This window comes from Dielma fastidiosa, from assembly GCF_000313565.1.
GTDB lineage: Bacteria > Bacillota_I > Bacilli_A > Erysipelotrichales > Erysipelotrichaceae > Dielma > Dielma fastidiosa.
Window position 1 is genome coordinate 338,349 of sequence record NZ_HE578925.1, and the last position, 50,956, is coordinate 389,304.

A 50,956-nucleotide genomic window follows, 5' to 3' on the forward strand; every position below is an offset into this window, starting at 1 on the left:
CTGGTATTTATCCTGCCAACCGCGCGGTAAGTATTTCAGCATTATCTGCAATTAAACAGGACTAAACAGAAGACTGCTTCGGCAGTCTTTTTTCTTTGCCTGAAACTTTTGTTTAATAAATAAAACTTTTTGTTTAATTAGTATTGCATTTCAAAACGAATTGGGTATAATAGTATTGTTTGAAAATGAAAAACATTAAGTTTACTATTGCTAAACAAAAGGAGGGGTTTGGTGGATATCGGACATAAGCTGAAGCAGCTGCGCATTAAAAATAGTTTAACGCTTGAGGAGCTGGCTTCAAGAAGTGAGCTGACCAAGGGATTTCTGTCACAGGTTGAACGAAATCTGACGTCGCCTTCCATTGCCACCTTAGAGGACATTTTGGAGGCGCTGGGAACAACTTTGGCTAGTTTCTTTCAAGAGGATAAGGATGAGAAGTGCGTCTTTACCAAGGACGATTATTTTGTTGATGAGCGTGAGGGCAGCACTGTTCATTGGATCGTGCCTAATGCCCAAAAGAATGAAATGGAACCCATCCTTCTTGAACTGGAAGTAAACGGCACCTCACAGGTTATCGATCCCCATGACGGGGAAGAGTTTGGTTATGTCCTGAGCGGCCGGATCGTTCTGGTTGACGGTGAAAGTGAATTTACAGTTAGAAAAGGGGAAACTTTTTATATTAACGGAACCAACAGTCATTATTTAAAAAATGAAAGTCAGGCTGTTGCCAAGGTGCTGTGGATTACCACACCGCCTCTGTTTTAGTGGAAAGGAGCAGCAATGAAACCACTGATTCAATTTAAAAACATCGTAAAAGAATTCGATGGTCAGCTAGTGCTGAAAGGGATAAATCTAGATATTTATGAAAACGAGTTTGTTACTCTGCTAGGACCGAGCGGCTGCGGTAAAACGACACTGCTGCGTATCCTTGGCGGCTTTTTGGAACAGACTGAAGGTCAGGTCATGTTTGATGGTGAAGAAATCAGCAAGCTGCCTGCATATAAAAGAGAAATCAACACCGTATTCCAAAAATACGCTTTATTTCCGCATATGAATGTTTATGACAATGTGGCTTTTGGCTTAAAAATTAAGAAAGAAGCTAAAGACTTAATTGAACAAAAGGTTAACCGTATGCTGAAGCTGGTAAATCTTGAGGAATATGCAAAGCGTTCAGTTACGGAAATGTCCGGCGGTCAGCAGCAGCGTGTCGCGATTGCCCGCGCTTTAGTCAATGAACCAAAGGTTTTGCTTTTGGATGAACCGCTGGGTGCTTTGGATTTAAAGCTGCGCAAGGAAATGCAGCATGAATTAAAGAAAATCCAGCAAGAAGTAGGCATCACCTTTATCTTTGTAACCCATGATCAGGAAGAAGCGCTGACAATGTCAGATAAGATTGTGGTTATGAAGGATGGTGAAATTCAGCAGGTAGGTACACCAGAAGATATTTACAACGAACCGATCAATGAATATGTCGCAAACTTCATTGGTGAGAGTAATATTGTAGACGGCGTTATGACAAAAGATTATGAGGTTATGTTTGAAGATAAGAAATTTACCTGTGTGGATTTTGGCTTTAAACCTAATGAAAAGGTTGATGTTGTAATTCGTCCTGAGGATTTAGATATTGTACCTAAAAGTCAGGGCAAGCTGCGCGGTATTGTAAAATCAGTTTTATTTAAGGGTGTGCATTATGAAATTATTGTTGAAACTAAATCAGGTACAAGTATCACAGTACAGATGCATGTATCGGATGATCGGCCAGTAATAAATGAATCAGCCCGTGAAAAAATGAGTGCCAATGTTTTCTATCTGGATGTTGAGGACGTAAAGGAATTGACAGACGCGGAAATCATTGCCCGTGCTGACGCGCAGGCATGGAGTATGGATGATGAGGAAGAATCAATCTCAATCAGTAAGGTTGAATATGATATTAAACCTGAAAAGGGAACTTATCCGGTTACCTTCTCAACCTCAAACGGTACTTCCGTTACAGTTAATATGATTGTTAAGGATCAAAACCGTGTGGTATCTAAAGAATACGGTGAAGAGATTTTCGCTGAGAATTTCTTTAAAAAAGTAGATGAGATTCAGGACAGTGTCGCCTTGGATACTGATTTAAAAATCTGGGCGAACGCGCAGGCATGGGATCTTGATGAAGATATTAAGGTAGAAATTACGACCGTTGATTATGATTTTGATCCGGAAACGATTGTACCGGGAACTTATTATGTGACCTTTAAAACGAGTGGTTATGAATATAAGGTAGATACGACAGATTATGCCGAAGTTGACAGTGTTGTCGGTCTTAAATTTGAGCCTGAAGATATTCATATCATGAGTAAGTCAGGGAGCTATTAAGCTATGAAGCAGTTTAGAAAGATGACGATTCCATACATTGTATGGATGTCGGTCATGATCGTTATACCGATGCTGTTTATCTTTATGTATGGCATTACCAAGGAAGGGAACAGTGTTGTAACCTTGAATTTCACCTTGGATAATTTTGCTAAATTCTTTGTGGAACCAATCTATATCGATGTGCTGATCCGTTCAATGCGGATTGCCGTAGTGACAACCTTCTTTTGTATCCTGCTTGGCTATCCGGCGGCTTATGCGATCTCACGCTGCAATGAAAAAACGCAGACTCTTTTGGTACTGCTGATTACCTTGCCGATGTGGATCAATATGTTAGTAAGAACGTATGCGTGGATGGGAATGCTTCAGGATGACGGCTTGTTTAATACCTTGCTGGGGCTGATCGGCATTGGCCCGGTAAAAATGATTCATACTGAGGCAGCGGTTGTCTTTGTTATGATTTATAATTTTATTCCGTTTATGATTCTGCAGATTTATACATCACTGACTAAAATGGATAAAAGCTATCTGGAAGCTGCCAGTGATTTAGGGGCGACACCGCTTGAGGCATTCAGAAAAATCACCCTGCCTTTATCTTTGCCGGGTGTAGTCAGCGGTATCACCTTAGTTTTCTTACCGGCGGTATCTACCTTTACCATTACGTCATTGATCGGCGGCGGTAAATTCTCCAACGTCGGAAATATTATTGAAACCTTATTTCTGAAATCCGGCGATTGGAATGCCGGATCGGCACTGTCTTTGATTTTAGCGGTCATCATCATGTTCCTGATGTATCTGACTAAGAAAGTAGATAAAGACCCGTCGAATGGAAGGGGGCGTATCTAATGAAGAAAAAGAAACAGCCTATTTTCAATATTTATATTGTTTTAATGCTGATATTCTTCTATCTGCCGATTATTTATACGATTTTCTTCTCATTTAATGAAACTAAATCATTAACTCATTTCAGCGGCTTCTCATTGCGCTGGTATGAAAAAATGTTTGCCGACCGCACGATGATGGAAGCCATCTGGTATACCTTTATCATCGCGATTATTGCCACGGTTGTATCAACCATCGTCGGTACGATTACCGCGATTGGTTTATCTAAATCAAAAAGAATCGTACAGAATATTGTTGAACAAATCAACAATCTGCCGATTATGAACCCGGAAATTGTTACCGCGGTTGGCCTGCTGATGCTCTTTGCATCAATCAAAGGGATAGAAAAAGGCTTTGTCACTTTGCTGCTGGCGCATATTATGTTCTGTATTCCTTATGTAATATTAAGCGTCACACCAAAGCTGAGAACTCTTGATCCAAATCTTACGGAAGCGGCGATGGATTTAGGCGCTACACCATGGCAGGCATTAACGAAGGTCATCGTACCGCAGATTATGCCGGGAATCGTATCCGGCGCGTTAATTGCCTTTACGATGTCATTTGATGACTTTGTTATTTCTTATTTCGTTACCGGCAATGGCGTCAACAATATTTCAACACTGGTATGGACGATGTCAAAACGCATCAATCCATCCATCAATGCCTTATCGACAATTATTATCGTTATTATTACCATTGGACTGATTTTGGCCAATGTTGTACCACTTTTAAAAGATAAAAAGGAGAAAAAGAGAATATGAAAAAAACACTTGCTGTACTGACAAGCGCCATGCTGCTGTTAAGCGGCTGTTCCTCTTCCAATGGCTCCAGTGATGCTGTTGAAAAATATGGTTCAGATACATTAAAGCTCTATAACTGGGGTGCCTATATGGGTGAAGATTTAATTCCTGATTTTGAAAGAGAGTTTGGTGTAAAGGTTGTTGTAGAATACTTTAATTCCAATGAAGAAATGTATACTAAATTACAGGCCGGTGATTCATATGATGTACTGGTTCCTTCCGATTACATGATTGAACGTCTGGTTAAAGAAAATATGCTTCAGGAGCTTGATAAATCAATGATTCCTAATCTTGCAAATCTGGCAGAGGGGGTTAAAAACCTGCCTTATGATCCAGATAACACTTATTCCGCGCCTTATTTCTGGGGCAGTGTAGGGATTGTATACAATTCAGCCAATGTGCCAAGTGAAAAAGTAGAAAAAGAGGGTTATGCTATTCTTCAGGATACAGATTACAAGGGCCGCATTTATATGTATGACTCAGAACGTGATTCATTTATGATCGCGCTTAAAAATCTGGGCTATTCAATGAACAGCTCTGATGATGCTGAAATTCAGGCTGCCTATGAATGGCTGTCACAGATCAACAATACAATGGACCCGGCTTATGTTACCGATGAGGTTATTGACAACATGGTTAACGGCATGAAGGATCTTGCGGTTGTTTACTCAGGCGATGCTGCTTATATTCTTTCTGAAAATGAAGATATGCGTTATTTCCAGCCGAATGAGGGAACAAATATCTGGTCTGACGGCATGGTTATTCCAGCGAATGCCAAGAATCCTAAATTAGCTAATGAATTTATCAATTATGTGTTGACTTATGAAGCATCATACGGCAATTCTGAAGAAGTTGGCTATGCATCAAGCAATCAGGAAGTATTAGATGATATGACAGCGCCAGGCGGCTTATATGAAGACAATGAAGCCTATTTGCCAAGAGTTGGTTATGCTAAAGATGAAGTCTTTGTTTATAATGCGGAAATGGTCAGCAAACTGGCTGAATTATGGCTTAAAGTAAAGGCTCAGTAAAACTGAATAGATAAAAGGGGAGCAGAGACAGAAATGTTTTTGCTCTTTTTTTCTAAAAAAGTGTGAAAAGCTGTTGCATTTTCTGATTAAATTTAATATAATAGACGAGCAATGAAAAGTTTTGGGGCCGTGGCGAAATAGGCAGACGCAACGGACTTAAAATCCGTTGGGAGCAATCCCGTGGGGGTTCAAGTCCCCCCGGCCCCACCATTCATTGTAAAACAATTAAATAGGTATGGTACCATAGCCAAGTGGTAAGGCAATAGACTGCAACTCTGTGATCATCAGTTCAAATCTGATTGGTACCTCCAGTTGGGGCCGTGGCGAAATAGGCAGACGCAACGGACTTAAAATCCGTTGGGAGCAATCCCGTGGGGGTTCAAGTCCCCCCGGCCCCACCATTCGATAGACAGAAGCTGTAACAAGTAAGAGTTCCTCTGAAAATTACAGTTTTTTTGTGCTTGAAACAGCCTCCGGTTGCTAAGTCACTTAAATTCAAGTACAATTAAATAGAAAGCAGGTGATGCTGATGCAATGTCCACAATGCAAAACTAAAATGAAAGTTAAAATGACAGATAAACAGGTTCGTTGCCCAAACTGCGGCAGGAATTATGAGGTTAAACTGAATACGATAAAAAGTATCGCGCTTATGATTATCTACTGTCTTGTCTTAAGCTCTATTACTTTGGAATTAGTGAATTATATCAATAACCCATATATTATTCTAATAATCATGATCGCCGGCTTTATACCGGCTAAATATCTGATTCTTTATGTTTTTGTACCGGTAACACTTAAACCATTATCAAGAAAATAATTTTCATTCTTCGTGATAGTAAAAAATGGTATAATATGAAAGAAGGGTGTGATCTAAATGGCAGTTGATAAGAAATATTATTTATTAAAGGATGGGACTGCTTATTTCAGTGATTTTTTATTGGATATCAGCGGTTCAGACTTTATGAATAAAAGCTTAATGAATATTGAATTAGGTGAAAAAGCAACACGGATCGGTGAAGAAACATTTGCCGGCAATTATCTGAGAAAAGTTGTTTTTCATAAGAAAATGAAGGTAATTGAAAGCCGTGCTTTCGCGAATAATAAAATTGAGAAAATTGTGTTTGAACGTGCAGAAATACCACGGATAGCAAAGGATGCCTTTGCCAATAATCCAATCAAACGGATCGTAGTGCCGTATGCTGGCTATAAATGTTACAGCGGCATGCTGCTTTCCTTGGATCTGCCGGACGGTTATGAGGTGGTTTCTGATATTGCCAATGCTTTTGCTGAATTAAACGCATCATTAAAGGGCGATGAAATCATCTATATTGAAGTTAAATCAATCTATGGTGAATTATATTGGAAGATAAAGAAGGAATCAAGCTTTATTTTTGATACACGGTTGAATCATGATCAGAACGAAGATGACTTCACCGAGATTGTAACTAAAAACGGCAATACAGTATTTATGCATACCGATGAGCATTTTGACATGATTATCTATGAAAAAGATGAAAATGGTTATAAATCAGTTACCTTTGAAGACTTTGACGGCATCTATTATGAAAAGGGGAAGAACCAATGTTAGTTTGTCCCAAATGCAGACTGCCGCTTGTCAGGCATGAGAAAACATATCACTGTTCAGCAAGGCATTCCTATGATATTGCGAAAAAAGGGTATGTAAATCTGGTGTTAGGCAATCAGAAAATCAGCGGTGATTCTAAGGAAATGGTTGATGCCAGAACCTTGTTTTTATCTGCTGGTTATTATCAGGTGCTGGCTGATAAACTGATTGAACTGCTGAAGGAAATAAAGCCGGATATGCTGATTGACGCAGGCTGCGGAGAGGGCTATTATACAAGACAGTTTCATGATTGCGGCAATCAGATCATAGCATTTGATTTAAGCAAACCGGCATTGAATACCGCGGCAAAGCTGGATCAGGATACCATTTATGCGATCGCTTCGATCTTTGATATGCCGATTGGTGATGCCAGTGCGGATTGCGTGGTCAATATTTTTGCACCGACACCCGTTGATGAGATAAACCGAATCTTGAAAAAGGACGGTATTCTGATTAAGGTAGGGCCGGGTGCCAAGCATCTGCACGGACTCAAGGAAGTGCTTTATGATGAGGTCTATGACAATGAAGAAGAAAGCGTTGAATTAAAGGGTTTAACGCACATTCAAAGAGTAAATGTAACAGATCAGATTCATTTAATGTCTAATGATCAGATCAAGGCATTATTCATGATGACGCCTTATTATTGGAAAACGAGCCAGGCATCCGCAGCTCGCTTGAACACGTTAACCGAATTATCAACTGAAATCGATTTTTTGATTGATTTATATCAAAAATAATGTCCGAATTATGACATTTCATTGCCGATAAACGAATGGGACTTAACGATAGTTTGTGTAAATTGTATAATGTAGACGTAAGATTATTGCCTTTAATCTAATCGATATGAATAAATGTAATAATATATTTCAACGAGCCTTAATCAGAGTGTTTGCGTCAAATTTAGGGGTTTATGCTGATGAGGTGTCTGTTTGTGCGCATTATTGTTTTATTTATATTTAATCACTTGATGTTATATCCTTTGTGAGATATAATTATTAAAGGATATGGTTAGCAATGGGTATACCAATCTCAAAAATTGGTGGTTTTTCATGAAAAAACTGGAGGGTAAGAAAATGAAAAATTTAAAAAACAAAAAAGGTTTTACATTGATTGAATTGATTGTGGTTATTGCTATTTTAGGTATTTTGGCACTGTTCTTGTTGCCACAGTTCATGGGTTATAGTCAAGATGCGAAATTACAAGTAGCAAAAGCTAATACTCGTACTGTTTGGACAGCTGCAAAAGCTGCGGAGACTACTTCTGAATATAAAGAATTTAAAGATTTGACTGCTTTTACAAAAGAAGTAACTGATAAATTAGGTACTTCGTTTACTGTAGCTGACGTAAAAGTCGAAGCTACAAAAAATGCTGATGGAAAAACTTGGTCATTAACATCAGTTTCATATAAAACTAATGGTGTTACATGTACTTATAAACCATCAGCAGATGAAGATGATATTAAGTGTACTACAACAGAATAATATCTAATCATATAGGACATACTTCGGTATGTTCTTTTTAAGAGGTAACTTTATGAAAAATAAAAAAGGCTTTACTTTAATTGAATTGATTGTAGTAATCGCTATCTTGGGGATATTGGCATTATTTTTAGTGCCGCAGTTTATGGGTTATGCAGATGATGCCAAAATGCAGGTTGCTAAAGCTAATTTACGTACTGTGTGGTCGGCGGCAAAGGCTGTTGAAGTAGCACAACAATATGATACTACTATAAATGCTGATAATTTTAATGAAAAGGTAATAGAAAAACTTGGCTCGAGTTTTGATGCTGATGAAGTTGATGTCGAGTTTGATGGAGAAAAAGGAATTGTAATTTCTGCCACTTACAGTACTGGTGATTACATATGTGATACTATAAACGGAAGTGATATCAACTGTACTATATATAGAGGTGATTGAGAAAATGATAAATTAAATAAGCAATAGCTACAAGTAAATATGCTATGCAGTCTAATTTTCAAGAGGTGACTTATGAAAAATAAAAGAATCAAGAAAATTTTTCCTTTTAAAGGACTGATTATCGCTGTTTCTTTACTCTGTATCTTAGTCATATTTTTGGGTATACAATTAAGAAATTATTCCAAGGGTGTAAAGGTTCAGGTCGCAAGAGCTAATACACATACGGTCTGGATCGTTGCAGATCAGATTCTCTTCACTAAGGAATATGATACAAGAATTACTAAGGATAATTTCACTGAAAAGGTTGCTGAGAAGCTGGGTGCTAGTTTCAGTATTGATCAGATCAGTATAACTTTAAGCGATGATGGTAAGTCAGTAACATATGTGTCTTATGTTAAAGATGGTATCGCTTGTGAAACATTAGATGGCGAAGATATTCTGTGCGGTAATTATTGATTAAATTCTATTGGGAAGGTACATTTCATGTGTATCTTCTTTTTTCTTCTTTTCACTTCTACTATTCTTTGTTATAATAAATAAAGCTGAAAGGTGGAGATTTTATGGCGTTTGAATCATTGACGAATCGTTTGAATAAAGCGTTTAGAGATATTACAGGTAAAGGGAAATTAACTGAGAAAAATATGAATGACATGCTGCGTGAAGTGCGTATGTCATTATTGGAAGCGGATGTTAACTATAAGGTAGTTAAGGATTTTATCGATCATGTAAAGGAAAAGGCTTTGGGCGCGGATGTTATGTCTTCGCTGAATCCAAGTCAGATGGTTGTTAAAATCGTACATGATGAGATTGTTGAATTATTAGGTACTTCTGAGGCGTCAATCAATTTTAAGTCCAGCGGTATTACAACTATCATGATGGTTGGTTTGCAGGGTACTGGTAAAACTACGGCTTCCGCAAAGATTGCGAATGTATTGAAGAAGAAAAAGGCGAGAAAGCCATTGTTAGTTGCCTGCGATATTGTCCGTCCGGCGGCAATTGAACAGTTAAAGACATTAGGAAACAGCATTGATGTGGAAGTGTATAGTGAAGGGGCAGATGTACCAGCGCTGACACAGGCTAAAAATGCAATGGAATATGCGAAGGCTAACGGTTATGACACAGTTTTATTTGATACTGCCGGCCGTCTGCATATTGATGAAGAATTGATGCAGGAGCTTGCGGATATTAAAGAAGCGGTTCAGCCTGATGATATTTTGCTGACCGTTGATGCGATGACCGGTCAGGATATTGTGACCGTAGCGCAAAGCTTTAATGAACAGTTGGCTGTGACAGGTTTAGTTCTCACTAAACTTGACGGTGATTCAAGAGGCGGCGGTATCTTATCTGTACGTGCAATCACAAATGTTCCTGTGAAGTTTGTTGGTCAGGGTGAAAAGGTTGATGATTTAGATATCTTCTATCCGGATCGTATGGCTGACCGTATCTTGGGTATGGGTGACATCATGACCTTTGTCGAACAGGCTCAGGAAAAGATGGACATGGAGGAACAGGCTAAAGCGGCTTCTAAAATGATGAGCGGCAAATTTACGCTGGATGATATGCTGATGCAGATCCGCCAGATGAATAAGCTGGGCAGTCTTGGCGGCATCATGAAGATGATTCCGGGAATGTCGCAGATGGCCGGTCAGATCGATGAAGCAAAAGCTGAAGGTCAAATGAAAAAGACAGAAGCGATTATTCTGAGTATGACGATGGAAGAACGTGAAAATCCAGATATACTGCGTGCTTCACGCAAGAGCCGTATTGCGAAGGGTTCAGGCACTCAGGTTGCGGATATTAATCGTTTAATCAAGCAGTTTGAACAGACTCGTCAAATGATGAAAATGATGGGTAATATGGGCAAGAACGGTAAAATGCCGAATATGGGTGCGTTAATGGGTAAAAAGCCTAAGAATAATTTTGGTGGTTTTGGCCGCCGCCGTTAATTGAATAAAAAAATAAAGATGTTAAGGTAAAAACCTTGACACCTTTTTATTTGTATGGTAGAGTAGTATTCGTTAAGTTAACGATTAGGAGGAAATTAAGATGGCTGTTAAATTAAGATTAAAGAGAATGGGTTCAAAGAAATCTCCATTTTATAGAATTGTTGCTGCTGATTCAAGATCACCAAGAGATGGTAGAATCATCGAATCTTTAGGTTATTACAATCCTACAAAAAACCCTGCGGAAGTAAAGATTGATGCTGAATTAGCTATGAAATGGCTGAACAATGGCGCACAACCAAGCGATACTGTTCGCAACTTACTGTCTAAAGACGGTATCATGAAACGTTTTCACGAAGAAAAAAACGCTAAATAACAATGATTGATTTCGAAAAGGTTCTATATGATCTTTGCAGTCCAATTGTTGATGACAAGGCCAGTTTATCGGTTAAGTTAATGTCAACGTTGGATGAAAAGGAAATCTTGCTTTATGTTTATGCGAATAGTGAAGATGTAGCTAGATTAATCGGACGTAAGGGCAGTATGGCTGGTTCTATCCGTCAGATGATGTCAGTTGCTTCCCGCAAGGAAGATAAGAAAATTACGATTAAATTTGAATCTTATTAGGATGCTTATCAGCATCCTATTTTTAAAGAGGAGGAATCATGATGCAGATTGAAATTGGAAAAATCATCAATACTCATGGTATTAAGGGTGAACTTAAAATCATCAGCAGTACGGATTTTGAAGAAGAGCGTTTTGCTGTCGGCAATACGGTAAATATTCAATTCGGCAAGGAACTGGTGCCAATGGAAGTGGCTAGTTTTCGGCGTCATAAAGGATGTCTTCTCGTAGCTTTCAAAGATTTGCTGAATATTAATTTTGTTGAGAAATATAAGGGCTGTGTAATTAGTGTTGATTCTGATGAACTGCAAAAGCTTGATGAGGATGAGGTGTATTTTTATCAGCTGCTGGATTGTCAGGTAGTGGATGAAGAAGAAAATGAATTAGGTAAGGTAGTAGAAATCATTGAAACGTTGGCGCATGATACGTTAAGGGTGCGCAATGCTGAAGGTAAAGAAGTGCTGATTCCTTATGTGGATGCCTTTATTGTTGATGTGGATGTTGAGTTGAAGAAGATTGTCGTGCATGTGATTGAGGGGCTGCTATGAAAATAACAGTATTAACACTGTTTCCTGAATTTTTTGATTCCTTTAGGTCAACCTCGATCATCGCCAGAGCTTTAGCTAAACAGGAAATAGAATTTGAGACGGTTGACTACCGTTTGTTTACTAAAGATAAGCATAATCATGTTGATGATACACCATGCGGCGGCGGCGCGGGTATGGTATTGATGGTTCAGCCGATTGCGGATGCGCTGAAAAGTGTCAGAACAGAAAACAGCTACGTTGTATTGTTAACGCCGCAGGGTACACCATTCAAACAACAGATGGCGCATACATATGCCGGCTATGATCATTTGATTTTAATCTGCGGCCATTATGAAGGCTTTGATGAGCGTATTCGCTCTTTAGTTGATGCGGAGGTGTCGATTGGCGATTATGTGCTGACAGGCGGTGAAATCGGCGCTATGGCTATCAGTGATGCGGTTTTCAGATTATGCACAGGTGTCATCAGGGAAGCAAGTCATGAGGATGACAGCTTTGAGAATGGCTTGCTGGAATATCCGCAATACACAAGACCCATTGATTATGAGGGGCAGCAGGTGCCGGAAGTTTTATTATCCGGTCATCATGCTAACATTCGTAAATGGCGTTTGAAAGAATCATTGAGAAAGACTTATCTGCGAAGACCTGAATTATTAAAGGACAGAGTCTTTACAAAAGAAGAAAAAGTGCTTTTTGATGAAATATTGGCAGAAATTGATAAAAAATAATTGCAATCTTAAATATTCTGTGATAACATTAAAAGGCTGTTAAAGCACGATTATTCCGCTGGTCAGCGATTTATTCCTGACGAATGAGTAAGCCGTTTAAATAAATGAAAGAAAAGGAGAAAAGAGAGTTATGAATTTAAATTTAGTTAATGAAGTTACTGCAACTCAATTAAAAAAAGATGTTCCTGAATTCAGATCTGGCTGCACAGTACGTGTTCACGTTAAGATCAAGGAAGGTGACAAATCTCGTATCCAGGTTTTTGAAGGTTTAGTTATTGCTCGTCAGGGCGGTGGCATCAGCGACAACTTCACTGTTCGTAAGATTTCTAACGGTGTTGGTGTTGAAAGAACTTTCCCAGTACATTCACCAATCATCGATAAGATTGAAGTAGTACGTAAAGGTAAAGTTAGAAGAAATAAATTATTCTACTTACGTGGACTTTCTGGTAAAGCATCTCGTATCAAAGAAATTCGTTAATTCAAAAAGTCGGGGAACCGGCTTTTTTATTTAAAGAATATGACAGATTAGAAATAATTCGTTCCAGCCAATGAAAGTGATTAATGAATATGGTAAAATAGCTATATGGCATAGGGCAATTGGATGCTGAAAAGGAGATTTTGGTATGGAGAATGATAAAACAAATGATATCATCGATGTCGATGTAATTAAAGAAGAAGTCATTGAAGAAGAAAAGACAGAAGAAGCAAAAGAACCGGAGAAAAAGCCTACGTTTAAAGAGGAAGCAATTGACTTTATTAAAACCTTTGTTATTTGTCTTGGCGCGGTTTGGCTGCTGACAACCTTTGTCTTTACACCCGTTAGAGTTGACGGCATGAGTATGTATCCGACGCTGCACGACGATGATTTAGGTATTGCCAGTATCTTTTCGGCAAAGTATTTAAAGATTGAGCGCTTTGATGTCGTGGTTGTTAACGATAAGGCCGAAAACAGCAAGGATCATTGGGTAAAGCGGGTAATTGGGCTGCCTGGTGAAACTATATCCTGTATGGATGATGTTGTATATATTAATGGTGAGCCGATTGAGGAACCATTCCTTGATACTGAATATGCAAACACTCAGCGTAAGAATCTTGGCTTTTTCACAAGTGATTTTGATGAAGTGACACTCGGAGAGAATGAATATTTTGTGATGGGTGATAATCGCACAAATTCCACAGATTCACGTTATGTCGGGCCTTTTACCCGCGATAATATTACGTGTAAGGATGTGCTGATTTATTATCCGTTCTCAAATTTCAAATTGGTGAAATAAAATGGAAAAGAAAAATGATACAGTAAAAGAATTATTAAGTCTTCTGAAAGTATTTGTAATCAGCTTCGCTTGTTTTTGGCTGATTACTAAGTTTTTATTTAACCCCATTATTATAGATGGTATGAGTATGTATCCGACATTGCACGAGGATGATTTAGGTATTGCCAGTATCTTTTCGGCAAAGCATTTGGAGATTGAACGCTTTGATATCGTTATTGTTAACGATAAGGCCGAAAACAGCAAGGATCATTGGGTAAAACGAGTAATTGGGCTGCCTGGTGAAACCATTTCCTGTATGGATGATGTTGTATATATTAATGGTGAGCCGATTGAGGAGCCGTTTCTTGATACTGAATATGCAAATACTCAGCGTGAGAATCTGGGCTTCTTCACAAGTGATTTTGATGAAGTGACACTCGGAGAGGATGAATATTTTGTGATGGGTGATAATCGTACAAATTCCACAGATTCACGTAATCTCGGGCCTTTTACCCGCGATAATATTACGTGTAAGGATGTGCTGATTTATTATCCGTTCTCAAATTTCAAATTGGTGAAATAAAATGGAAAAGAAAAATGATACAGTAAAAGAATTATTAAGTCTTCTGAAAGTATTTGTAATCAGCTTCGCTTGTTTTTGGCTGATTACTAAGTTTTTATTTAACCCTGTAATTGTCGATGGCATCAGTATGTATCCGACACTGCATGACAAAGACCGTGGTTTAAGCAATATGGTTGGCTTAAATTTTGGGGTTGAGCGTTATGATATTGTTGTGGTTAACAGCAAGGATAATGATACGGAGCATTGGGTAAAGCGTATTATCGGTATGCCGGGAGATACACTAAGAGGTGAGGACGGCATTGTTTATGTAAATGATGAACCGATTGATGAATCTTATCTCGATGCTGATTACATTGCTGAAAAGACTGCGGAATACGGACATTTTAATCGTGATTTTGATGAGATTACATTAGCTGATGATGAATATTTCTTATTGGGTGATAACCGTCCTGAATCAAAGGATTCTTCATTAGTCGGACCTTTTAAAGAAGCGGATTTGATCAGTAAGGGTGTTCTGATTTTCTGGCCGCTGAATCAGATTGGGCTCTATTAAGCTATATTTTTTAATGTTGGCAGAATAAGAAGGTGATAGTATGAAAGATAACGAGCAGAATGCGTCTAAATTAAATATTAACTGGTTTCCTGGGCATATGACCAAAGCTAAAAGGGAAATGCAGGAGAAATTAAAAATGGTAGACATGGTGATTGAATGCCGTGATGCCCGTATCCCTTATTCAAGCAAAAACCCGCTTTTGGAGGAAATTATCCAACAGAAGCCGCGTTTAATTTTACTGACAAAAATTGATAAGGCAGATCCAGTCCGCACTAAAGAATGGATTGACTGTCTGAGTAATGATACAACACAGGTATTGGCAGTGAATGTCTTAAAGGATAATGTTGTGTCACTGATTACAACTGCCAGTCAGGAATGTATGAAAGCGATGATTGAGCGGCAGAAACGCCGTGGTATCAATCCAAGAGCAATAAGGGCGATGGTTGTAGGAATTCCTAATGTCGGCAAATCAACCTTGATTAATCGAATCGCCAATAAAAAAGCTGTACAGGCCGCTGATCGGCCGGGGGTTACACGTTCTTTAACTTGGGTAAAGGTTACTAAGGGTCTTGAATTACTTGATACACCGGGTGTTTTATGGCCTAAATTTGAAGATGAGCATGTAGGTATGTGTTTAGCTGTAACCGGTGCGATTCGTGATGAAATCCTGCCGTTGGAGGAAGTGTGCGCTTACGCGATGCGTCATTTGATTCAATATTATCCGCAGCAGCTTAAGGAACGCTTTGACGTGGAAATCGTTGATGATCCATATGTGATGATTGAACGGATAGCCGCTCGCCGCGGTTTTATCAAAGCCAATAATCAGCTGGATATGGATCGGGCAATTCAGCGTTTTTTAAGAGATATCCGTGATGATTTTGTCGGCCGTATCACTTGGGAGTTTGTTGATGAAACCGGCGAATGAATATGAAAAAGCATGGTGGCAGCAAGGCCGTCACGCCATTGTCGGGATTGATGAAGCTGGCCGCGGGCCGATTGCCGGGCCGTTAGTTGTTGCGGCTGTGCGTTTTCCCGCTGATTTTGATCATGAGGAAATCTATGATTCAAAAAAGCTCAGTGAAAAGAAACGCCGTTTGTTATTTAAGGAAATTATCAAGCTTGCGGATGAGTATCATATATTAATTATCGATACAAAAACCGTGGATGAATTAAATATCTATCGGGCGACTCAAAAAGCGATGGAAGATTTAGTGCTGATGTTTAAGCAGTGTGATGGCGTACTTACGGATGCGATGCCGCTGAAAGTCTGTCCCTGTGAATACATACCCATCATTAAAGGCGATCAGAAAAGTGTCAGCATCGCGGCCGCCTCGATTTTAGCTAAGGTGACAAGAGATGGCATCATGAGCGGCTATGATGTTCTGTATCCTGAATATGGTTTCGCAAAGCATAAGGGTTATCCGACGAAGGCACATATTGAAGCGATGCATCAGTATGGTGTTATCGATAAAATCTATCGGTACAGCTATGGGCCGGTCAAGGCAATGGATCAGCTGCAGTTTGACATATAAAGTACGTTTTTTGCTGTGCGCTTGTATTTTGTTTTTTATTATGGTATTAGATAGTTAATAATAATTGATGAGGTACTTCAAAGTGAAAACTAAAAAAGGGTTTACATTAATTGAACTGATTGTGGTAATTGCCATCCTTGGCATTTTGGCATTATTTTTAGTGCCTTCTTTTATGGGCTACGCAAGAGATGCGAAAATTCAGATTATGAAGGCGAATGTCAGGACAGGACAAGGGGCTTATTCGTTCGCATTGACAAAATATGAAGAAGAAAAGAATGAAGCACAGCAGAAAAAACTGATTGAAAAGGAAGTATGCGACAATATGGGAGATATTGCTTGCTACTTTATTATAGATGGTAAAATTCCGTCTATGACTGAATATCCAAGGGTAGTATTTTCTGTTGGAAGTGAGCAAGGCTTAGATGGCAGTACCGTAACATATTATCTTGATGAAAAGAATTATTGCGTATATCTTTATGTGTATGGAAATGGTAAAGATATGTGGTTCTGTACTATTAATGGGAAGGAGCTTGATCCTGAAGAGGCAAATTAATTTAGGAAATTAGGCTTGAAGCGCATATATCATAAGTGGGTGATATCATGCGTGAACAATTATTGGCATATGCTTTGAAATATAACGGAGAATATGACAGAATGAAGAAGGCGATACAGGATGACGAGGCATGGCAGATGCCTGATTATAAGGGTCATTACCTGACGATTCTCGATGAGAATTATCCAAAAGCCTTGCTTCTTCTTGAAGATCCTCCTTTTATTTTGTTTTATAAAGGGGATATAAGGTTGCTTGAAAATGAATATCTGGGCATTATCGGCAGCCGTTTGGCCTCATCGGTGGGGCTGAATTATACGGCTTATCTGATTAAAAAATGCCCTTCACATTATGGCATTGTCAGCGGCTTGGCAAAAGGCATCGACGCGGCGGCACATGCGAACGCGATTCGCAGCGGCCGTTCTACCATTGGGGTGATTGGCTGCGGCATTGAACGTGTCTATCCGCAAGAGAATCAATATCTTTATGAGCAAATGGCTGTCAATCAATTGATTTTAAGTGAATATCCTGAACATACACCGCCGTATGCGTCACATTTTCCTTGGCGTAATCGTATCATTGCGGCTTTGGCTAAACGGATCGTGGTAGTTGAGGCGAAGGAGAAAAGCGGTACGATGCTGACGGTGAATGAGGCTTTAAGACTTGATAAAGATGTCTATGTGTTTCCATATCGTTATGATGACGCATTTGGCAAAGGCTGCAATATGCTGATCCAACAAGGGGCAAATATGCTCGTTTTTGATGAAGAAATTGAAAATTTATGAAAAAATGTTTGACAAATTAAAAAGTTATAGAATAATAAGATAAGTGTAACAAGGAGAAATGCCATGAAGAAATTAGTGATTGTGGAATCACCTTCCAAATCAAAGACGATTGAAAAATACCTTGGCCCGGATTACAGTGTTGTATCCAGCAAAGGTCATATCCGCGATTTGGCTACTACAGGCAAGGGTGGCTTGGGTATTGATGTTGAAGATGATTTTAAGCCTACTTATAAAGTAAGCAGTGATAAAAAGGATATTGTAAAGGATTTAAAGGCGCGTGCTAAAAAAGCGGATGAAGTTTATCTGGCCAGTGACCCTGACCGTGAAGGAGAAGCGATCAGCTGGCATTTAGCGCAGGAGCTGGGACTTGATACGGCTCAGCAGAATCGTGTTATTTTTAATGAAATTACTAAGAATGCTGTTTTGGAGGCCTTTGAGCATCCGAGAACGATTGATCTGAACCTGGTAAAAAGCCAGGAAACCCGTCGGATGCTTGATCGTATCATCGGTTTTAAGCTTAGTAAGCTGCTTCAGAATAAGATTCAGTCAAAATCAGCGGGACGGGTGCAGTCGGTCGCTTTACGATTGATCGTTGAACGTGAAAATGAAATTAAAGCATTTAAGAGTGAAGAGTATTGGACTATTGATGCGCTGATTAAAAAGAATAAAAAAGAATTTAAAGCGGGTTTGATCCGGGTTGATGGAAAGAAACCGGAATTGAAGGATGAAGCGGCGGCGCAGGCGGTTCTTGATCGCTGCACCGGTGAGTTTGTCATCGATAAAATTGAACGCAAGGTGAAAAGCAAGGCAGCCAGACTGCCGTTTATTACTTCTACTTTGCAGCAGGAGGCTTCAACTAAGCTGGGTTTCAGTTCTAAAAAGACGATGCAGGTAGCGCAGAAGCTTTATGAAGGTATCAGTCTGGGTGGTCATACGGAAGGTCTTATTTCCTATATGCGTACGGATTCAACCCGTTTGAGTGATGTTTTTGTTAAGGATGCCTTTCATCATATTGAGGAGACTTATGGTAAGAAGTATGTTGGTTTTGTGCATCAGAAGAACAGTCAGAATGCGCAGGATGCCCATGAGGCCATCCGTCCGACCAATGTGCATAACACACCGGATTCGGTAAAGGAATATCTGACTAATGATCAATACAAGCTCTATAAGCTGATTTATGCACGGGCATTGGCTTATTTAATGGCGCCTAGCAAAAGTGATGTTGTAACTGCGACGATTGCTAATAACGGCTGTGAATTTACAGCTAACGGAAGCATCATTACCTTTGACGGTTATTTAGCGGTTTATAAGGATTATGAACAGACTAAGGATGAATTGCTGCCGGATCTTGAAGAAAAAGAAGTGCTTGAGCATGTTCAGCTGGATGGCAAGCAGCACTTTACAGAACCGCCGGCTCGTTATTCAGAAGCGCGTTTGATTAAAGAAATGGAAGAAAAGGGAATTGGCCGTCCTTCCACTTATGCGATGATCATCGATACGATTCAGGCCCGCGGTTATGTTTCACTTGAAAAAGCCAGCGAGGGAAGTAAGACGAAGGTGTTCTTCCCAACGGAGCAGGGAATTTTGACTGATAAAAAATTACAGGAATTCTTTTCGTCCATCATCAACGTATCCTATACAGCTAATATGGAAAAAGATCTTGATGAGATTGCCGAGGGTGAACGGGATAATGTCAAGGAGCTGCGTGAATTTTATGATCAGTTTATGCCGCTGCTTGATCACGCGTATGAAAATATGGAAAAGAAGGAACTGGAGAGAACCGGTGAGCTTTGTCCGGAATGCGGCAATGAGCTTGTATACCGCAATGGCCGTTATGGCCGTTTTGTATCCTGCATCAATTTCCCAAGCTGCCGGTATACGAAGGCGGAAAATGAAGAAAACAATGAAACGGATGAGGTATGTCCAAACTGCGGCAGCAAGCTGGTTATGAAAAAAGGCCGTTTTGGTGCTTTCCTCGCTTGTTCCAATTATCCTGAATGTAAATACATCAAAAGCAATAAGGTAAAGGAAGAACCCGTTCCTACAGGTGAGGATTGTCCGGAATGCGGCAAGCCATTGGTGAAGCGCAAGAGCTGTTTTGGTACAACCTTTGTCGGCTGCAGCGGTTATCCAAAATGCCGTTATATTAAAAAGGATCCAGAAGCGGCAGCGAAAAAAGAAGCTAAAAAGAAAACCGCTGCGAAAAAAACAGTGAAGAAGACGGTAAGTAAGAAGAAAGTGAGCGATGCTGATGAATAGAGTAACAGTTGTTGGCGCCGGGCTGGCCGGCTGTGAAGCATGCTGGCAGCTGATTAAACGGAATATTCCGGTAACCCTGATTGAAATGCGGCCGCAAAAAAGTTCACCAGCTCATCACAGTGAAAATTTCGCGGAGCTTGTTTGTTCAAATTCACTGCGCAGCAATGATATTAATAATGCGGTAGGGCTTTTGAAACAGGAAATGCGTGAACTTGATTCATTGATCATGCGGTTTGCGGATGCTAATCAGGTGCCGGCTGGCAGCGCGCTGGCGGTTGATCGTGAAGCATTTTCTAAACAAATCACTGATTTTATTAAAGGCCATGAGCTGGTAGAGGTTGTCCATGAGGAGCTTTGTGAGATTCCTGAAGGCCCGGCAATCATTGCGACCGGCCCGCTGACAAGTGAAGCATTAAGCGCAGCGATTCAGCGTTTACTCCATGAAGAACGCTTCTATTTCTATGACGCGGCGGCACCGATTATTGAAAAAGACAGCATCGATTTCAGTAAGGCTTATTATAAGAGCCGTTACGACAAGGGGGATGCTGATTATATCAACTGTCCGATGAATAAAGAAGAATTTGACGCTTTCTATCAGGCGGTAATCAGTGCTGAATGCACAAAAATGCATGAATTTGAAGATGAGAAATATTTTGAAGGCTGCATGCCTTTTGAAGAAATGGCGAAGCGCGGTGAGAAAACCTTGCTTTATGGGCCGATGAAGCCGGTTGGACTGGGCCGTGAGGGTGAACATCCTTATGCGGTTGTGCAGCTGCGTCAGGATAACGCGGCGGCTACGCTTTATAACATTGTTGGTTTTCAGACGCATTTATTATGGGGTGAACAAAAACGTGTCATCGCCATGATTCCGGGTCTTGAAAATGCCCGCTTTGCCCGTTATGGGGTCATGCACCGCAATACTTATATCTGTTCGCCGAAATGTTTAAAGGCCAGCTATGAGTGCAAGGAAAAAGAAAATCTGTTTTTTGCCGGCCAGATGTGCGGGGTTGAGGGTTATGTTGAATCAGCTGCCAGCGGTTTATTGGCGGGAATCAATATGGCGCTTAAAATGCAGGGCAAGGAAGCAGTGATTTTGCCGCCGACCTGTATGATTGGCGCGATGGCTTATTACATAACGCATACACATGCTGATCATTTTCAGCCGATGAACGCGACCTTTGGTTTGCTGCAGTGTGTGGTTAAGACTAATAAGAAAGACCGCAAGGAAAAGCTCGCCCAGCAGGCTTTATCGGTGATCAGAGAATTCAGGGATCATACTCATGAATGAGCAAATTGAACGCTTCTTGAATTATATATCCCAGATTAATACGAATTCTGAGCATACCCGTGACGCATATGAACGGGATCTCCATAAATTTAGAGACTTTTTGCATCGTGAAGGGATCGAAAAGCTGGAAATGGTTGACCGCAGTATTGTTTTGAATTATATCAGTTATCTGCGCGAAGAATGTATGCTTAAAAATAATTCGGTTTTGCGCAGGGTATCAACACTGCGCTCTTTTTATACATATTTGAATGAATACGGCATCCTTTCAGCCAATCCCTTTGTGCTTGTGAAGCTGGGCAGTGTCCGCCGGCAGGTGCCCGAGTTTTTATTTTATGATGAGCTTGACGCGCTGTTTGACAGCATTGATATTGAAACAGCGGCTGGTTTGCGTGATCGGGCGATGTTTGAATTGATCTATGCCTGCGGCTTGCGTGTCAGCGAAGCGGCAGCGCTTAAAATCAGCGATCTTGATTTCAGTGAATGTATTGTTCATATTCTTGGTAAGGGCAACAAGGAAAGAGTCGTACCTTTCCACGATGTCGCAAAGGAATTTCTGCTTCGTTATCTTCGCGAAGTAAGGCCGCTTTGGTGCGCGGATGATCATGCTTTTGTCTTTATTAATCAGCATGGGCGGCCGCTGACTAGCCGCGGTATTCAATACATTTTGGATCAGACTGTCAAAAAAAGCGGCCTGATGCTGCGAGTTCACCCGCATATGCTGCGTCATTCATTCGCAACGCACATGCTGGATAATGGCGCTGATCTGCGTCTGGTTCAGGAGCTTTTAGGCCATGCGTCGCTGTCAACGACGCAAATTTATACGCATGTAACCCGCGAAAGGCTTAAAAATGCCTATAATAGTGCATTTCCGAGGGCAAAAGTATCAAAATAGCCTTGCCAACAAAATCTAACTTTGTTATAATTGTAAAGCACGTTAATACGTGAGAAACACACACATCATGGATTCATTGATCCGTGCCCTTGACTAAAGACTGTCACTACAGGGTTATCAATGCTAGAAATGATGGAGGTAAAACGGAGGAATTAAAATGGCTGTTGTTTCAATGAGAAAATTATTAGAAGCTGGCGTTCATTTCGGACATCAAACTAGAAGATGGAATCCTAAAATGAAACCAAACATTTATGCATCAAGAAATGGTGTATATATCATTAACCTGGAAAAGACAATCGAACAAATCGATACAGCTTATGAAGCAATGAAGGACATTGCTGAAAAAGGCGGTAAGGTTTTATTCGTAGGAACTAAAAAGCAGGCTCAGCAAATCGTTGTTGACGAAGCTTTGCGCTCAGGTTCATTCTTTGTTAACCAAAGATGGCTGGGTGGTTTATTAACTAACTTCCGCACAATTCAAAAACGTGTTAAACGTTTAATTGAAATTGAAGAAATGGAAGCAAGCGGTCTGATCGATGTATATCCTAAGAAGGAAATCGCTCAAATCAAAAAAGAAAAAGCTAAATTAGAAAACTTCCTGGGCGGTATTAAAGAAATGAAGAAACTGCCTAACGCAATCTTCGTTATCGATCCAAAAGAAGAACACAATGCAGTTGCGGAAGCTAAGAAATTAGGTATCCCTGTATTTGCAATGGTAGATACTAACTGTGATCCTGAAGCTGTTGATTACCCAATCGCATCAAATGATGACGGCAACAGTTCTGTGAAGCTGATCGTTGAATTAATGGCTGATGCTATCGTTGAAGCTAAGGGCGGTCTGCTTTCAGTTGCTCATAACATCGAAGAAGGCGAAGATATCACAATGGCTGATGTAATCGTTAATGTTGAAGAAAAAATCGCTGAAAACGATCGTCGCCGCCGTCAGAGAAATGAAGAACGCCGTGCAGCACAAGCTAACCGTCGTCCTTACAACAGAGACAACCGTAATGGTAACGGCCCTCGCAGCGGCAAACCTTTCGTAAAGAAAGAAACTGTAAAACCAGCAGCAACAACTGAAGCTGCACCAGCTCCGGCTGCTGAATAATTACCACTTCGAAATTTACGAACAAGGAGGAAAATCAAATGGCAATTACTGCTCAAGATGTAAAAGCACTTCGCGATAAGACAGGTGCTGGTATGATGGACTGCAAAAAAGCATTGACAGAATGCGATGGCGATATTGATAAAGCAAGCGAATGGCTTCGTGAAAAGGGTATCGCAAAGGCTGCTAAAAAAGCTGACCGCATTGCTGCTGAAGGTGCAACCCGCGTTGCTGTAGATGGCAACACCGCTGTTGTATTTGAAGTTAACTCAGAAACTGACTTCGTTGCTAAGAATGAACAATTCCTGGCATTAATGAATCAGGTACAAAACCTGCTGCTGAGCGCTAAACCAGCTTCTATGGAAGCGGCACTGGCTGCTGAAGCAGATGGCAAGACTTTAGAAACTTTAGTTACTGAAGCGACTGCTACAATCGGTGAAAAAATTACTTTCCGCCGTTTCGCAATCGTTGAAAAAGCTGATGATGAAGCTTTCGGCGCTTATATTCACATGGGTGGCAAGATTTCAGCTTTATCCGTAATTTCTGGTACTGACACAGCTGTTGCAAAGGATATCGCTATGCAGGTAGCTTCAATGAGTCCGCAATTCGTATCACGCGATGATATGCCTGCTGAATTCATTGAAAATGAAAGACACGTACAATTAGAAATCTTAAAGAACGATGCTTCTTTAGCTTCTAAGCCTGAAAAAGTATTACACGGTATCGTTGAAGGCCGTCTGACTAAATCTTTACAGGAAATGTGCTTAGTAGATCAGGTTTACTTCAAGAACCCTGATTTAAAAGTAGGTCAATACCTGAAAGAAAACAATGCAGTTTGTAAATCATTCATCCGCTATGCAGTAGGTGAAGGTATTGAAAAACGCAGTGAAAACTTTGCTGATGAAGTAATGAATCAGATCAAAGGCAACTAATTTAAACTGAAAAGGCATTGGTGATTCATTAGAATCATCGATGCTTTTTTTTCATCTGCTGCCGAAGCAGTTCTGTTATGAACAAGATTTTTCGTGAATGAGTGTTGTAACTGAAGGCTTTATCTAGTATAATTGTTATGGTAGAAACGTGTGTTTAAAACCGGTCTATCTTTAAAGAGATGTAGCGAAAAGGTGGAAAATAACAATGTATAAAAGAGTTTTGCTGAAGTTGAGCGGGGAAGCGTTGTCTTCACCGGGTAATTCATTTGATCCCCAGATTTTAAAGGGACTAGCAAGAGAATTAAAAGAGGTGGCTGAGTTAGGCGTTGATCTGGCTATTGTAGTCGGCGGCGGTAATTTCATCCGCGGTAAATTATGTGAACAGATGGGTCTGGAAAGAACTCAGGCCGATTATATGGGTATGCTGGCAACCGTAATCAACGCGCTGGCAGTACAGAACGCGCTTGAACAGGAGAACGTGCCTACTCGAGTGCAGTCAGCAATTGAAATGAATAAGGTCGCAGAACCATTCATTTTAAGAAGAGCGCTTCGTCATTTGGAAAAGGGACGGGTTGTCATCTTCGGCGCCGGTACCGGTAATCCTTATTTTTCAACGGATACGACAGCCGCTTTAAGAGCCAGTGAAATTAACGCTGATGTCATCTTAATGGCTAAAAACGGTGTAGACGGCGTTTATTCAGCTGATCCGAAGATTGACAAGAATGCGGTGCGCTATCAGTCACTTACATATATGGATCTGATTCAGCAAAATCTCCATGTCATGGATACGACAGCCACTTCAATGTGTATGGATAATGACATTGATCTGATCGTATTTAATATGAACGAACCCGGCAATATTCTAAAAGCTGTCAAGGGTGAAGTAAATGGTACATTAATTACCAAGAAAGGACAATAATTATGAAGGAAATCTTAGATAATGCAACAGTAAAAATGAACAAAGCAATCGAAAGTCTGCACGGCAATCTGGCTACAATCAGAACCGGCAGAGCGAATCCGCAGATTTTAGACCGTGTGCATATTGATTATTACGGAAGCTCTACACCGATCAATCAGGTGAGCAGCATTTCAGTAGTGGAGGGCCGTCAGCTTTGCATTAAGCCTTTTGATAAATCGATTATGAAGGAAATTGAAAAGGCGATTGAAGTGGCTGATTTAGGTTTAGTGCCGCAGAATGACGGTACGATGATTCGTATTAATGTTCCGGCTCTTACAGAAGACCGCCGCCGTGAATTAAGTAAGTCAGCAAGCAAGATGGGTGAAGAAGCGAAGGTAGCGATTCGTAACGTGCGCCGTGAAGCAAATGATGCGGTTAAGAAGAATAAGGAATTACCGGAGGATCAGGCTAAGCAGGCGAATGAAAAGATTCAGAAGCTGACTGATGAATTCGTTAAGAAAATTGATACGATCGTGGATGAAAAATCCAAGGAGATCATGGCTGTTTAATCCGTTGCATCATGCAGTATTGTAGCCCACAGCATTGTGGGCTTTACTTTAGGAGGATCACGCATGGATTTACAAAGAATACCTGCTCACATTGCCATTATCATGGACGGCAATGGACGTTGGGCAAAAAAACGCGGTCTGCCGCGGACAGCCGGCCATCTTCAGGGTGCTGAAAATGTGCGCACGATTGCTAAGGAAGCGAATCGTTTAGGGGTGAAAACCTTAATTTTATATGCTTTTTCTACGGAAAACTGGAATCGGCCGGAATCGGAAATTGATTATCTCTGTAAGCTGCCGAAGATGTTTTTTTCTAAATATATTAAAGAATTAAAGGCGCTGAATATCAGGGTGTCATGTATCGGCGAATATGAGAAGTTTCCCAAAGATACCGTTACGGTGATCAAGAATGCCATTGATGAGACAGCGATGAATACCGGTTTAAACCTTTGTTTAGCGGTAAATTACGGTGCTCGCCGGGAAATTACGCTGGCGGCGCAGCAATATGCTAAGGATGTATTGGCTGATAAAGCATCACTGGATATCGATGAACAGGCTTTTGGTCAATATATGATGGGTGAGCATCAGGAGCTTGATTTGCTGATCCGCACATCTGGCGAAGTACGTTTATCAAATTTTTTGTTATGGCAATGCGCTTATGCGGAAATGATATTTACAGATACGGCTTGGCCTGATTTTAATGAAGCAGAGCTGCATCGCTGCCTTGAACAATATCAGCAGCGTGACCGCCGGTTTGGAGGGTTAAAGGAATGAAAACTCGAATCTTAACCATGTTTGCTATTCTTGCCTGTGTGATACCGGCATTATTGTTTGGCGGTATTTTGATTGACGCCTTAGTGGTTTTCATTATTGTTGTTGGTTTGCATGAGGTATGTCAGCTGAGTGAGCAGCATTGTCCGCGCGCCGTTGAGTATTTTCTGATCGCGGCAGTCTTATTCTCACTTATTTTGGATGCCCGGCTGCGCCTGCCTTATGTTGGCTTTGTATGTATTATATTGTTGGCAATGCCTGTCTTCAGTGAAAAAATGCTGGTGTCTGATACGTTTCTATGTATGGCGTTCGCGGCTTTTTTCGTTACCATCGGCACTGGCTTTCTGGCGATGTATAATCAGGAACCGCTGTTTATCTGGTTTATCATTCTGGCAACCTATGTCTGTGATTCCTTCGCCTACTTGTGCGGCCGCTTTTTTGGCAAGCATAAGCTATGTGTCAGAATCTCTCCGAAGAAAACGATTGAGGGAAGTATCGGCGGCTGGTTTTTCGCGGCAGTGATTTCTTTCCTGTTTGCGTATTTCTTTATTTCACATGAACATCTGCTGGCGATGGCGTTAGGCAGTATTTTCCTGCCGATTTTCGGTCAGATTGGCGACTTGGCATTTTCGGCCATTAAACGCAGCTATAAAATCAAGGATTTCGGTTATTTATTACCGGGACACGGCGGCATCCTTGACCGGGTGGATTCTTTGCTGTTTAATCTGACGGTTTTCTATCTGATCTTTACGGCGGTGAACTTATTATGAAACAAATCATTTTATTAGGCGCATCTGGTTCAATCGGTGAACAGACGCTGGATGTGATTCGTTCTCATCCGGAGCTGTTTGAATTAGCAGCTTTCAGTGTCCGCAGCCGATTGGCGTCAGCCTATAAAATTCTTGATGAATTTAAGGTGCGGGCAATCTGTGTTAAGGATGAACAGGATGCCGATGAAATCAGAAAAAAATATCCGCATCTGGATATTCATATCGGTGATCAAGGTCTGCTTGAACTGGCAGCGCTACCTTATGGTGATACCTTAGTCAATGCCTTGGTGGGCTTTGTCGGCTTGCTGCCAACGCTTAAAGCGATTGAATGCCGCAAGGATATCGCGCTGGCGAATAAGGAAACCTTGATTGTCGGCGGCAAGTTTGTGAAAGCCGCGGTTAAGGAATACGGTGTTTCCCTGAAACCGATTGACAGTGAACATTCCGCGATTTTCCAGTGTTTGCAGGGCAATGCGCATGGCAGTGTTGAAAAATTGATTATCACTGCCAGCGGCGGCAGTTTCCGTGACCGCAGCCGTGATCAGCTGCAGGGTGTTACGGTAAAAGAAGCTTTGTCACATCCTAACTGGTCAATGGGGGCAAAAATAACGATTGATTCTGCAACAATGATGAATAAAGGCTTTGAAGTTATTGAAGCGCATTACCTTTTTGATATCGATTATGATAAAATTGAAGTGCTGCTGCATCGGGAAAGTATTGTTCATTCTTTAGTACAATACTGTGATCATGCGCTGATGGCACAATTAGGTACAGCTGATATGCGGCTGCCGATTCAGTATGCTTTGACGCATCCGGCAAGACTGCCGTTAATGAACAGTGAAACGCTGGATCTTGCGAAAATTGGTACACTGCATTTTGAAAAGGCTGATTTTGACCGCTATCCATTGCTTGGACTGGCCTATAAGGCCGGCCGGCTTGAAGGCAATGCGTGCGCTATTATGAATGCTGCCAATGAAGAAGCAGTAGCGTTGTTTTTGGCTGGGAAGATTACCTTCTTAGATATTGAAACTTATGTATTCAAGGCTGTAGAAAGCATTGAATTCATCGAAAATGCTACCCTAGAGGATATTATCCGCAGTGACGGTGCTGCTAGAGCATTTGTCAATGAAGCTGTGAAAGGAGCCGTTTAATGCAATTTTTATTTAACTTTATTATGTTTATTCTGCTGCTGATGGTAATTGTTGTTGTCCATGAATTTGGACATCTGATTACCGCAAAGCACTTTAATGTATACTGCAGCGAATTTTCAATTGGTATGGGGCCTGCCCTTTATCAAAATAAGAATAACGAGACTGTCTTCTCAATCCGTGCTTTACCGCTGGGCGGTTATGTGCAGATGGCGGGAGAAGAAGGTACAGATACGACTGGCATCCCTTATGAGCGGACAATTAAAGGCATTAAGACATGGCAGCAGGTCGTTGTTATGGCCGCCGGCGCTTTTATGAATGTTGTGCTGGCTTGGGTGATTTTTGTCGGTATCGTCATGGCCAGAGGATCGGTAGCTGGACCTGCATTGCCGGTATTATCAGGAATTATTGAGAATTCACCGGCTGAAAAGGTAGGACTTCAGCCAGGTGATGAAATCGTTAAGGTAACACTGAACGATGGTACGTCATTCATTCCGGAAACCTTTGATGATATAATTGCCCGTACTCAGCAGAATCCTCAGGATCGAATCATTCTGACGGTTTCAAGAGCCGGACAAATCAAGGATTATATGATTACCCCTGAACTGCAGCGTGATGGCACGACGTATCTGATCGGTATTCAGGCCAGCAGCTCTGTCATTGAGATTCAATGGTATGAAGCCTTTAAATATGGTACGATGGCAATGGGCAGCTCGATGATGCAGATCATTTCAGCCTTAGGCAACCTTGTCAGAGGCGTGGGTCTTGAGGATATGTCAGGACCGGTTGGTATTTTCCAAGCAACGAGTCAGATCACACAATCAGGCGCCACAGCCTTTATGACATGGCTGGGTCTGTTATCTTTAAATATCGGTATCTTTAACTTGCTGCCGCTGCCGATTCTTGATGGCGGACGCATCGTTATCGTACTGCTTGAAAAGCTGATTGGTAAGAAGCTCAGCGAAAAATGGGAAACCATTATTATGATGATTGGTGTCGCACTGGTTGTTGGCTTAATGGTATTTGTAACCTGGAATGATATTTTGCGACTGTTTTAATTAAGCGAAGGCGATGCCTTCGTTTTTTGAAGGGAGGGCTGCTTTTGAAAACACTGATTTTAGCAGAAAAGCCAGAGCTTGGCAGAGCCATTGCGGCCGCGGTAAACGCAACTGAACGCGAACGTCAGGGAGTGATCCAAAAGGGTGATTTAACAATTACCTGGGCTTATGGTCACCTTTTGCGATTAAAAGAGCCGGAAGAATATGATCCTAAATATAAGCAATGGAAAAAGGAAGATCTGCCGATTGTTTTTGATGAATGGCAGCAGGTACCAGATGGCGATAAGGCAAACCGTGTAGCCCAAATCGGCACACTGATCAGCAATGCGGATCAAATTATCCATGCCGGTGACCCTGATGATGAGGGACAGTATCTGATTGATGAGATTCTTGATTATCATCATTGTGACAAGCCGGTCAAAAGGCTTTATATCAATGACAATACACCGGAGCTGATTCGCCGTTCAATTAAAGAAATGAAGGACAATGATGAAAGCTGCCGGTTGGCTGGCCGCAGCGCCTATGCCAGAGCTGTTGCTGATTATGTCGTGGGTATCAATTATACAAGACTGTTCTCCGTATCACTGCGTAAAAAAGCGATGAGTGTCGGACGGGTTCAAAGTCCTACCCTCGGCTTAATCGTGGCCCGTGATTTACAGATAGAAACTCATCAGAAGCAAGTATATTATGAGTTAGATGTTGATGTGGAAGTTGATAATAAACAGGTCAAAATGAAGTATAAGCCAAGCAAAGCGATTTTGAATGATGAAAAGAATATCCTTGACCGCAGTATTCTGGATGAACTGAAGGAAAAATTAACGGATCAGCTTCTAAAAGTAAAGGTTGAACAAAAGGAAAACAGTCAGCGGCCGCCGCTGCCTTATAATCTGGCTAAGCTGCAGGCGGCAATGAATGTCAAGTATGGCTATGATCTAAGCCGCACTGACCGTATTACGCAGACACTTCGTGACCGTTATCAGGCAATTACCTACAATCGTTCAGATTCCCAATATCTGAAAGAGGAGCATTATCAAGAAGCCGGCAAATTGCTGCCATTTGTTATGAATAAATTGGGATTGGCGCTGCTGCTTGATTATACTCTGCATTCGGAGTGTTTTAATGATCAATTTGTTACGGCCCATCATGCCATCATTCCAACGATGTCCAATTTTAATATCAAAGCCTTGAGTGAAGAGGAAATGAATGTTTATACTGAAATCTGTAATATGTATTTTATGCAGTTTCTGCCGCCGATTCAAAAGCTGCAGACTACTTTAAGCGCGCCGGTGGACGGCGGTGAGCTGCGGTTAGTGCTGACGAAGATTTTAGATCAGGGATATCGTCAGTATTTTCAGGAAATCAAGGAAAATGATGACGGTGAAGAAAGTGATGAACTGGAGTTTAAACCGGGAAAATATGACGGGCGTGTGCTTAACAGTGTGATTAGTGAAAAGGCGACAAATCCGCCGAAGCATTATACTCAGGCCTCATTGATCCGCGATATGACAAGCATTGCAAAATATGTTGAAGATCCAGAGGTTAAGAAGATATTAAAAGCCAAGGATAAAGATAAAAAGGGTGAAAATGGATCGATTGGCACCAGTGCTACCCGTTCGACGATCGTTGAAACATTAATCAAGCGCGGTTATGTGGAAATGAAGGGAAAACAGATTTTATCCACGCAGCTGGGACGCGATTTTTACCAGATTCTGCCTGATGAAATAAAGAAAGCGGATTGTACGGCTCGCTGGTGGGTGATTCAGGAGGATATTAAAGAGGGCAAGGCGGATGTCGCTGATTTAGTGAAGACGGTAGTAGATGCCTTTATGCCTAATTTAGAGAAGACGATTTATATGGACAGCCGGGAAAGCTTAGGCGTATGCCCAATCTGCGGTCATAAAATCGTGGAATATCCTAAAAGCTTTGGCTGTACCAATTATCGCAACGGCTGTAAATTCGCAATCTGGAAAAATGATTTCTTTCTGACCTCAATCAACAAAGTGCCTACCGCTTTAATGGCTAAAAAGCTGATTAAGGATCATTGGTGTCAGGTAAGATTAGCCAATGATGAGATTAAACTGCTGATCATGCATATCCGAAACGGTAAACCGGTGTTTGAACTGCGTGAACTGCCAAAGAAGAAAGAAACTGCAGCCTAGTGAATTTTCATGATGCTTCCTGTACTTCGATTTATTTGATATTATACCGAATGTTTAGTATGATTAATATAGATGAATAAGCTTATCATAATTTCTAAACCGTGGCTGATTGATAATAAGTGAGGTGTCAGTAATGAAGAAAACATCGTTTTGTACATTATTCCTATTGCTTTTTGCCTTCTTTCTGCCGCTTTCAATTCAGGCAAATTCAGCTGAACCGCCCGGTTTAGTTATCATTGTGAATAACCCGCCTGATGATTTAACCTTATCCCTTCAATTTGATGATGCTGAGGCAGAACTTGTTTCAGAACGAAAAGCATGGGAAGGCTATTATCAATTTTATTATCATAAGGTTGGCAATGATTTAACGGACATCGATTTTAGTCATGCCAAGCTGATCGTCAGCAGTGCTGAATTTAATTTTAGCTGCAATCTGCCGGACACAGTCTTTCATCGCTACAACAATCTAGTCACACTTGATTTAAAGACGCAGACAATTCAAGAGGGAAAGTCCAAGCTGAGGACAGCCTTGCTAGTTATTTTGCGGGTAAGCTTGACACTGGTTATTGAAGGCATCGTCTTTTACCTTTTCGGCTATCGAAAGCTAAAAAGCTGGATTACCTTTTTCATCGTTAACTTGCTGACCCAAGGCTTTGTGAATGTGTCGCTGAGCACTTCCATGATTAATGATCATATCATCATAACTTATCAAATGTTGGAATTTCTCGTTCTAGTGCTTGAGATGATTCCGTTTATGATAATTATCAATGAACATCGAAGACGGCGAACCTTTGGTTATGTTGTAAGTGCTAATCTGATGAGTCTGGTTTTTGGTGCCTTAATTCTAATGTTTCTGCCAATATAGCTTTAAATAAACAGCATATCTTAATCATAAGCGATTAGGTATGCTGTTTTATATTCATAAATTACAGGCTTTGGGTTATAAAAATAAGCTATTCAAACAAGTCATAAAATGAGAGGTAATTTTATGATTCATGCTGTATAATCAAAAGAATCTAATTCATGATAATAAACTTGAATGGAAAGAGGTTAAAATGAGGGATATCACAATAGTTGGGCTTACCCAGAATAATTTAAAGCATGTTTCATTAAGCATACCCAAAGAAAAAATAACGGTATTTACCGGTGTATCAGGCTCAGGTAAGTCCAGTATTGTTTTTGATACGATAGCGGCTGAAGCACAGCGGCAGATGAATGCATCTTATCCTGCTTATATCCGATCCAGACTGCCTAAGTATCCAAAACCCAGTGTTGAGAAAATTGAGAATCTGACCGCTTCAATTGTTGTCGATCAGTCACCGTTAGGCAGCAATGCCCGCTCAACAGTCGGTACCATCAGTTCCTTATATGCCAGTTTAAGGCTTTTGTTTTCAAGAATCGGCACACCCTATGCCGGCAGTGCTTCTTATTTTTCCTTTAATGATCCAAACGGCATGTGCAAGACATGTGCCGGACTTGGCAAAGTGACGAAGGTTGATATTGAGGCTATCATTGATGTGAATAAATCTTGGCGGGAAGGCTGTGTGAATGACTCTTTGTATGCACCCGGTACATGGTATTGGCGGCAGTACGCTGAATCAGGATTGTTTGATTTGGATAAGCCGATCAAAGCGTATACGGCAGAGGAATATCATCTGCTTCTTTATGGTACAAGAAGTGATGATGGGGAAATGGTTCATCCCAAAGTCAGCGGTTTAGTTAATAAATATACGAAGACATTATTAAATCGGGATATCAGCGTTAAAAGCCGTCACTCACAGGAAAAATCTCGGCAGCTGATCGTGGAAAAGGAATGTGATGACTGCCATGGCAAGCGGTTAAATGCGGCGGCGCTGAATTGTAAAATCAATGGCTATTCAATTGCCGATTTATGTGAAATGGAGCTTACGCAGCTAAAGATCGTTTTGACGCAGATCAAGGATCAAAGGGTGGACTTGCTTGTACAGTCGCTGATTGAAGGCTTGGATCGGCTGATTGACATCGGACTGCCTTATCTTCACTTAAACCGTGAGACATCAACCCTGTCCGGCGGTGAGGCGCAGCGCTTAAAGCTGGTGCGGTATATGGGCAGCAGCCTCAGCGGCATGACTTATATTTTTGATGAACCGAGTACCGGTATGCATCCGCGTGATGTTTATCGCATGAATAAGCTATTAAAACAGTTAAGGGATAAGGGGAATACCGTGTTGGTTGTCGAGCATGACAAGGATGTAATCGCCATTGCGGATCATGTGATTGATGTCGGTCCAAAAGCCGGCACACAAGGCGGTGAAATCATGTTTGAAGGCACGTATCAAGAACTGCTGAATGCTGATACACTGACTGGGCAAGCAATGCGTCAGATACTGCCGATCAAGATGAAAACGCGCCAGCCTAAGGGCAGTCTGCCGATCCGCGATGCCTGTCTGCATAACTTAAAGCATGTGGATGCTGATATACCGCTGGGTGTCATGAGTGTGATCAGCGGGGTTGCCGGTTCTGGTAAAAGTACCCTGATTTCACAAGTATTTGCCAAACAATATGCTGATCGATGCGTATTGATTGATCAGGGGCCGATTATGGCGACAAATCGTTCTACACCGGCTTCTTATCTTGGCTTTTTTGATGAAATCCGCAAATTGCTGGCGAAAGAAAATAATCAGCCGGAGAGTCTGTTCAGCTTTAATTCAGCAGGTGCCTGTCCGGTATGCGGGGGTAAGGGCGTACTTGTGACTGAACTTGCGTTCATGGACCCCATCGTGACTGAATGTGAAGCCTGTGAAGGGAAAAGATATAATCAAAAAGCACTGGCCTGTACATATAAAGGGATGAATATTGTTGAATTATTGAATCTTACGGTACTTGAAGCAATGGCTGTATTTACAGATTCGAAAATAAGCCGGCATCTGAAACAGCTTCAGCAGGTGGGGCTGGACTATCTCAGCCTTGGACAACCGCTCAGCACACTTTCCGGCGGTGAACGGCAGCGGCTGAAGCTGGCTAAAAATCTAAGTAAGAAGGGCAGTATCATTATTATGGATGAACCAACCACCGGCCTGCATCTTTCTGATATAGAAAAATTATTAAAGCTGTTTGATACCATTGTGGCACGCGGCAATACGCTGATTGTTATTGAACATAATCTTGATGTGATGAAACAGGCAGACTGGCTGATCGATATCGGGCCGGATGGCGGTAAAAACGGCGGTGAGGTAGTTTTCACCGGTACGCCGCTGATGATGATTCAAAAGGCTTCTACGCTGACAGCACAATGTCTGCGTTTGTCCTGCGGTCTTGATTCTGTAAACATTTAATAGTTATTAATGCTATGATATATATATATAGAAATCATATCAATGAAAGAGGGGATCGAAAGTGAGAAAATACAAGTTATTCATGGCAGTGTTGATTTTGATCTTTCCGCTTTTGAATGCATTGCCGATTCAGGCCAATTCCGCGGAGCCGCCGGGCTTGCTTATCGTTGTTGAGAACGCGCCTGAAGACATGCGGCTGGCAATTCAATTTGATGAGCAGGAAATCATTGAGCTGAGAGTAGAGAGAAAAGCTTGGGAGACGTATTATCGCTATTACTATCATTTATCTGAGGCACGGTATGACGTTGACTTCACCAAGGCCAAGCTGATTGTAAGCAGCGCAAATATAAATTTCAGCTGTGACTTGCCTGCGGCAGCGTTTGAGACCTACAACAACCTGCTTCAATTGAATCTTAAAACACAAACGGTTGAAATGGGGATTTCACCATACCGCGCGCCGCTCTTAGTCAGCATGCGGGTAAGCTTGACTTTAGTCATTGAGGGGATTGTCTTCTTCCTGTTTGGCTACCGGCAGAAAAAGAGCTGGCAGATCTTTTTGATTACCAACTTACTCACACAAGGGTTCGTGAATATCATGTTAAGTAAATCTATTGCGAATTCATACGCAATTATTATTTATTTTGTTTTAGAAATGCTTGTCGTGTTATTTGAACTAATTCCTTATACGGCATTTATTGATGAACACAAAAAAATCAGAAATTTTTTCACATGTCTTATTGCCAACGCGGCCAGTCTTGTTTTAGGGGCATGGATTATCACACATTTACCAATATAAAAGACGCAGCTTCTGATGATTCAGAAAACCGCGTCTTTTTCTTGTTACAGATAATAAACAATGGCAATGAAGTGTACAATCGATGCTAAATTAATAAATAGATGCCAAATCACATGATAATATTTCTTTTTTTGATGAGAATAAAAATAGACACCGATTGAATAAAAGACACCGCCTAGGACTATAAAGAAGATAAACTGCCAAGCTGCTTTCGCAATAATCGTCGGCAGGAAGAAAACGGCAATCCAGCCCATTATCAGATAAATAGCTAATGAGAGCTTGCTGAATTCACGCTTGCCGAATATTTTGTAAAGGATGCCGCCAATAACGATTGACCATTCAATGATCAAAATCAGCACACTCTGCCAGCCTTGTATCATGGTTATCGCAATCGGTGTATAGGAGCCTGCTATCGCGATATAAATACAGCTGTGATCAAGGATTCTGAAGACTAGCTTATTCGTAGATTCAAAGGGTGTTGAATGATAAAGCGCAGAGATCAGAAACATTAAAAAGATGGATATGACAAAGACGGATACTCCAAATGCCTGCATTGCGCCGCCTTTAATATAACCTAAGATTGCGGCATAGGGCAGGGCAAACAGAAACAGCAGCGCCATGATGCCATGGGTGAGCGTATTGCCGACTTCTTCGCTGAAACTGAGCCTTGTCATGTTTTTCATTGAATTCAAAGACATGGTTATCACCTCTAGGCACTTAGTGTAGCACGCTTTAGAATTTAATTCAATTCTTGTCTTTGTTATGCTATAATGGTATGGCATAAGTTAGCTTGTAAAGGAGGAAATCATGTTCCTTAAACGTATAGAACTGCAGGGTTTTAAATCCTTTGCCGATAAAACAATCATCACCTTTGATTCTGATGTAATCGGTATTGTAGGACCTAATGGCTGCGGTAAAAGCAATATCAACGACGCGATTCGCTGGGTGTTGGGTGAACAGTCCGTAAAAAGTCTGCGCGGAACTTCAATGAGCGATGTGATCTTTTCGGGTTCAGATACCCGCAAGGCTGTAAATATGGCTGAGGTTACCTTGGTATTTGATAATACACAGCATTTTCTGCATGTTGATTATGAAGAGGTAGAAATCACAAGACGGCTGCATCGTTCAACCGGTGAAGGGGAATACTTTCTGAACCGCACACCGTGCCGGCTAAAGGATATTCAAAATCTGATCATGGATACCGGCTTGGGCCGTGACTCCTTGTCTATTATCTCGCAAGGCACCATTTCCAGCTTTGCGGAATCAAAACCGGAAGATCGCCGCGGTCTATTTGAAGAAGCGGCCGGTGTAGCAAAGTATAAAAAACGTAAAATCGAGTCATTGGGAAAACTGAGCCGCACTCAGGAGAATCTTGATCGCTTGGAAGATATTATCATGGAGCTTGAACGTCAGGTGACCCCATTAAAGCGGCAGGCGAAAAAAGCTGAGACTTATTTGGAAAAGAAGCAGGAATTGGAAGCCATTGAAATCAGCGTACTTGTCGATGAGATTGAGCATCTGAATGAACAGATTGAAGAGGGAAAGAAAAAAGCGTTTGATTTGCAGAGCAAAAAAGCGCTGCATGAAACGACGATTGCGGTCAGTGAAAGCAAGAATCTTGAGCTGAAGCAGGAAATGTCACAGCTTGACCGTGAGGTGAATCAGCTTCAGGATGAATTTATGAAAATTATGGGTGAAATTCAGTCATTGGATGCCCGTAAAACAGAAATTGATGAAAAGCGCAAATATGCCATGGCTTCGGCTAATGCCGAAATCAGAGCTAAAGAATTAAAAGCGATGATTGATGAAGCACAGTATGAGTATAATGACCGCAGCTCACGTTTAAATGAATTAAATGTTGATTTAAAGCTGAATCAGGAGAAGGCGGATAAGCTAAGCAATGATGCGGCTCAATGCAATGTGATGCTGAATGAACAGAACGCTTATCTGAACAGTCTGTTAAACCGCCGCTCGGTACTTGAGAATCTGGTGAAGCAGCCGTTTAATCATCAGCAGGGTGTAAAGGCAATCTTAGAGGTAAAGGATTCTTTAAATGGTGTTTTAGGTGTTGTTTCACAGATATTAAAACCGCATGACAATTATGAAAATGCTGTCAGCAATGCGATTGGCGGTGCTTTGTATTATATTGTCACTGAGGATGAAATCAGTGCCCGTCACGCCATTACTTATCTGAAAAAGAATGCGTCAGGCAGGGCGACCTTTTTGCCGATTACCGTATTGAAAAAACGCGGTATCTTCAAGGAGCATGAGATCATTGCTAAAAACAGTGTCGGCTACCTTGGCACTGCCAATGAATTTGTAGACTGTGATACGGCATTTGAGGTTGTTCGTGACTCACTGATGGGCAATGTATTGGTCTGTGATAATCTGATCAATGCGAATGAGCTTGCCCGTACCCTCCACTTTAATTATAAAATCGTAACGTTAGACGGCGATGTGGTCCATAAGGGCGGCAGTATGAGCGGCGGTAAGGTAAGAGATTCCTATTCACCGATGTCACTGCAGAAGGAATTGGATCAGATTCATGAAAAAATTGCGAATCAGCAGGTCAAGACGGATAAGCTGAGAGATGATTGTTCATCACTGGCTTCAAGAGGTGAAGCCTTGCAGGCATCGTTGGTACAGCTGAAAATTGATATTGCACAGCTGCAGCCGGTCGTGGATGCGAAGAAAGCGAAGATGGATCGTCTGAAGGCTGAGTATGAGGAATTAAAGCCGGGTGAGCTGAATGATGATGAAGCGGTGAGCGAGGATACTTTAGTTGCCCAGTTAAGCGGCGCGTATTCTAAACGTGACGCGATTACCTCACAGTTAAAAATTAAACGCGAACGCCGCGCGAAGGCTGGCGCGGAAGTGGAACGCAATGATGTTTCAATCCGCAATTTGCGCCGTGAATGCAATGCGCTGCTTGCTGATGAGCGTGAATATGAATTAAGCCGGGTTAAGGCAGAAACAATGCTTCAGAACGCTTTAAACCGTTTAAGCAGTGATTATGAAATGACGTTTGAATATGCCCAGACGCAAAAAATGGATACCGATATTGCGGAAGCCAGAAAACGCGTACAGGTGCTGCGTCAGGAAATCAGCGCATTAGGCAATGTCAATCTGGAAGCGCCGGCTCAGTATGAAGAAGTCAGCGGCCGTTTTGAATTCCTGACGAAGCAAAAGGGTGATCTGCTTGCTGCCAAGGACAAGATTCTTGAAGCTATTGATGAAATGGATCAGGTGATGATCAAGCAGTTCAAGGAAATGTTTGATAAGATCAACGCGGAGTTAAACGATGTATTCAGAACGCTGTTTGGCGGCGGCCGTGCCTCACTGGTGCTTGTCGATCCCAATGATATCCTGAATACGGGTATTGATATTGATGTTCAGCCGCCGGGCAAGAATGTTCAAAACATCAAGCTGTTCTCCGGTGGTGAAAAGAGCTTGATCGCCATTTGTGTTCTTTTTGCTATATTAAAGGCAAGAACAATGCCGCTTTGTATTTTCGATGAGGTTGAGGCAGCGCTGGATCAGGCTAATGTTGAGCGATTTGCTAAGTATATCTCCCATTTCCGCGGCGGCAGTCAGTTTATCGTTGTGACTCACCGGCCGGGTACGATGGCGCAGTGTGACGCGCTCTATGGCGTGACAATGAAACAAAATGGTGTCAGCTCACTGCTTAAGGTGCAGCTGCAGGAAGCTATGCAATATGTAGATAAGAAAGAGGTGAATGCCTAATGGGTATCTTTTCTAAATTAAAACAGGCATTTTCAGGCAAACAGGACAGTGACCGCTATTTAAGCGGCCTGGATAAATCAAGAAAGTCTTTTTCGGAAAAAATCCGCCGTTTATCCTTGAATTTCACCGGCGTAAATGAAGAATTTCTTGAGGAGCTGATGGTGATTCTCTTGGAAGCGGACATCGGGATTCACACCGCTCAGAAAATTGTCGATGCGGTTGAGAATACGGCAATGGACCGCAAACTGAAAAATTTTGATGAGATCGTTGAATGCCTGATTGAAGAAATGGCAAAAATGTATAATGCCAAGGAAGACCGTGAATTTGAGTTTAATGATCAGGGACCGACAGTAATTCTGATGGTTGGCGTTAACGGCAGCGGCAAGACGACGACCACCGCCAAGCTTTCAAAGCTGTTTCTGGATCAGGGCAAAACAGTGGCCGTTGCGGCGGCAGATACTTTCCGTGCCGGTGCGATTGATCAGCTGGCGGTTTGGGCTGAGCGTTTAAATATCCACTGCATTAAAGGACGCGAAAACGGCGATCCAAGTGCGGCATTAGTCGATGGCTGCCGTTATGCGGTTGAAAATAAGATTGATGTGCTGATCGGTGATACCGCCGGCCGTCTGCAGAATAAGACTAATCTGATGAATGAGCTTTCCAAAATGCACCGTGTTGTTGAACGGGAAATCCCGGGCGCCCCTCATGAGGTATGGCTGGTATTGGATGCGACTACTGGTCAAAATGGGATCTCACAGGCTGAGCTATTTACTGAAGCATGCAATGTGACAGGCATTATTTTGACGAAATTAGATGGTACGGCTAAGGGCGGCATCGTCATCGCGATTCGTGATCGTTTAGGCCTGCCGGTAAAATATATCGGTTTGGGTGAAAAATTAGATGATTTGCGGCCATTTGACTTAGATGCTTATTTATATAGTCTGTGTGAAGGATTGGCTGGTAATGAATAATAAGACTGAGAAAATGAATGAATATCTTGATTGGTATGAGGATTTGCTGACTGAAAAGCAAAAAGAAATCTGTACTCAGTATTATCGTGAGGATTTTTCATTAGCAGAAATCAGTGAAAATTTCGATGTTTCACGCAGTGCTATTCTTGATACACTGAGACGCAGTGAGAAAATCATGGAAGAATATGAAGAAAAGTTACAGCTTGTGCAAAAATTTCATGCACGATCAGAAATTTATGATAAAATAAAATCGTTTGGTAATAAAGAAATTAATCAATATGTCATGTTATTAGAAGAAAATGAGTAACGGAGGTAAATTATGACAAAAATTATTTCAGTAAATGCGGGCAGTTCAAGCTTAAAATTCCAGCTTTTTGAAATGCCGTCAGAAGAAGTGCTGACTTCTGGTATCGCTGAGCGTATCGGCCTTGAAGAGGGGATTTTCACAATCAAATATAATGGTGAAAAACATACACAGAATCTGCCGATTAAGGATCATAAGGTAGCGGTAGATTTACTGCTTAAAGCACTTGTAGAACATAAGATCGTTGAAAATCTTGAAGAAATTAAGGGTGCGGGTCATCGTATCGTACAAGGCGGCAGCTATTTTGATTCAAGCGCGGTTGTGGATGAGGATGTAGTGAATAAGGTAGAAGAACTTTCTGATTTAGCGCCGTTGCATAATCCGGCTCATTTGATTGGTTATCGCGCATTTAAAGAAGCTTTGCCGCAGATTGGCCACGTTTTTGTTTTTGATACTGCCTTCCATCAGACAATGACACCGGAAAGCTATTTATTCCCAGTACCGATGGAATGGTATGAAAACTACAAGGTTCGCCGCTATGGTGCTCACGGTACAAGTCATCAATATGTTTCTCAGCGCTGCGCTGAATTGATGGGCAAAGATGTTAAGGATCTTAAAATCATCACTTGTCATTTAGGCAACGGTGCTTCAATTACGGCTGTTGACGGCGGTAAATGTATCAATACATCAATGGGCTTAACGCCGCTTGGCGGTATCATGATGGGTACTCGCTGCGGTGATATTGACCCGGCTATCGTACCTTTCGTAATGAAAAAGACTGGCATGACACCAGATGAAATGGATACAGCATTGAATAAGAAATCAGGTATGTTAGGTATTTCAGGCATTTCCAGCGATGCCCGTGATATTGAAAACGCAGTTGCGGAAGGCAATGAACGCGCTATTTTAACTCAGCAGCTTTATGTTAACCGCGCGATTAATGTTATCGGTGGTTATTACTTCCAGTTAGGCGGCTGTGATGCAATCGTATTTACAGCGGGTCTTGGTGAAAATGACTGCAACCTGCGTCATCAGATCTGTGAAAAGCTTGAAAAAGCAATGGATCTGAAAATGAATTATGAATTAAATGATAAAACCCGCGGTAAGGAAGTCTGTGTTTCTGCCGATGATTCTAAGGTACAGGTTTGGGTAGTACCAACTAATGAAGAATTGGTTATTGCCAGAGATACTTACAGCCTGTTAGGTTTCTAAGATGGCTAAGGATTTCTTTGAAATCATTGAACAATATGATACTCTAGCGCTTTTCCGTCATGTATTTCCTGACGGCGACGCGCTGGGTTCTCAATTCGGCCTTAAGCTATGGCTTGAAGAAGCTTATCCTGATAAGCGCATAGTTGCTTTAGGGGATAATGAAAATGCTGATTCAGCTTTTCCTATCAGTGATACGATCAGTGATGAAGCGCTGAAGGGTGCCTGTGCGATCATTCTTGATACAGCCAATGTCGACCGCATCGATGATCAGCGTTATAAGCTATGTGATACGGTAATTAAAATTGATCATCATCCGGTGGTTGAAAGCTACGGGGATCTCAATCTTGTGGAAGAGCAAGCCTGCTCAACCTGTGAAGTATTGACGAAACTGCTGATGGGTGTGAAGGATACATGCTCCAAAGCGGCGGCGAGCTATCTGTACTGCGGCTTGCTGACCGATTCACAGAAGTTCTCCATACCGAGTGTCAGCGCGCAGACGATGGCCTGCGCTGCCTGGCTCAGTGCTCAGGGTGTCGATATTTCGGCTTTGAATCATCAGATGTTTGCAACTGATCTGAAATCATTCAGATTTGAAGCCTATCTGAAGAATACATGCACAATCATTGATGATCAGCTGATCTATAAAATCATTGAACAGGAAGAATATGAGCGTTTTGGTCTCAGCTTTATAGAGGCTAAGGATAAAGTGAATGCGTTTGCCGGCATCAGCGGGATTGAAGTATGGGCGTTATTTACCCGCAATCCTAATGAGGAAGGCCATCTATATAATGGTTCGCTGCGTTCTTATCGCAAAACCATCAATGATATCGCAAATGAATATCACGGCGGCGGCCATAAGCTGGCCAGCGGTGTTAAGAAGCTCACGCGCTTGGATATTGATGAGCTGCTGTCACGCTTAATGAAACGAATTGCAGAATAAGCAGGCGATGCCTGCTTTTATGTTATAATAGAAGAAAAGAAAGGGGATGTTTTCATGAGTGTGCATTTACATACAAGAAGCTGTTACACCTTGCTGAAAAGTCCGCTGCGGATCAAAGAGATCGTCGCAAAGGCTAAAGCCTATGGATATCATGCGGTAGCGCTGACGGACAAGAATGTAATGCATGGCGCCATGGCTTTTTATCATGAATGTATGCGTCAGCAGATTAAGCCGATTCTCGGCCTTGAATGTGATGTCAATCTGCATGATCAGATCATCCCTTTGCTGCTGCTGGCGAAAAATGACGATGGTTATCGTTCGCTGATGGCTTTATCTACCTATTTGAACACAAAAAGCAAGATCATTGCCTTTGATGATCTGATTGATTATACAAAGGACTGTGTTGTGCTGACTGCCGGAGAGCATTCAGTTTTTGAACAGTATTTGATTAATGAAGATAAGGTGCGTCTGGAAGAAATCATAACCGAGTTTAATCAGCATTTCCGAGATTTTTATGTGTCAATCGCGATGAATGATTCCGGTCTGTTCAGTATCAAAAATGCGTATCTGAAAGAGATTTGTCTGAATAACAGTGTTAAAACAACAGCTTTATCAAGAATCTATTATGCGGATCGTGAGGATGAGGAAAGCTATCGCGTACTATGTGCTATCGATCAGGGTGTTTCATTGCATGATAAGACATTAAATGTATCCTCCCTGCGCTATTTTAGAACTCAGGAGGAGATGGCACAGCTTTATGATGCTGATGATTTAGCGGCTACCGATGCGATTGCTGCGTCCTGTGATGTGAGAATGGCTTTCCCAAAGGCATCCCTGCCGGTTTATGAGAATAAATTTCATGTCAGCAGCGAGGAATATCTGCGTCAGCTTTGTATGCAGGGATTAAAGAAACGTTTTGGTTATCAAACGATTCCGGATAATTATTATAACCGCTTGAAATATGAACTTGATGTTATTTTGAAAATGCAGTTTGCCGATTACTTTTTGATTGTTTATGACTTCATTCGTTTTGCCCGTTCACAAAATATTTATGTAGGGCCGGGACGCGGCAGCGCGCCGGGTTCTTTGGTGGCCTATTGTTTGGGTATTACTCATGTCGATCCTTTAAAATATCACCTGCTGTTTGAACGTTTTCTGAATCCGGATCGTATCAGTATGCCGGATATCGATACCGATTTTCCTGACAACCGCCGTGATGAGGTGATCGACTATGTCCGTGATAAGTATTCGCAGGATCATGTGGCCCATATTGTAACCTTTGGTACCTTGGCAGCGAAACAGGTGATCCGTGATGTCGGCAAGGTGTTGGGAATCGCGGTTCATGATCTCGATATGTTAAGCAAGGCAATTCCCAATGTTCCTAAGGTAACGCTTGATTATGCTTATAACATGGCTGATCAGCGGTTTAAGAAAATGATTCACGCGTCCAAAAATTTCGAACATCTTTATGCGATCGCGAAAAAGCTGGAAGGACTGCCGCGTCATGCTTCAACACATGCTGCCGGTATTGTCTTATGTGATACCGCGATAACGAACGTCTGTCCGCTGATGGAAACCGAAGAGGGGATCTATTCCACGCAGTTCACAATGGAATATTTAGAAGAACTGGGACTTATTAAGATGGACTTTTTGGGGCTTAGAAATTTAACGATTATTGATGAAATCGTGCAGAATATCAATGCCCAGCAGACGGAAAAACTGGATATTATGAAAATACCGCTGGATGATGAAAAGACCTTTGCTTGTATACAGGCAGCCGATACGGTCGGTATCTTCCAGCTCGAGTCAGAGGGAATGAAAAATCTGATTCGCAGGATGAAACCCCGCAGCTTTGAAGAGATTGCCGCAACCATTGCTTTATATCGTCCAGGTCCGATGGAAAATATATCGCTTTATTTAGAAAATCGGGCACACAACGATCAGATTGTCTATGATCATGAGGATTTAATTCCCATACTTAAAGATACCTACGGCATAATTCTGTATCAGGAGCAGATCATGCAGATCGCGCAGAAAATGGCTGGCTTCTCCCTTGCGAAAGCGGATATTCTGCGTAAGGCGATGAGTAAGAAAAAGCTGAAGGATCTTCAGCAGCTAGAAAAAGAGTTTACGCAGGGGGCCTTGGCTAAGGGCTATAAAGAAGAGGTTGTACATAAGGTTTATGCCTTGATTTTGAAATTTGCCAATTATGGCTTCAATAAATCGCATTCTATTGCCTATGGCCTGCTTGCTTATCAGATGGCCTATCTGAAGGCTAATGCGCCTTTGCAGTTCTTTACCAGCCTTTTAAACAGTGTCATCGGCAGTGAGAGCAAGACCAGCGAATATATCTTTGAAGCCCGCAAACGGCGGCTGACGATTCTGCCGCCAAGTGTTAATGAATCTAACGCTGATTATCTGATCGAGCAGCAGGCCATCCGCTTTCCGCTCTTAGGTATCAAAAATATCGGTGTGGCAGTCTGTGACAGTATTCTGAAAGACCGTTCAATCAATGGCCGTTATGCTGATTTCTATGATTTTGTCGCCCGTATGGCAACATGCAAAGTTTCACGAAAGTGCATCGAATGTTTGATTGATGCCGGCGCATTAGATGATTTCGGCATGAACCGGGCTTCCATGCGCGCATCACTTGAAGAGGCTATTCGTTATGCGGAAATTGTAAAGGTGGAGGATCAGAATCAGATTACGATTAATTTCAATCTTGTATCGAAACCGGCACCGATTATGATTAAAGAAACAAATGAGCGTAAATGTGAAGCAGAAAGGGAAGTGCTTGGTTTCTATCTCAGCAAGCATCCGATTACGGAGCTGCGTTCTCAGCTTGATATCAAAGCCCCGCTTCTGATTGATTATAAAGGCAAGATGGGCAAGGCTGAAATGTTTGGTCAAATCGAGCGCGTTCGCCAGCATAAAACAAAAACCGGTGATTTAATGGCTTTTGTGACCTTGATGGATGAAACGACAACCTATGATTTAGTGCTGATGCCGCGTGTTTATCAAAAATATATTCAATATTTGATTAAAGGCAGGATGGTTTTGATTCAGGGAGATATTACCCGAGAGGACAGCTGCTTGGTGAAACAGCTTCAGGAAGTGACACCGCCGGGCCTTGTATAGATGTTTTTAAGATTATTTTACGGAAAATAATTGACGGATTTACCTTTATATGGTAACATAACTATGTTGTATGTCCTTTTGGCTTACAACCGCATGATACAGGGTTACAAGTACGCAAGTCTCCTGTTATTGGCGAGTCTTATGAAAGAAGGAGGTGCGATTATGTACGCAATTATCGAAACAGGTGGAAAACAAGTTCTTTGTGAAGTTGGTTCAACAATCTTTGTTGAAAAATTAGATGTTCAGGAAGGCGAGCAGGTTGTCTTTGACAAAGTTGTTTGCTATTCAAACAGAACAACTAAAGTTGGTGCTCCTTATGTTAAGGGTGCTAAAGTTACTGCTAAAGTTGAAAAACAAGGCAAGGCTAAGAAAATCACGATTTACAAATACAAATGTAAAGATGGAAGCTCACACCGTAAACAAGGTCACAGACAACCTTATACTAAATTAACAATCGAAGCAATCGAGGCTTAATTGTGGTTACGGTTACAGTGAATACAGTGCAGGATGAGATAGCGGCCGTAGAGATAAGCGGACATGCTGATTATGCTGAACATGGGCAGGATTTGGTCTGTGCCGGTGTCAGTTCAATCGGTGTAGGTATTCTGAACGCATTGGAGGAACTGGCTGAAGGTGAATGCTCACTGCAAATGGACAGTGGCTTCATCAGTATACACGTATTAAATCGTCATAATGAGACGGCACAGCTGATTTTAAAGGTCATGCTGATTCAGTTTCAGACTATGACGGAAACTTATAAAAAATACATTCAAATACAGCAAATGGAGGTGGCATCATGAAATTTGTATTAGATATCCAATTATTCGCATCTAAAAAGGGAGTAGGTTCTACTAAGAACGGCCGTGACTCTCAATCAAAACGTTTAGGCGCTAAGTTGGCTGATGGTCAATTCTGCACTGGCGGTTCTATTATTTATCGTCAACGCGGAACCAAGATTCACCCGGGAACTAATGTTGGTCGCGGTGGTGATGATACATTGTTCGCAAAATGCGACGGTATCGTTAAGTTCGAACGTCTTGGTAAAGACAAAAAGAAAGTTTCTGTTTACCCACAAGCATAAAAAGTCCCCGAAAGGGGATTTTATTTTTGAAGCAAGAAAAGAGGTGCGAACATGTTTGTTGATCGCGTAAAGTTAAAAGTAAAAGCTGGCAAGGGCGGCGATGGTATCGTTGCGTTTCGCCGTGAAAAGTATGTACCGCTGGGCGGGCCAAGCGGCGGTGACGGCGGCAAGGGCGGCAGTGTTATCTTTCAGGTAGATACCGGAAAGTCAACATTGCTGGATCTTCGTTATAACCGCAAGATCGTCGCTGAGGACGGCGGCAAGGGCAAGCCAAAGAAAATGCATGGCGCTGACGGTAAGGATACCATTATCAAGGTGCCGCCGGGAACGTTGGTAAAACGTGAAAACGGCAGTATTCTCGCCGATTTGACCCGGCCGAATCAGCAGGCGGTCATTGCTGCCGGCGGTAAAGGCGGCCGTGGTAATTTCCATTTCAAATCAAGTGTTAATTCAGCACCTGAATATAGTGAAATGGGTACCTTTGGCGATGAATATGATATTCAGGTAGAATTAAAGGTATTGGCAGATGTCGGCTTAGTCGGTTTCCCATCCGTTGGTAAATCAACGCTGCTTTCCGTTGTTTCAAAAGCCAAGCCGGAAATCGCTGATTATCATTTTACGACCATCACGCCCAATCTCGGTTTAGTTCAGGTTGCTGACGGCCGCAGTTTTGTTATGGCAGATTTACCGGGCTTGATTGAAGGAGCCAGTGAAGGCAAGGGGCTTGGTATTCAGTTCTTAAGACATATTGAGCGCTGCCGGGTAATTATTCATATCATTGATATGGGGGCCAATGACGGCCGTGATCCTGTTGAGGATTACCGCATCATTAATAATGAATTGGCTTCCTATGAATATCGTCTGATGGAAAGACCGCAGATTGTGGTTGCTAACAAGATGGATTTAGACGCTGCTGCAGATAATCTGCGCCGGTTTAAAGAAGCCTATCCGGATGTTGAGGTATTTGAAACCACAACGATTATTGCGGAAGGCTTGGATCCAGTATTGTATCGGGCTGCTGATTTACTAGCCGTGACTCCGGAATTCCCAATGCACAGTGAGGTTGAAGATCAAGAGAGCGAAGGGGTGCTTTATAAATTTGAAGAACCTGAAAAACCGTTTGAGATTCGTAATCTCGGCAATGGCAAATGGCAGATTGCCGGCGAAGAAATTGAACGTGCATTTAATGCGACACGTTTTAATTCTGAAGAAGCCGATCAGCGTTTTGCCCGCAAGATGCGTGTACTCAATGTCGATCAGGCACTGCGTGACGCTGGCTGTCAAGACGGCGATATTGTAGTTATCTGCGATACAGAATTTAATTTTATCGATTAAGGGTGAGCAATCATCCTTTTTTATTGCCTGAAAGCGAAAGAAACACTTAAAAGGCTATGTAAGTTTTTGCGGGGCGTCCCGCAAACCTGCATGAAATCAGGGGATGCGCGCGGACAAATGGGGCCTTGCGGAGACCAAACCTTGGGGGCCTGCATGCTTATCCCGAACCCAAGGAAATGAGCTTCTATCGTTCCGCATGACCGCCTCGGCGTGAGACTGGCCCCGTCTCATGCCGGGGCTATTTTCATGCGCGGCGGGAATTCCAATCCCACGATTGAAAACAACTAGATAGCATAGTGCGCCAAATGATGTGTGCTTAAATCAGCCTGACAAACTGGAATTTAGAGTCTTATTTGCTCAATAATATGTTTTGTGTTTTCTCCTATGGACTTTGTTCCATCCACTCGTATAATAGGACAGTTTAAAGATTGCAGCCATTCTTCAACAACATTTTCATCTCTAAATTGAACAAGATTAAAGAAGTTGTTTTCCTGCTCATATAAATCTCCACCCGGCAGCATTCTATTACCAAATTTCTGAAAAGAACGGTTTTTAACGCGTTGTAACCGAACATCTTTCGGAACATCAATCAAAACGGCATACTGTAAATAGGGATAGAACCATTCTCCGTAATCCCCTTTTACTGAAGCAAGAACAAAATTTTCATATATTTTAATTTCATCGAAAAGGAGCTTTGTAGCTTCTTCGCGGGTGCGTGGATAAGCATAAATATAATGATGATCCGCCATAGGAAAATACAGGCTTTCGTTATCAATAAAATGAAAATTTAATTTCTCTGCTAAGACTTTTCCCAACGTACTCTTTCCAGTCCCGTTTAGACCACATACAATTATTCCTGTTCCCACAAATTTCTCTCCATTAAATTCCGATTTGCTGAATACGCCTTATAAGCCAAAGGTGTATTTGTTTACATTCTAAAGCTACACCTCATAAAAGTCAAATTTAGAGCGGCATAGTTAAAAACTGTTACTTGTTTCTACAAGCCTTTATAACGCTTTAGTAAATATGGGCGGCATTTGGGCTGCAAATCGTCCAATATATAAACTATACATTTGGCTAAAACCCAGTAACCATGCGCTTTCCAGCTTATTGGGAAGCCTTAACCTGCTGGAAAAATATCTATTTTTTATTACTATCATGGAGTGTAAGATATAAATTATAATGTACAAATTAGCTGTAACAAGATTGTAAATAAATTTCATTTCAAATAGCGAAATATCATAATATATAATTATTAATAGTAAATAAATATTAAATATAATTAAAAGTTGTTGATTTAAATACCTTTATGTGAAATAATTAATTTGACGGAGGGAAAGTCAATGAAAAACAAAATAATCAGTATTCTATCAGTATCAGCCTTAGTGCTAGGACTAAGCGCTTGTTCGACAGAAAACAAAGATCCTAAACCAGAGATTGAGGTCAAGGAGCCGGCTGTGGAAACATTCGCGGCAGAGTATGAAATGAAGGGTACGACATCCAGCGGCAAGCCTAAAAATGATACATTCATTTTTGAAGGTAAAACTGAAGATGGCATCATCACAGAATTGAATTTTGATATTATCCGCAACAAAGGCAGCGAAGGTGAGTATTCGAAAAAAGATATTATGGGATATTTAATGAATATCTCTGATGCGGCTGTAGAAAAGACAGCAGACGGCTATAAGCTGACAACTTTAACCGCTTATGGTTATGATCCTGCTTATGGTGAAGGTGCGCTTGCGCAGTTCATGGTTTCAGCTTCATGCGATAATCTGACTGACACAACAACATTTAAGGAACTGAATTTCAGGGATGACGCCTTGTCTTCACCGGATAATGCAGTATCTGTAGCGATGGATAAAGCGTTGTTAGCCTATGGCTATCTTGCAAAGGATGGCGGCATCGAACTGAATGAAGAGACATTGGTGAAAGATATTCTCAGTATGCATGGTTTATATGCTGATGGTTCTTATCAGGAAGGATCTAAACGTATCTCATTTGCCGGCTATCATGGCGGCAGAAGCTACGGCGAACAGATGGCAGCCATTGAAGCTTATATTTTAGAAAACAAAATGACATTAGAAGATGTCTACGAAATGTTTAAAACAACAAATCAGGCCAGTGAGCCGATTGAAGAAAGAGACACCATTTCTGGAGCGACAATTACCTTTGTCGGTGATTTCCAGAGAATGGTTTATCTTGCGATTCATGGTGAATTATTTGAAGGTGTGGTAACTCATACAACGACTGACGGTAATACTAAGGTTGAGGTTGTAACTCAAGGCTACGGCGGTGAAATGGAAACCCATGTCACTTTTGATGCGGAAGGTAAAATTACCGCAATCAATGTCAGAGATGCTCAGGAAACCGAAAATGTCGGCGGTGTATTAACGGCTGAAAATTCTGATTTCATCAATGCTTTAATCGCAGGTCAAGACGATTTAAGCAAGGTAGATGCAGTGTCAGGCGCTACGGTTACTTCCAATGCGATGATTAAAGCTGTCGAATTGGCTGTAGAATATTATAAAGGTTTATAGAAACAGGAACTCTCCGCATACGCGGGGAGTTTT

At 41.6% G+C, this 50,956-nt stretch carries 53 protein-coding genes, 3 tRNA genes and 1 other annotated feature (1 of these 57 running past the window's edge); of the genes, 54 read left to right on the forward strand and 2 right to left on the reverse strand.

Going from position 1 to position 50,956, the window contains the following annotated elements; all coding sequences use genetic code 11:
* From DAHG_RS07385 to DAHG_RS07595, 43 genes are all read left to right on the forward strand, one after another.
* On the forward strand, positions 1-65 hold the 3' portion of the coding sequence (locus DAHG_RS07385) for an ABC transporter permease (protein ID WP_022937704.1). 1,258 nt of this gene lie to the left of the window's left edge; only the last 65 of its 1,323 coding nucleotides appear in the window; its start codon lies off the left edge, out of view; the stop codon is at positions 63-65.
* Positions 66-231: 166 nt separating this feature from the next.
* On the forward strand, positions 232-765 hold the full coding sequence (locus DAHG_RS07390) for a helix-turn-helix domain-containing protein (protein ID WP_022937705.1): 534 nt from the start codon (positions 232-234) through the stop codon (positions 763-765).
* A gap of 15 nt (positions 766-780) precedes the next feature.
* The gene (locus DAHG_RS07395) at positions 781-2,358 is read left to right on the forward strand and encodes an ABC transporter ATP-binding protein (protein ID WP_022937706.1); all 1,578 of its coding nucleotides are present in this window, start codon (positions 781-783) and stop codon (positions 2,356-2,358) included.
* Between the two features lie 3 nt (positions 2,359-2,361).
* Positions 2,362-3,201: an ABC transporter permease gene (locus DAHG_RS07400; protein WP_022937707.1), complete on the forward strand. Its 840-nt coding sequence runs from the start codon at positions 2,362-2,364 to the stop codon at positions 3,199-3,201.
* Positions 3,201-3,998, forward strand: a complete 798-nt coding sequence (locus DAHG_RS21640) for an ABC transporter permease (RefSeq protein WP_022937708.1) — start codon at positions 3,201-3,203, stop codon at positions 3,996-3,998. The genes DAHG_RS07400 and DAHG_RS21640 overlap by 1 nt, the downstream gene beginning before the upstream one ends.
* The gene (locus DAHG_RS21645) at positions 3,995-5,068 is read left to right on the forward strand and encodes an ABC transporter substrate-binding protein (RefSeq protein ID WP_022937709.1); all 1,074 of its coding nucleotides are present in this window, start codon (positions 3,995-3,997) and stop codon (positions 5,066-5,068) included. The genes DAHG_RS21640 and DAHG_RS21645 overlap by 4 nt, the downstream gene beginning before the upstream one ends.
* Positions 5,069-5,191: 123 nt before the next feature.
* Positions 5,192-5,278, forward strand: a tRNA-Leu gene (locus DAHG_RS07415).
* Between the two features lie 27 nt (positions 5,279-5,305).
* A tRNA-Cys gene (locus DAHG_RS07420) sits at positions 5,306-5,379 on the forward strand.
* Between the two features lie 3 nt (positions 5,380-5,382).
* Positions 5,383-5,469 (forward strand) — tRNA-Leu (locus DAHG_RS07425).
* Between the two features lie 128 nt (positions 5,470-5,597).
* On the forward strand, positions 5,598-5,885 hold the full coding sequence (locus DAHG_RS07430) for a hypothetical protein (protein WP_022937710.1): 288 nt from the start codon (positions 5,598-5,600) through the stop codon (positions 5,883-5,885).
* Positions 5,886-5,942: 57 nt separating this feature from the next.
* Positions 5,943-6,656 carry a leucine-rich repeat protein gene (locus tag DAHG_RS07435; RefSeq protein WP_022937711.1) on the forward strand — a complete coding sequence of 238 codons (714 nt, stop codon included), beginning with the start codon at positions 5,943-5,945 and terminating at the stop codon, positions 6,654-6,656.
* A complete protein-coding gene (locus DAHG_RS07440; protein WP_022937712.1) occupies positions 6,650-7,429 on the forward strand; it encodes a putative RNA methyltransferase in 780 nt (259 codons plus the stop codon). The genes DAHG_RS07435 and DAHG_RS07440 overlap by 7 nt, the downstream gene beginning before the upstream one ends.
* Before the next feature lie 312 nt (positions 7,430-7,741).
* Entirely contained in the window at positions 7,742-8,173 is a 432-nt protein-coding gene (locus DAHG_RS20500; protein WP_022937713.1) for a type II secretion system protein, read from the forward strand.
* A gap of 52 nt (positions 8,174-8,225) precedes the next feature.
* Positions 8,226-8,609 (forward strand): type II secretion system protein, encoded by a 384-nt coding sequence (locus DAHG_RS20505; RefSeq protein ID WP_022937714.1) that lies wholly within the window; start codon positions 8,226-8,228, stop codon positions 8,607-8,609.
* A gap of 72 nt (positions 8,610-8,681) precedes the next feature.
* Positions 8,682-9,065, forward strand: coding sequence for a hypothetical protein (locus DAHG_RS07455; protein WP_022937715.1), 384 nt, complete (start codon positions 8,682-8,684; stop codon positions 9,063-9,065).
* Positions 9,066-9,169: 104 nt separating this feature from the next.
* Positions 9,170-10,555 (forward strand): signal recognition particle protein, encoded by a 1,386-nt coding sequence (ffh, locus tag DAHG_RS07460; RefSeq protein WP_022937716.1) that lies wholly within the window; start codon positions 9,170-9,172, stop codon positions 10,553-10,555.
* A 100-nt stretch (positions 10,556-10,655) separates the two neighbouring features.
* Positions 10,656-10,928 carry a 30S ribosomal protein S16 gene (rpsP, locus tag DAHG_RS07465; protein ID WP_022937717.1) on the forward strand — a complete coding sequence of 91 codons (273 nt, stop codon included), beginning with the start codon at positions 10,656-10,658 and terminating at the stop codon, positions 10,926-10,928.
* A gap of 2 nt (positions 10,929-10,930) precedes the next feature.
* Entirely contained in the window at positions 10,931-11,179 is a 249-nt protein-coding gene (locus DAHG_RS07470) for a KH domain-containing protein (protein WP_022937718.1), read from the forward strand.
* 38 nt (positions 11,180-11,217) lie between these two features.
* Positions 11,218-11,724: a ribosome maturation factor RimM gene (gene rimM / locus DAHG_RS07475; protein ID WP_026880872.1), complete on the forward strand. Its 507-nt coding sequence runs from the start codon at positions 11,218-11,220 to the stop codon at positions 11,722-11,724.
* On the forward strand, positions 11,721-12,449 hold the full coding sequence (gene trmD / locus DAHG_RS07480; RefSeq protein WP_022937720.1) for a tRNA (guanosine(37)-N1)-methyltransferase TrmD: 729 nt from the start codon (positions 11,721-11,723) through the stop codon (positions 12,447-12,449). Before rimM ends, trmD begins: the two co-directional genes overlap by 4 nt.
* 130 nt (positions 12,450-12,579) lie before the next feature.
* Positions 12,580-12,927 (forward strand): 50S ribosomal protein L19, encoded by a 348-nt coding sequence (gene rplS, locus DAHG_RS07485; protein WP_022937721.1) that lies wholly within the window; start codon positions 12,580-12,582, stop codon positions 12,925-12,927.
* A 145-nt stretch (positions 12,928-13,072) separates the two neighbouring features.
* Entirely contained in the window at positions 13,073-13,723 is a 651-nt protein-coding gene (gene lepB / locus DAHG_RS07490; RefSeq protein WP_022937722.1) for a signal peptidase I, read from the forward strand.
* 1 nt (position 13,724) lies between these two features.
* A complete protein-coding gene (lepB, locus tag DAHG_RS07495; protein WP_022937723.1) occupies positions 13,725-14,285 on the forward strand; it encodes a signal peptidase I in 561 nt (186 codons plus the stop codon).
* 1 nt (position 14,286) lies between these two features.
* Positions 14,287-14,838: a signal peptidase I gene (gene lepB / locus DAHG_RS19055; protein ID WP_022937724.1), complete on the forward strand. Its 552-nt coding sequence runs from the start codon at positions 14,287-14,289 to the stop codon at positions 14,836-14,838.
* A 40-nt stretch (positions 14,839-14,878) separates the two neighbouring features.
* Positions 14,879-15,763: a ribosome biogenesis GTPase YlqF gene (gene ylqF / locus DAHG_RS07505; protein ID WP_022937725.1), complete on the forward strand. Its 885-nt coding sequence runs from the start codon at positions 14,879-14,881 to the stop codon at positions 15,761-15,763.
* Positions 15,747-16,370 carry a ribonuclease HII gene (locus tag DAHG_RS19060; RefSeq protein WP_022937726.1) on the forward strand — a complete coding sequence of 208 codons (624 nt, stop codon included), beginning with the start codon at positions 15,747-15,749 and terminating at the stop codon, positions 16,368-16,370. Before ylqF ends, DAHG_RS19060 begins: the two co-directional genes overlap by 17 nt.
* An 82-nt stretch (positions 16,371-16,452) precedes the next feature.
* Positions 16,453-16,923, forward strand: coding sequence for a type II secretion system protein (locus DAHG_RS20510; protein ID WP_022937727.1), 471 nt, complete (start codon positions 16,453-16,455; stop codon positions 16,921-16,923).
* Positions 16,924-16,970: 47 nt separating this feature from the next.
* Positions 16,971-17,705, forward strand: a complete 735-nt coding sequence (gene dprA / locus DAHG_RS07520; protein WP_022937728.1) for a DNA-processing protein DprA — start codon at positions 16,971-16,973, stop codon at positions 17,703-17,705.
* 63 nt (positions 17,706-17,768) lie between these two features.
* On the forward strand, positions 17,769-19,964 hold the full coding sequence (gene topA / locus DAHG_RS07525) for a type I DNA topoisomerase (protein WP_022937729.1): 2,196 nt from the start codon (positions 17,769-17,771) through the stop codon (positions 19,962-19,964).
* Positions 19,957-21,252: a methylenetetrahydrofolate--tRNA-(uracil(54)-C(5))-methyltransferase (FADH(2)-oxidizing) TrmFO gene (gene trmFO / locus DAHG_RS07530; RefSeq protein ID WP_084744424.1), complete on the forward strand. Its 1,296-nt coding sequence runs from the start codon at positions 19,957-19,959 to the stop codon at positions 21,250-21,252. The genes topA and trmFO overlap by 8 nt, the downstream gene beginning before the upstream one ends.
* Complete coding sequence (gene xerA / locus DAHG_RS07535) at positions 21,245-22,144, forward strand: site-specific tyrosine recombinase/integron integrase (protein WP_022937731.1); 900 nt, start codon at positions 21,245-21,247, stop codon at positions 22,142-22,144. The genes trmFO and xerA overlap by 8 nt, the downstream gene beginning before the upstream one ends.
* A 157-nt stretch (positions 22,145-22,301) precedes the next feature.
* Positions 22,302-23,249 carry a 30S ribosomal protein S2 gene (gene rpsB, locus DAHG_RS07540; protein ID WP_022937732.1) on the forward strand — a complete coding sequence of 316 codons (948 nt, stop codon included), beginning with the start codon at positions 22,302-22,304 and terminating at the stop codon, positions 23,247-23,249.
* Positions 23,250-23,287: 38 nt separating this feature from the next.
* Positions 23,288-24,178 carry a translation elongation factor Ts gene (gene tsf / locus DAHG_RS07545; protein WP_022937733.1) on the forward strand — a complete coding sequence of 297 codons (891 nt, stop codon included), beginning with the start codon at positions 23,288-23,290 and terminating at the stop codon, positions 24,176-24,178.
* 205 nt (positions 24,179-24,383) lie between these two features.
* On the forward strand, positions 24,384-25,097 hold the full coding sequence (pyrH, locus tag DAHG_RS07550; RefSeq protein WP_022937734.1) for a UMP kinase: 714 nt from the start codon (positions 24,384-24,386) through the stop codon (positions 25,095-25,097).
* A 2-nt stretch (positions 25,098-25,099) separates the two neighbouring features.
* Complete coding sequence (gene frr / locus DAHG_RS07555) at positions 25,100-25,645, forward strand: ribosome recycling factor (RefSeq protein WP_022937735.1); 546 nt, start codon at positions 25,100-25,102, stop codon at positions 25,643-25,645.
* 63 nt (positions 25,646-25,708) lie between these two features.
* Positions 25,709-26,416, forward strand: a complete 708-nt coding sequence (locus tag DAHG_RS07560; RefSeq protein WP_022937736.1) for an isoprenyl transferase — start codon at positions 25,709-25,711, stop codon at positions 26,414-26,416.
* Positions 26,413-27,183 carry a phosphatidate cytidylyltransferase gene (locus DAHG_RS07565; RefSeq protein WP_022937737.1) on the forward strand — a complete coding sequence of 257 codons (771 nt, stop codon included), beginning with the start codon at positions 26,413-26,415 and terminating at the stop codon, positions 27,181-27,183. The genes DAHG_RS07560 and DAHG_RS07565 overlap by 4 nt, the downstream gene beginning before the upstream one ends.
* Entirely contained in the window at positions 27,180-28,334 is a 1,155-nt protein-coding gene (gene dxr, locus DAHG_RS07570; protein ID WP_022937738.1) for a 1-deoxy-D-xylulose-5-phosphate reductoisomerase, read from the forward strand. Before DAHG_RS07565 ends, dxr begins: the two co-directional genes overlap by 4 nt.
* On the forward strand, positions 28,334-29,389 hold the full coding sequence (rseP, locus tag DAHG_RS07575; protein ID WP_022937739.1) for an RIP metalloprotease RseP: 1,056 nt from the start codon (positions 28,334-28,336) through the stop codon (positions 29,387-29,389). Before dxr ends, rseP begins: the two co-directional genes overlap by 1 nt.
* Before the next feature lie 44 nt (positions 29,390-29,433).
* A complete protein-coding gene (locus DAHG_RS07580) occupies positions 29,434-31,548 on the forward strand; it encodes a DNA topoisomerase (protein WP_022937740.1) in 2,115 nt (704 codons plus the stop codon).
* Between the two features lie 133 nt (positions 31,549-31,681).
* The gene (locus DAHG_RS07585; protein ID WP_022937741.1) at positions 31,682-32,413 is read left to right on the forward strand and encodes a hypothetical protein; all 732 of its coding nucleotides are present in this window, start codon (positions 31,682-31,684) and stop codon (positions 32,411-32,413) included.
* A gap of 190 nt (positions 32,414-32,603) precedes the next feature.
* Entirely contained in the window at positions 32,604-34,862 is a 2,259-nt protein-coding gene (locus DAHG_RS07590) for an ATP-binding cassette domain-containing protein (RefSeq protein WP_026880877.1), read from the forward strand.
* 61 nt (positions 34,863-34,923) lie between these two features.
* Positions 34,924-35,658, forward strand: coding sequence for a hypothetical protein (locus DAHG_RS07595; RefSeq protein WP_026880878.1), 735 nt, complete (start codon positions 34,924-34,926; stop codon positions 35,656-35,658).
* A 44-nt stretch (positions 35,659-35,702) separates the two neighbouring features.
* On the opposite strand, the gene trhA is transcribed toward DAHG_RS07595, so the two are convergent.
* Positions 35,703-36,356 (reverse strand): PAQR family membrane homeostasis protein TrhA, encoded by a 654-nt coding sequence (gene trhA, locus DAHG_RS07600; protein WP_022937744.1) that lies wholly within the window; start codon positions 36,354-36,356, stop codon positions 35,703-35,705.
* A gap of 109 nt (positions 36,357-36,465) precedes the next feature.
* Here trhA and DAHG_RS07605 point away from each other — a divergent pair, with 109 nt between their 5' ends.
* From DAHG_RS07605 to obgE, 10 genes are all read left to right on the forward strand, one after another.
* A complete protein-coding gene (locus DAHG_RS07605; RefSeq protein ID WP_022937745.1) occupies positions 36,466-39,402 on the forward strand; it encodes a chromosome segregation protein SMC in 2,937 nt (978 codons plus the stop codon).
* Complete coding sequence (gene ftsY, locus DAHG_RS07610) at positions 39,402-40,373, forward strand: signal recognition particle-docking protein FtsY (RefSeq protein WP_022937746.1); 972 nt, start codon at positions 39,402-39,404, stop codon at positions 40,371-40,373. The genes DAHG_RS07605 and ftsY overlap by 1 nt, the downstream gene beginning before the upstream one ends.
* Positions 40,366-40,680, forward strand: a complete 315-nt coding sequence (ylxM, locus tag DAHG_RS07615; RefSeq protein WP_022937747.1) for a YlxM family DNA-binding protein — start codon at positions 40,366-40,368, stop codon at positions 40,678-40,680. The genes ftsY and ylxM overlap by 8 nt, the downstream gene beginning before the upstream one ends.
* Positions 40,681-40,692: 12 nt before the next feature.
* Complete coding sequence (locus DAHG_RS07620; RefSeq protein WP_022937748.1) at positions 40,693-41,889, forward strand: acetate/propionate family kinase; 1,197 nt, start codon at positions 40,693-40,695, stop codon at positions 41,887-41,889.
* 1 nt (position 41,890) lies between these two features.
* Positions 41,891-42,829, forward strand: coding sequence for a DHH family phosphoesterase (locus DAHG_RS07625; RefSeq protein WP_022937749.1), 939 nt, complete (start codon positions 41,891-41,893; stop codon positions 42,827-42,829).
* 54 nt (positions 42,830-42,883) lie between these two features.
* Positions 42,884-45,967: a DNA polymerase III subunit alpha gene (dnaE, locus tag DAHG_RS07630; RefSeq protein ID WP_022937750.1), complete on the forward strand. Its 3,084-nt coding sequence runs from the start codon at positions 42,884-42,886 to the stop codon at positions 45,965-45,967.
* Between the two features lie 77 nt (positions 45,968-46,044).
* Positions 46,045-46,117: a sequence feature (ribosomal protein L21 leader region), on the forward strand.
* Positions 46,118-46,129: 12 nt separating this feature from the next.
* Positions 46,130-46,441, forward strand: coding sequence for a 50S ribosomal protein L21 (gene rplU / locus DAHG_RS07635; protein WP_022937751.1), 312 nt, complete (start codon positions 46,130-46,132; stop codon positions 46,439-46,441).
* A gap of 2 nt (positions 46,442-46,443) precedes the next feature.
* Complete coding sequence (locus DAHG_RS07640; protein ID WP_022937752.1) at positions 46,444-46,767, forward strand: ribosomal-processing cysteine protease Prp; 324 nt, start codon at positions 46,444-46,446, stop codon at positions 46,765-46,767.
* Entirely contained in the window at positions 46,764-47,048 is a 285-nt protein-coding gene (gene rpmA / locus DAHG_RS07645) for a 50S ribosomal protein L27 (RefSeq protein WP_022937753.1), read from the forward strand. Before DAHG_RS07640 ends, rpmA begins: the two co-directional genes overlap by 4 nt.
* Positions 47,049-47,099: 51 nt before the next feature.
* Positions 47,100-48,383: a GTPase ObgE gene (gene obgE / locus DAHG_RS07650; RefSeq protein WP_022937754.1), complete on the forward strand. Its 1,284-nt coding sequence runs from the start codon at positions 47,100-47,102 to the stop codon at positions 48,381-48,383.
* Between the two features lie 341 nt (positions 48,384-48,724).
* Here obgE and DAHG_RS07655 read toward each other — a convergent pair whose 3' ends face one another.
* Complete coding sequence (locus tag DAHG_RS07655) at positions 48,725-49,249, reverse strand: AAA family ATPase (protein WP_022937755.1); 525 nt, start codon at positions 49,247-49,249, stop codon at positions 48,725-48,727.
* Between the two features lie 477 nt (positions 49,250-49,726).
* Here DAHG_RS07655 and DAHG_RS07660 point away from each other — a divergent pair, with 477 nt between their 5' ends.
* On the forward strand, positions 49,727-50,923 hold the full coding sequence (locus DAHG_RS07660; protein WP_022937756.1) for an FMN-binding protein: 1,197 nt from the start codon (positions 49,727-49,729) through the stop codon (positions 50,921-50,923).
* The last annotated feature ends 33 nt before the right edge of the window (positions 50,924-50,956 follow it).

Bases quoted from the DNA above. Each gene is read 5' to 3' on its own strand.
- DAHG_RS07590 (WP_026880877.1), top strand. From the start codon at position 32,604: ATGAGGGATATCACAATAGTTGGGCTTACCCAGAATAATTTAAAGCAT.
- DAHG_RS07430 (WP_022937710.1), top strand. From the start codon at position 5,598: ATGCAATGTCCACAATGCAAAACTAAAATGAAAGTTAAAATGACAGAT.
- rseP (WP_022937739.1), top strand. From the start codon at position 28,334: ATGCAATTTTTATTTAACTTTATTATGTTTATTCTGCTGCTGATGGTA.
- obgE (WP_022937754.1), top strand. From the start codon at position 47,100: ATGTTTGTTGATCGCGTAAAGTTAAAAGTAAAAGCTGGCAAGGGCGGC.
- trmD (WP_022937720.1), top strand. From the start codon at position 11,721: ATGAAAATAACAGTATTAACACTGTTTCCTGAATTTTTTGATTCCTTT.
- lepB (WP_022937722.1), top strand. From the start codon at position 13,073: ATGGAGAATGATAAAACAAATGATATCATCGATGTCGATGTAATTAAA.
- DAHG_RS07660 (WP_022937756.1), top strand. From the start codon at position 49,727: ATGAAAAACAAAATAATCAGTATTCTATCAGTATCAGCCTTAGTGCTA.
- DAHG_RS07585 (WP_022937741.1), top strand. From the start codon at position 31,682: ATGAAGAAAACATCGTTTTGTACATTATTCCTATTGCTTTTTGCCTTC.
- lepB (WP_022937724.1), top strand. From the start codon at position 14,287: ATGGAAAAGAAAAATGATACAGTAAAAGAATTATTAAGTCTTCTGAAA.
- DAHG_RS07455 (WP_022937715.1), top strand. From the start codon at position 8,682: ATGAAAAATAAAAGAATCAAGAAAATTTTTCCTTTTAAAGGACTGATT.
- xerA (WP_022937731.1), top strand. From the start codon at position 21,245: ATGAATGAGCAAATTGAACGCTTCTTGAATTATATATCCCAGATTAAT.
- DAHG_RS07395 (WP_022937706.1), top strand. From the start codon at position 781: ATGAAACCACTGATTCAATTTAAAAACATCGTAAAAGAATTCGATGGT.
- dprA (WP_022937728.1), top strand. From the start codon at position 16,971: ATGCGTGAACAATTATTGGCATATGCTTTGAAATATAACGGAGAATAT.
- DAHG_RS07620 (WP_022937748.1), top strand. From the start codon at position 40,693: ATGACAAAAATTATTTCAGTAAATGCGGGCAGTTCAAGCTTAAAATTC.
- rimM (WP_026880872.1), top strand. From the start codon at position 11,218: ATGATGCAGATTGAAATTGGAAAAATCATCAATACTCATGGTATTAAG.
- frr (WP_022937735.1), top strand. From the start codon at position 25,100: ATGAAGGAAATCTTAGATAATGCAACAGTAAAAATGAACAAAGCAATC.
- lepB (WP_022937723.1), top strand. From the start codon at position 13,725: ATGGAAAAGAAAAATGATACAGTAAAAGAATTATTAAGTCTTCTGAAA.
- DAHG_RS19060 (WP_022937726.1), top strand. From the start codon at position 15,747: ATGAAACCGGCGAATGAATATGAAAAAGCATGGTGGCAGCAAGGCCGT.
- rplU (WP_022937751.1), top strand. From the start codon at position 46,130: ATGTACGCAATTATCGAAACAGGTGGAAAACAAGTTCTTTGTGAAGTT.
- rpsP (WP_022937717.1), top strand. From the start codon at position 10,656: ATGGCTGTTAAATTAAGATTAAAGAGAATGGGTTCAAAGAAATCTCCA.
- rpmA (WP_022937753.1), top strand. From the start codon at position 46,764: ATGAAATTTGTATTAGATATCCAATTATTCGCATCTAAAAAGGGAGTA.
- dxr (WP_022937738.1), top strand. From the start codon at position 27,180: ATGAAACAAATCATTTTATTAGGCGCATCTGGTTCAATCGGTGAACAG.
- rplS (WP_022937721.1), top strand. From the start codon at position 12,580: ATGAATTTAAATTTAGTTAATGAAGTTACTGCAACTCAATTAAAAAAA.
- DAHG_RS07560 (WP_022937736.1), top strand. From the start codon at position 25,709: ATGGATTTACAAAGAATACCTGCTCACATTGCCATTATCATGGACGGC.
- DAHG_RS07400 (WP_022937707.1), top strand. From the start codon at position 2,362: ATGAAGCAGTTTAGAAAGATGACGATTCCATACATTGTATGGATGTCG.
- trhA (WP_022937744.1), bottom strand. From the start codon at position 36,356: ATGTCTTTGAATTCAATGAAAAACATGACAAGGCTCAGTTTCAGCGAA.
- DAHG_RS07565 (WP_022937737.1), top strand. From the start codon at position 26,413: ATGAAAACTCGAATCTTAACCATGTTTGCTATTCTTGCCTGTGTGATA.
- DAHG_RS21640 (WP_022937708.1), top strand. From the start codon at position 3,201: ATGAAGAAAAAGAAACAGCCTATTTTCAATATTTATATTGTTTTAATG.
- tsf (WP_022937733.1), top strand. From the start codon at position 23,288: ATGGCAATTACTGCTCAAGATGTAAAAGCACTTCGCGATAAGACAGGT.
- rpsB (WP_022937732.1), top strand. From the start codon at position 22,302: ATGGCTGTTGTTTCAATGAGAAAATTATTAGAAGCTGGCGTTCATTTC.
- DAHG_RS21645 (WP_022937709.1), top strand. From the start codon at position 3,995: ATGAAAAAAACACTTGCTGTACTGACAAGCGCCATGCTGCTGTTAAGC.
- ffh (WP_022937716.1), top strand. From the start codon at position 9,170: ATGGCGTTTGAATCATTGACGAATCGTTTGAATAAAGCGTTTAGAGAT.
- DAHG_RS20500 (WP_022937713.1), top strand. From the start codon at position 7,742: ATGAAAAAACTGGAGGGTAAGAAAATGAAAAATTTAAAAAACAAAAAA.
- DAHG_RS07625 (WP_022937749.1), top strand. From the start codon at position 41,891: ATGGCTAAGGATTTCTTTGAAATCATTGAACAATATGATACTCTAGCG.
- DAHG_RS07440 (WP_022937712.1), top strand. From the start codon at position 6,650: ATGTTAGTTTGTCCCAAATGCAGACTGCCGCTTGTCAGGCATGAGAAA.
- DAHG_RS07470 (WP_022937718.1), top strand. From the start codon at position 10,931: ATGATTGATTTCGAAAAGGTTCTATATGATCTTTGCAGTCCAATTGTT.
- pyrH (WP_022937734.1), top strand. From the start codon at position 24,384: ATGTATAAAAGAGTTTTGCTGAAGTTGAGCGGGGAAGCGTTGTCTTCA.
- ylxM (WP_022937747.1), top strand. From the start codon at position 40,366: ATGAATAATAAGACTGAGAAAATGAATGAATATCTTGATTGGTATGAG.
- trmFO (WP_084744424.1), top strand. From the start codon at position 19,957: ATGAATAGAGTAACAGTTGTTGGCGCCGGGCTGGCCGGCTGTGAAGCA.
- ylqF (WP_022937725.1), top strand. From the start codon at position 14,879: ATGAAAGATAACGAGCAGAATGCGTCTAAATTAAATATTAACTGGTTT.
- ftsY (WP_022937746.1), top strand. From the start codon at position 39,402: ATGGGTATCTTTTCTAAATTAAAACAGGCATTTTCAGGCAAACAGGAC.
- DAHG_RS07435 (WP_022937711.1), top strand. From the start codon at position 5,943: ATGGCAGTTGATAAGAAATATTATTTATTAAAGGATGGGACTGCTTAT.
- DAHG_RS07605 (WP_022937745.1), top strand. From the start codon at position 36,466: ATGTTCCTTAAACGTATAGAACTGCAGGGTTTTAAATCCTTTGCCGAT.
- dnaE (WP_022937750.1), top strand. From the start codon at position 42,884: ATGAGTGTGCATTTACATACAAGAAGCTGTTACACCTTGCTGAAAAGT.
- topA (WP_022937729.1), top strand. From the start codon at position 17,769: ATGAAGAAATTAGTGATTGTGGAATCACCTTCCAAATCAAAGACGATT.
- DAHG_RS20505 (WP_022937714.1), top strand. From the start codon at position 8,226: ATGAAAAATAAAAAAGGCTTTACTTTAATTGAATTGATTGTAGTAATC.